Origin of the sequence: Nostoc sp., from assembly GCF_036917275.1 — a bacterium.
Taxonomy (GTDB): Bacteria; Cyanobacteriota; Cyanobacteriia; order Cyanobacteriales; family Nostocaceae; genus Nostoc.
Genome location: NZ_JBALDF010000044.1, coordinates 1 through 57,671, shown reverse-complemented (window position 1 = coordinate 57,671; position 57,671 = coordinate 1). Strand labels below are relative to the sequence as shown.

Here is a 57,671-nt window from a genome sequence, read left to right as displayed (position 1 = left end):
TGCTATGCAAATTACAGGGCCTTGGACTTATATAACTAAATCGAAAGTTGATTACGACGCATTTCCCATACCTGCAAATGTTGGTCAAGCTACGGTGACAGGTGGCGGAAATCTCTATGTGATGAAGACAACGCCAGCTAGACAAGAAGCTGCACTCAAGTTTTTAGAATATGTTTTGAGTGAAGAATTCCAAAAAGAATGGAGTATTGGAACCGGTTTTTTACCAATTAATTTTAAAGCTGCTCAAAGTGAAGCTTATCAGCAATTTATCAACCAAAAACCTTGGTTAAAAGTGTTTATGAAACAAATTCCCTTGGCTGGCGCTCGACCGATTATTGCTGGATATAGTCGTCTTTCTGATAGTCTTGGTCGAGCTATAGAAGCTACATTGCTGGGTGAGTCTCCCGAAAAAGCTCTCAAAATAGCACAAGAGCGTTTAGACCTTATTTGGGATGGTAAATAAATGGGACTGGGTACTAGAAATTGGGGAACTCGTGGTACCCTCTAAAGTGCAGTGGCTTGAGTACATAATTAACTATTAGCATTGGTAAGAATCCCTACAAGCACTCGCACTAATTCTTCCAAACCTTCTGGAACGCGATAAAGTTTGATATCTTGCCGTAAGGTAATTCAAAATACTTGCTAAATGTATAAACTTTGACCGGGTTGGAGAATGCGCGGGCGAGTCATAAACATTAAGGTTATGGAATATATCGATAAAAGTCAGGGAGAAACTCCAGTTTTGCGATGTAAATTTCTTTTCAATGTACACAAGCCAATTGCTGGTATGGCTCCTAGAATCACTGCTGTAAATCCTTGTCCACTCCAATATAATATGGGAGTACGGTAGGTTTCTGGAATCAAATTTTGCACAATAAAAAGCAACCAAACCAAAATAGTGATTAATAAAAAAGAGATTGAGGGTAAAAAATTCCACCACCAAATGCTAGCTGTATATCGCCTCAGTACTAGCCATTGGCAAAGTCCCAGCCAAATACCAGAAATTATATATGCGATCGCAGACAGAAATCCAAAAATAAAAGTTTGTTCAGGAGATAAAGTTTCATTTAACGATGAGGCTATGGATGAAATGTAGTTAATCCAGGCTGTAGAAACGCCGTTGGCAATTAGCCAACCGACACTAGTAGTAAATATCCACTGCAAACCCGGCAAATATCGATAGATGACAAGGGCTTGGTCAGCGGCGAAAATCACGGCAAATACAACGTTGCTGAGACTTCTGACCAAAATACTCCATGTTTGTGGTTGGAGAGCAACACTAGGTGAAAAGCTTTCCAGAATAATTTTTTCTAAGGCGATACTGGCAACGCCACCCACAACCCATCCGATCAGGGTCATTAAGGTAAACTGAATAAAGAACCTTTGTCGCTGCGATCGCGGAATCAAAAACTTTCCTGGCTTAGGCTCGCTATTAGCAGATGCAACACGATCGGGACTGTTAGAGTCAGTTTGCATAGGAGGTTAGGGGAGTGAGGGAATAGGGAGATCAGGGAGATACAGGGGGAGAATAACCAATACAACTCTTGGAGAGGCTGGCGCTTAGGGCGTAGCTATGCCGCAGGCTTTACGGCAACTCTTAGAGACGCTACGCGTAGCTTGCTTCCCCGTAGGGGTACGCTCAGTACAAGTGCCCAATGCCCAATCCTTAATTAAATATTGATTCTTGTTTTACCCTATTTCTCACTCGCCAGTCCCTATTTTCCATTCGCCACTCGCCACTGACCACTCCTCTAAGGCGGGCATCTTATGTCAATAATTGCAGTTTGTTCTCAATAAATTTAAAAACAATCTCATTAACCTATGCTTATTGCTAAAGGTTTGGGGGTAGGCCGCAACACTTCTCGGATAAGAATGGTAGGTTGGGTTGATCTGTGGCGAAACCCAATGAACGGTTGATAATGTTGGGTTTCGCTCCTCAACCCAACCTACCCTAAACTTTATTGCCGTTTAACCCAGAAGTATAGCAACAGTCAAGGTGGTTAAGACATTAACAGATGATAAAACTTAGACACAAAAAGGCTTTTCACCCAGTCCCCAGTCCCTTGCTATATTGGGGTAGCTCCTCGTAGACATCGCTTTGAGTTTCGGAAACTAAACCAAACGAGAAATGGTGATTCTTTTGTTCGTTCTTAACCTTGGTTGTGATCAAGAGTAATTTAGATGCGTTTGTCCTGCCCACTAGAATTGCACAAAAAGCTTCACTTAATCTTTAAAGATATTTTAGTATATATACCGTATCTTTTGCGAGTTAAAAAAATCAAAATAGGATTACAAAGCATCAAGATAAACTTACATCTTTGAGCTTGTTGTACCCAACAACAGTCATCTAGAAGGACATAATAATTTTTGTGATTTTATTCTATGTTGTTGGAGTAATAAAATCAGTTTTTCATAGCTAGGTTTCAAGAAAAGTTCAGTCTTAATTATCTTTGTGTTTCTCAAGGTTTATTACTAGAATGCTGCAAAAATTATCTTTGGCTTTAGTAGCAACATCTGTTGTGGTCATCAGTGCAAATCCAGCTAGTGCCGTAACTCTGCAAGTCAACACTGGCCCGTTTTCTAGCTACTCTAATACCAAAACTATCACCTTTGACGATGGCACAGCAAATGATCCCAATGGATTTGTTACCTACTCTAATATTACTACTAATATTGTTCAAGGTAGTGTATCTGGTCAATACGCCTCACCTTATGGGGATAATACCAAATTTCTAACAATTGCTCCAGTAGGTAGTAATGTTGCAGGCGACAGTGGTTTTGTCAATATTAAATTCAAAGAAGCTGTTAATTACTTCGGTTTTTATGCAGGCTCATTGGATAGTTACAACTATATTGACATTTACAAAGGTAATCAGTTGTTAAAGACCTTTAGTGGTGCAGATGTGCCAACTGCGATAGCTGATGGTAGTTGGACTAGCACTCAAGCTAATATGTTTATCAATCTTGTAGCTGGAACAGGAGAAACATTTGACCGAGTTGTGATGCGCTCAGATGGTATTGCCTTTGAAACAGATAACCACGCCTATAGACTAGCCAGCCAGAGCGTTCCCGAACCTAATGCGATGTTAGGTGTGTTAGCAATAGGTGCTTGTGGTATGACTTCACTCTTCAAACGCTCACAACAGAAAGTGACAGTGAAAGCATAAATTTATCAGGATACTCGTTGAAAATCCTTAAGAATATGTCTTTACGCCAGGTGTAGAGACACATCTGTTACTTGTCATGCACTTTTCCTCATGCGTTCCCTTCATGCATAAGTGAGAGGTGCATTTCTACGTGGTACTTAAAACGATGATTTCATGGGATAAGTCAAAAAAACAATAACTTGTAGCGCTTGCTAGCATTAATGTTGTAGTTAAGCCAACTGAGCGCTGATATCCAAAATATTTAAAATACTACTAATACGTTATGGCAGAAATTAACCTCCCATCTAGAATGGGTAAAAAGCTTAGGGTATAAGTATTTTTTATTTTGAATTTTGCCTTATTATACTAGTTATCTAATGTTTATTACCAAAAAATTTGGTTGGGCACAGCTTTTTTGCGAACTTTTTAATATTTCCGCTTCAATTCTGGCGGTAATTAGTGTTTATGGGTATCTGTTGAGATACCTGCAATTTGGGACACGTTGTAAAGAAAGATTGCAAATAATGCTTTATTAATTTACTAACTTACTCAAAATTGATATAGAGCGAATCAAAATTTTGTCTAGTAAAATCAAGCTTTTATCTCAATAGCCCCTTAGATTTGCTCATAAATGGCCTTTTTAAGCTAGGCGTAACTCGTCGTGGACATCGCTTTGAGTCTTGGAAACTAAACCAAAGGAAAAATGCTAATTTTTTCGTTGGTTCTTAACCTTGATTGCGATCAAGAGTAATTTTAGATGCGTTTGCCCTGCTACTCACCTTTTCCTGACAAGTTGTTAATAAGCTAATAAAGTGTAATTCATAATGATAAGCTAAACAGTGGCAGAAAAAAGTGACTCTTTAGGATGAAGTAATAAATGGGTGTTTCTTCAACGACTCCTCATCTCTTACGGGCTGCTCGTGGTGAAGTAGTAGATCGTCCCCCTGTATGGATGATGCGACAAGCAGGACGATATATGAAAGCATATCGAGACTTAAGAGAAAAGTATCCTTCGTTTCGCGATCGCTCGGAAATTCCAGATGTAGCAATTGAGGTTTCCTTGCAACCGTGGAGAGCCTTCCAACCAGATGGAGTAATTTTATTTTCTGATATTGTCACCCCATTACCTGGTTTGGGTATTGACATGGACATTGCTGAAGGTAAAGGGCCAATTATTCACTCGCCCCTGCGGACTCAAGAACAAATTGATCGTCTGCGTCCCTTAGAACCAGAAGCAGCTCTACCATTTATCAAAACAATTTTGCAGACGCTGCGATCTGAAGTCGGCTCTAAATCAACGGTGTTGGGCTTTGTGGGTGCGCCGTGGACATTAGCAGCTTATGCAGTAGAAGGAAAAGGTTCTAAAACCTACTCCATCATCAAAAACATGGCATTTTCCGAGCCGATGATACTGCATCAATTGTTAGCTAAATTAGCAGATGCGATCGCCATCTATGCCCGCTACCAAATTGACTCTGGTGCTCAAGTTGTGCAAATGTTCGATTCTTGGGCGGGTCAATTGAGTCCTCAAGATTATGACACCTTTGCTCTCCCCTATCAACAGAGAGTTTTCCAGCAAGTCAAGCAAACCCACCCCGATACACCTTTGATTCTGCTAGTTAGCGGTAGTGCAGGTGTGTTGGAAAGAATGGGACAATCTGGCGCTGATATTGTCAGTGTAGACTGGGCAGTGGATATGGCAGATGCACGGGCAAGATTGGGCAAACAAGTGAAAGTTCAAGGAAATCTTGACCCAGGCGTATTATTCGGCTCTAAACAGTTTATCCGCGATCGCATCCTCGATACCGTTCGCAAAGCTGGCAATTGGGGTCACATTCTCAATCTCGGTCATGGTGTATTACCAGAAACTCCAGAAGAAAATGTCGCTTTCTTCTTTGAAACCGCAAAGGAACTGAATCTTGCAGGAGTTAAGAGTTAGGAGTTATGAGTTACGAGTTAAGAGTTAAGAGTTATGAGTTATAAGCTATTAAGTTATCAGTTGTGAGGTGCAGAGTTATTTTAACTCCTCACTTCCAACTCCTAACTTTATTTTTAACTTTTGATTCGGAACTTTTAACTCCATTTTTAACTCTTCACTTTTAACTCCTTACTTTTGATAAATTCTCTATGAGCCAGAAACGGATTTTAGTGACTGGTGCAAGTGGTTGTATAGGTCATTATTTAACAGAAGCCTTAATTAAGGAAACAGATCACGAACTATATCTGTTAGTTAGGAACCCAAGTAAACTGCAAGTTGATACCAACGCACGTTCAGGCATCAACGTTTTGCAAGGTGATATGCAAAACATTCGCCAGTTTGCTGATTTACTATCAACAATTGATACGGCGGTACTCACAGCCACAGCTTGGGGTGGTGATCAGACATTTGAGATTAATGTCGTCAAGACTATAGAGTTGTTTGAACTGCTAGATCCAGAACGTTGCCAGCAGGTGATTTATTTTTCGACAGCTAGCGTTTTGGATCGCTACAATCAACCATTAAAAGAAGCCGGGGAAATTGGGACAGATTACATTCGTTCCAAATATGACTGCTTACATAAGATATCGAAATTAGCGATCGCACCCAAAATTACCACAGTATTTCCCACTTTAGTGTTGGGCGGTGATGCCAAGAAACCCTATTCTCACCTCACATCTGGCATTCCAGAAGTTACGAAATATATTAATTTGATTCGCTTTTTGGAAGCAGATGGCAGTTTTCACTTTATCCACGGACGAGACATTGCCACTGTCGTGCAATATTTAATTGATCATCCTCCCGAAAATGATCAACCACGTCGGCTTGTTTTAGGTCAAGCATCATTAACTGCTAATCAAGCAGTGAAACAAGTTTGTGCTTATTTGGGCAAAAAGATTTACTTTCGCATCCCCATATCTATAGCATTGGCTAATTTGATTATTGTTCTGTTCCACATTCGGATGGCCGCTTGGGATCGATTTTGCATGAACTATCGGCATTTTACATACGAAAAATTCATCAATCCTGATAGTTTCGGCTTGTCAAATTATTGTGCAAGCATGAGTGATGTTTTGAAAATTAGCGGTGTTGATGCTGCTAAGTAGTTTGTGCAATAAATTACACTAATTATGAAGATAAGCCTTGTGATTACTAAGTGTAGTTATTATAGCAAAACACTTACTTTTGACGGGTGTATTCTCTTAATTTGTTCCAATTTTAGATAAAAATATTAGTGATAAACTAGAACAACTTTAATAAAAAGTCAATAACTCTTAATTTTCGTTAAAGTGGGATAACAATCAAAGTGTGAGGATTGATACTAAATGCGAATCTTGTTAGTGTATCCAATATTTCCCAAAACCTTTTGGTCTTATGAAAAAATCTTGGAGTTAGTCGATCGCAAAGTTTTATTACCACCTCTGGGTTTAGTAACAGTAGCCGCGATTCTACCCCAAGAATGGGAATTCAAGCTGGTTGATCGCAATATTCGCCCAGCAACAGAAGCAGAATGGGCATGGGCAGATGTAGTAATCCTCTCGGCGATGATTGTCCAGAAACAAGATTTACTTGAGCAAATCCAGGAAGCAAAAAAACGTGGCAAGTTAGTCGCAGTTGGCGGCCCCTACCCCACCTCTGTACCTCATGAAGTTGAAAATGTTGGCGCAGATTTTCTGATTCTGGATGAAGGGGAAATCACTTTGCCCATGTTTATTGAGGCAATAAAAAGGGGAGACACATCTGGCACTTTCCGCGCCACAGAAAAACCTGATGTGACAAGCACACCAATACCCCGCTTTGATTTATTAGAATTTGATGCCTATGACATGATGTCGGTGCAGTTTTCGCGCGGGTGTCCCTTCCAGTGCGAATTTTGCGACATTATTGTTCTCTACGGGCGCAAACCGCGCACCAAAAACCCAGCACAACTGTTAGCAGAGTTAGATTACCTCTATGAATTGGGTTGGCGGCGGGGTGTGTTTATGGTGGATGATAACTTTATTGGCAACAAACGAAATGTGAAATTGTTGCTCAAAGAGTTAAAAATCTGGATGGCAGAACACAAGTATCCCTTCCGATTTGACACTGAAGCTTCAATTGACTTAGCCCAAGACGCAGAAATGTTGGAGTTGATGGTTGAGTGTGGTTTCTCGGCGGTGTTTTTAGGAATCGAAACGCCGGATGAGGATAGTTTGCAAATGACTAAGAAGTTTCAAAATACTCGCAGTTCCCTAACCGAGGCTGTGGAAACTATCACTAAAGCGGGATTGCGCCCAATGGCTGGGTTTATTATCGGCTTTGATGGCGAAAAAGCAGGTGCAGGCGATCGCATTGTCCGCTTTGCTGAACAAGCAGCTATTCCCTCTACAACCTTTGCCATGTTACAAGCGTTACCTAACACCGCGCTTTGGCATCGCCTGAAAAAAGAAGGACGACTACGGGAAAATCAAGATGGGAACATCAACCAGACTACATTGATGAACTTCCTCCCTACCCGTCCCCTGGAAGAACTTGCCAGAGAATACATTGAAGCATTTTGTACTTTATACGACCCAGTGCAATACTTGGATCGTACCTATCGCTGTTTCTTAATGATGGGTTTGCCGAGTTGGAAAGCGCCAGCCAAAATGCCAGAGTGGGTGGTTGTAAAAGCCCTGCTGATTGTGATTTGGCGACAAGGCATTAAACGAGAAACCCGTTGGAAGTTCTGGCACCATTTGTTTAGCATTCTCAAGCGTAACCCTGGAGTTATTGAGCATTACATCTCTGCTTGCGCCCACAACGAGCATTTTCTAGAATATCGCCAAATTGTGCGCGATCAAATTGAAAGTCAGCTAGCTGAATATTTGGCACAAGGCGCAGAAAAGCCATATGTGCTAGTCAAGGAAAAAGTAGAGAAAAAAGCTGAAGCAGTAGTCAGTTAAGAGTGGTAATGGGTAATAGGTAATAGGAAATAAATTACTTATTACCTATTATTAATTAAAAGTATATGAATGCAATATGTGAATTTAAATTACTTTACAACCATGCGCTTAAAATAGTACTCTCCTAACTTGAGTAGTAGGGGGAGAAGTGGTGTAACTACAGAAAGCAAGTATTGACGGAAGAAGGTGTATCTAGTTTCATTAGAAAGTAACAAGTGATTAATCGCATTTTCACCCGGATAAGTGTACGGGTGAATTTACGTGTGTAGTGGCATTTATATTCTATCTATTGCGATCGCGTTCTAAATCATCAATCACTTTTTGCAAATACCACTCGTCTAACATCCCAGGATTATTATCCTGCTTCTGCTGAATTAATCGTTCGGCAATTTCCCAATATCCCCCAACCATTCGCAAAAGTCGCTGACGTAGCAAGTTATATTTTTGCTTTTTTGGCTCTGGACTAAATTTCTGGATTTTTTCTAGGCTACTTAAGACTTGTTGGTAATTAACCCAGTCTTCTTGTTCACAAAAGATACTCGCCGCCCGTTGATAATCTTGCAGAGCATTTTGCATTTCTTCTAAACAAGTATAGGCAATGCCGCGATTGTAGTAAGCTTGAGCATCATCGGGATTAATTTGCAGCGCTTGGGTGTAATCTTGAATTGCACCGAGATAATTGCCCGTTGTCCGATAGGCATTACCTCTGGCAATATAGACTAAGGGATCTTCGGGTTGCATCTGGAGTGCTTGGTTAAGATCCGCGATCGCACCTTGATGATCTCCCAACACAGAACGGGCTTTGCCTCGGTTGCGATAGACAATCGCATCTTGAAAATTTAGTCGCAATGCTTGATTAAAATCTGCGATCGCTTCTCGATAATTTCCCATTTTACAACGCACAACCCCACGACAGCAGTAAGCTTGGGCATCTTGCGGATCGGCTTTTAATATCCAATTTAAATCGGCGAGTGCCTCTTGTGTATCTCCCTTTTCAGCCTTTTCTAATAATTGCCTAAAATAATCATTGGTGGATAAAATTGGCGCATTGGTAGAACGCGATTGCTCAAGGGCAGGTTTTTCTTGGGGTTGTAGCTGTTTAATTTGTTCTAGACATAGACGACAATTCTCTTTATCCTGTTGTTCTAAATATAATTGTGCAGCTTTTTTAAAGTTAGCGATCACATCTTGAATATAACCCTGTTTCCGCCGCACTATTGCCCGCAGATTATAAGCAGCAGCATAATTGAGATTCAGACGAATAGCGCGTTCAACATCCTCCAGCGCCCCTGGCAGATTTTTCAGCGCCACCCTTGCTAATCCACGACAATAATATGCCTCAACACTCTCAGGATTAAGCTTCAGGACTTCGGTATAATCTGAAACAGCATTATGGATTGCTCCTAAGTCATAATGTGCCAAACCTCGTTGCAAGTATGCTTCGGGAAAGTAAGCTGTTAGTTCCAAAGCATGGTTAAATTCTTCAATTGCTCCAGCGTAGTCTTTTCGCCTAGCCTTTTCCAATCCTCTATTGTAGAATTCGTCATTCATGGCATTTGTTTGGTTTATTGAGTTAGTTGAATTCCAGCAGGCTTGCTTCGTAGCCTAACCTATCCACTCACCCTTAATATTCTAAGTATTCAGCGTGGCTTTGCTTCATTAACTCTCGTAATTTATGGGATGTTGACTCGTGTATATCAGTCCTAAATCATTTGTGAAAATCACTATTTATTATCTTTCTGTGTTCTCTGCGTCTCTGTGGTTCGATTAAAAAACTATTTTTAACAACTCATTTAAGATTGCTATATTGAAAAGTGTGTTAGTAAAAATCTATGGTTACTCTAGACTGATGCTTCGGGTTTGTGAAGATATTGGATTAGCTACCAGAGCTAACTAGCAAACCGATGATATTACAAATTTATTACAGCAGATTGCAAGTTAATGAAGTACAAAAATACCCCTCCCTAACCCTCCCCTTAGAAAGGGGAGGGAACTAGATTGGGAATTTCCCCCCAATACATTGGGGGGATTAAGGGGGGTAAGGATGTACTTCATTTAGATGCAAAATGCTGTATATTCAGCAGTTTGTGGCTATGAACTGGATACACTTGCGATTCCAGATGATATCACAATTGAAGCAATTGCAGCTTTATTAATTGATATGGCAACTTTAGCCATCAAGTTAGATAAACTACTATCAACCCGATTATTTCCAATTTTAAATAAAAAAGTTGGGAAAATGACTACATTCAATTCCCCATATCTTGTAGATTGTAAAATATTTACAGTTAACTAAAATTATTCTGAAAGCAAGCTAGGAGAAGTTAGTACAAAAATATCCCAACTTCCTTGAGCGTCAGTTTGTGGTTTTATGGGATTGGCGAAGTGGAAAAAATCATGGTCATTAACTAATAATAGTTCCCCCGGATTTAGAACTTTGCTAAATACAGGCTTTTCTTTTTTGGTAGTATACAAATGTGTTTCTCCACCTTCAATATTATCTCTATCTACTGAGAAGATGCCAATAAAATCAGTACCATCTTGATGGATACCTTCAGGCGCTGGATTAGCTGAATTATCTGGTGAACAAATAATTCTAATTTGATGAACACCGATTTCAGCTTCTGGATGAAGTTTACAAGAATCACTAAATGCTAAGACAAGATTTCTAAAAATATCAAGTTCTATGAGTGCATCATCTAATTCTGCAAACTCTCTTTTTACATCACCCACTAATCGATTATACTCTTTACTTTGAAAAAAGTAGCCATGAGGTAATTTGATTAACTCATTTCCAGAGACTGTGAACCGAGATAATCTTCTCGAACGATAATTGCCTTTGATATAAGGGTCAATAGGCATATTACTAAAAAATGGCTTGAAGCCTTCTGGATTGATCGAATTTACCTTTCTGAGAGTAAACAGAAAAGCATATTCTAATTCCGTTGCTATCCCGACTTTTTGCATAGGATTTACCTCCTTGCACGTTGAAATTCTCCCGGATTTTTTTATGGGAGACTTATAACACTTAGTATATGCTACTTTTTATTAATTTATTGTTAAAATAACTACAAAACTTGACTTTTTATGGTATTTACAGTGTCAAATTCTGTCACAGGGTGGAGTAGTACTCATAGGTGTATAAGTAGCTGCTGAAAAGATTTGCTGATGGGCGTTCGGTGGGGAAGAAATCGACGTATATTTACTAGCAGCAACAAGGTTCCATAATGATTGATTGGCTTTACCGTTACCCACCTTTGTATCCGGGTATTCTGCTAAAACGCTACAAGCGGTTTTTTGCTGACGTTCAACTTACTTCTGGCGAAATAGTCACAGCACACTGTCCAAATACAGGGCCAATGACTGGAGTCTCGACTCCCCAAAGTGCGGTACAGCTTTCCAAAAGCGATAATCTTAACCGCAAATTGGCTTACACTTTAGAACTAATTCAGGTAAATGATAACGAGCCAACTTGGGTAGGTATAAATACTTTTTTACCCAATCGGGTGGTAAAGCTAGCTTTGGGGAAACACCTTTTCCCAGAATTGGGCGACTATAGTCAAATTAAGGGCGAGGTGGTTTATGGACTAGATAAAAAAAGTCGAGTGGATTTTTTCTTGATGGGGAGTGATGAGGAACGCCCGATTTATTTAGAAGTGAAAAATACAACTTTTTCTGATGGGAGATTAGCCCTATTTCCTGATACGGAGACTACAAGAGGACAAAAGCACTTGCGAGAACTAATGGCGCTACTACCTCTAACTCGTGCGGTAATGCTTTACTTTATCAATCGCAGTGATTGTACTGAGTTCTCCCCTGGCGATCGCACAGATCCTGTATATGGTAAATTATTACGGGATGCGATCGCTCTTGGTTTAGAAGTCTTACCTTGCCGTTTTGACATTTCCCCCGAAGGTATCCGTTATTTGGGTTTGGCAAAACTAAAAATTTGATTACAGCTAATCAAACACTAGAGACGTTGCAATGCAACGTCTCTAAACGCATGAAACAATAAATCCATCTAGACAATATCTAAATGGATTTATTGGTAGTTGGTGTTTACTAAAAGACATCCAACCAGACTGTTATCAACAAACGACTATAGGTAGCCGTTCCACAAATAGCATTCGCTATTGTGAGGTTTACTTATGCAGGAATCAAAACTGTATCAATGACGTGGATGACACCATTATCAGCAGCAACATCTGGTGTTGCAACTGTTGCATCATTGATCTTAACGCCATTAGAAGCGTCAATTTTTACATCTGAACCTTCAACTGTTGTAGCTGTCTTCAGTTTAACTACATCAGCAGCTAGTACCTTGCCTGAGACAACATGATAGGTCAAGATTTTCTTGAGCTTTGGAATGTCTTGAAGTAATGCGTCTACTGTACCTGCTGGAAGCTTGTTAAACGCTTCATCAGTGGGTGCGAAGACAGTGAAGGGACCAGGACCTTTCAGTGTATCTACCAAACCAGCAGCTTGGATTGCTGCAACTAGTGTCGTGAAAGAACCATTATTACTGGCAGTGTCAACTATGTTGGCCATGTGTTTACCTAGTTCTGTGTAATCTGTTACAAATCTAGACTATTTATTTCATAAAATCTATCTATCGTTAGATCCATGTTAAACAAAATATTTTATTGATATGCTTAAAGATTGTAAATATTTTTATCTAAACAGAGAATTATATGTGATTGATCCAGGCGGATGAGTTACAAGCACTTTTGGATGCGAACGCTCCTTTTTCTACACAGATGTAGGGGCAATGCCTGTGGAGTAGTGTCAACGCAGCAATTTAATTACCAAATAAATCAGTATACAGATTGCTAAACGCACCTTATTTTTAAAATATTGGTATTGTAAAAATTTTAATTATTTAAGATTTAGCCGACAAATTTATGACAAAACCCTTGCTATACAAGTAAATTAGCTTTTTTTAGAATATTTAGCATAGATGCGTTTGCCCTGTTGTCAGGGTTTGTTAACCAAAAATATTGGTAATGAGCGTATTTAACTGATAATATTTCATCACTAAATACATTTCACTCGCCGTTTCTGTAATCCTACCTGGAAACAATAAATTTCCATCACACTAATGCTTTTAGCAATTGTGATTGGTCGTTTATTTCCAGAATTGATTATGCGTAGGACTTACGCAAAACCCTCTCAAACCTCGTTTATCCGTATCCTCTGCCTTCCTTCTATATGATCGGTTTTTTCGTTGCCTGTACGTAAATTATGTATGTGAGCAATAAGATCCTTAGGTAATATTTTCCCCAAACTATGACTTTCATGAACAGAAGAAGACTTATTACTTGGATTGCTACGGCAATTACCAGCATGATGCTGGTAATTGGCTTACAGTTTGTCAATTTTTCACCAGCAAGCTCCGCAACCACACTTAACGTGTATGCGGCTGTCAGCTTAACAAACGCGCTGAATGCCATAAAGACTCAGTACCAAAATGCTAACCCAGGTGTCAACATTGTTTATACATTTGGTGCTTCTGGTACCTTGCTCAAGCAAATACAAGCAGGATCTCCAGCAGATATTTTCATTTCTGCTGCCAACGACCAAATAAATGTCTTGCAAAATTCAAGCCCAAGTAAATTGGTAGCAGGTAGCCGTAAAAACATTGTCAGAAACCGTCTAGTTTTGATTACTCCGACGACGCCCCCTGTTAGTGCTGGTAGTGCGGCTCTCACTAGCTTCAATGATTTAACCAATGCCAATATTAGTGGTGTTGCTATAGGTGATTACACAGGCACTCCTCCAGTTGTACCAGCAGGAAATTATGCCAAACAAGTTCTGACTAAGCGAGGTATTTTCACTACTCTAAGTCCTAAATTATACCTTGCTAGCAATGTGCGTAACGTTTTAACTGCTGTTGAAAATAAAGCTTCTGTAACTGTTAAAGGTGTAAATAAAACTATCAACGCAGGTATCGTTTACAAAACTGATGCTGCCATTTCTAAAAAGGTAAAAGTCGTACAAACTGCCTTAACAACAGAGAGTGATCTGATTGTCTATCCACTAGGTATACTCACCAAAACTAAAGTTTTAACGACAGCACAGAGTTTTTCTACTTACTTAAGTGGTACTACTGCCCAGAATATCTTCAAAAATAATTATGGGTTTCTTGCGCCTTAATCACCACAAAGTAAATCAATTAAGTAGTCGTTGTCCTTAATTTTGAACTATTTGGAGTAATGTCTTGTGAAGTTCACTAAAAAACTCTCAATTATTGTTTGTAGTTTGACCACTGTCTTCTTTCATACTGCTGTGATTACCAATACTTATAAGTCAGCAGCACAAGCGGAAGGACAAGAGCTAATTTATAATGGGGGATTTGAAACCGACCCTCTGGCAGATCCTAATAATCCTAACGGTGTAAATCCTAATGTTACTGGATGGCTTCAATCTGGCGCTCCAGGTACTACAATTAGCAACTTTCCTCACACTGGTAACCAAGGTTTATCACTTGGTGCATTTTCAGGCATTAACTACATATCACAGACTATCCCTACAGTTGTTGGTCGACGCTACCAACTTACTTACTATTTAGCATCCATAGAGGAGGAGCCTGACATTAACAATAAATTTCAGGTCTTTATAAATGGAAAGAAGGTTTCTGTTAAAAATGATACTCCTTTCCAACCTTATAAGCAATACACCTTAGATTTTAGAGCAAAAGGAAGAAACACAGAGATAAAGTTTGGTTCTTTCGCAAGGTCTGCGTTTTTATATTTGGATGATGTGAGTGTCAAAGCTATTGGGAAGAATTGGTGATAGATGATGGGGATGAATAAACCACAGGTAAAAGCCTAAGCAATGTCTGGCTCCATAGTGTCAAGAATGCCACTAAAATTCATCTGATTTAAAAACTCCATCATGGGTTTATTGAGAAAAATCGCTTTGGGTGGATGAATCATTATCCATATCTATAGCTAACTCTTATAAACCAGAAGAAAGTGTTCATTTTTATTGACACTACTGAAAGCCAGCATGGATGTAACTATCAACTTGTTTTAGTTGTCGAAATTTACAATTATTTGGAGTCAATTTTCATGAATTTAACTAAAAAACTCTCAATTATTGTTTTTAGTTTTATTACTACCTTAATTAGCACTGCTGTGATTACTAATATTTATAATGCAGGAGCACAAGCGGCAGAACTTGTTAAAAACGGAAGCTTTGAACTCGACCAACTCGTAGATCCTAATGATCCTAACGTTACAAATCCTAATATTACAGGATGGGCTAAGTCTGGTGATCCGATGGATATATCAGGGATAAGAATAAGCAATTTTCCTCAGCATGATAGTGGTAATCAGGGCTTATCACTTAGTGGATTTATAGACCTCAGCTACATATCACAGACGCTTTCTACACAACCTGGTCAGAAATATGAACTTAGTTACTATTTAGCATCTATAGATGAGGCCCCTGACCTTGATAATCAATTTCAGACATTTATAGGTGGAAATAAGATTTTTGATCAAAAAGACATTTCTTTTCAACCATACACACCATACAAGTTTAATTTCACGGCAGACGCATCATCCACAGAGTTAAAGTTTGGCAATTGGGATAAATATGGATTTTTATACTTGGATAATGTGAGTGTAAAACCTTTGCCTGTGCCTGAGCCATCAACAATTGGAGGAGTAGCAGTTGCTGGTTTATTGGGAATATGGCTGAAGAAAAAGAAGGCGATTAGCTAGAAAGAATAGCCCTTTTTTGTTACTCTCGGAAAATAACAGAGCAAACTCTACACAACTTAACTAAAAAGGTGAATCACCTAATAGCCTGTCGTAGAGTTCGCCTTACTTTTTTGATAGCTGAATCAAGTTAAAATTTGATAATCTAACGCTAATATCGTCCTCCCACAGTTCGCCCATCTCCACCTGAGTTTTTTTGTCCCTGTAGGTTTCTACAAATGCTCGAAACTTATCCCAGCCGGTGGTTTTGTGCCATTGCCCCGATGCGCTCTGACTTTGGCATTAAAGTCACCCGTTTCCCTCCGACGCTGAAACTATATATTGATAGTATTACGACTGATGTTGAAGAATTCACTGGCTTCGCAACGCTTCATTCCATTTAGTTTAATCGCCTCTCTCACTTTTCCTCGCAGATCATAGCTGTAAGGGTTTGCCATCGAAATACGAAAATCAATTACTTCTTTATATATCCTACATCTTAAGTTACGTAGCAACTGATATAACTATAGAAATCCTATATTATTTATGAACAAAATTCCAAATTAACCCGTGATAATACGGGTTTTTCAGTCTTATATTTTTGAAAAAATCAAATCGTAGTCCTATATAGCGGTTATCGATTGGATGAGAACACCAAAATCCCTGCTGTCAAATCATTTCAGCAAAGTTTTTGGATCTCACTCAACTGCACACCGCTATATCAACTTGTTTTAATTGTCGGAATTGGAAATTATTTGGAGTCAAGTTTTATGAAGTTAACTAAAAAACTCTCAATTATTGTTTTGAGTTTTACCACTACCTTAGCTAGCACTGCTGTGATTACTGGTACTTATATTCCAGTAGCGCAAGCACAATATGATCCCAACTATGTTCCAGATCCTAGAAACCTTGTTTTTAACGGAGGATTTGAACTCGACCCTCTCGTAGATCCTAATAATCCTAAGACTACAAATCCTAATATTACAGGATGGACTAAGTTTGGCGATCCGATCAATACATCAGGAACTAGAATTAGCAATTTTCCTCAAAGTGGTAATCAGGGTTTATCACTTGGTGGATTTGTAGACCTCAGCTATATATCGCAGACACTTTCTACACAACCTGGTCAGGAATACGAACTTAGTTACTATTTAGCATCTATAGACGAGGCCCCTGACCTTGATAATGAATTTCAGACATTTGTAGGTGGAAATAAGATTTTTGATCAAAAAAACATTTCTTTTCAACCATACACGTTATATAAGTTCAATTTCACGGCAGACACATCATCTACAGAGTTAAAGTTTGGGAATGTGGATAGATACGCATTTTTATACTTAGATAATGTGAGTGTAATACCTGTTCCTGAGCCATCAACTATTGGAGGAATAGCAATTGCTGGGTTGTTGGGAACATGGCTGAAGAAAAAGAAGGCAATTAGTTAGAAAGAATAACTCTCTCGGAAAATAACAGAGCGTAGACGTGCAGCGGCTTGTCGTTAGAGATCACCAGACCTCTTGCATAAGTCGAATAGACCCCCCTTAATCCCCCCTTATAAAGGGGGGAAACTTGAATCTTGCGCCCTCCCCTTGTAAAGGGGAGGGTTGGGGAGGGGTGATTCAAGGATTTTTGCAAGAGGTCTACCATATAATCTCAATAGAAAAAGTGCGTCACTGAACAGCCTGTCGTAGACATCGGCTTACCCTTTCCATAGCTAAATTTTCAAATTTGATAGTCCAATGCAACTAGGACTTTGCCACAATGCTGATTTGCAGGTACAGCTTCCAGCATCTTTTTAGGTTTGGGTAAGTTGAGGTTTTTCATTAATTCAATAAACTGGTTGCGGCTGCGTCCTGCAAACCGAGGATTCCAGCACTTTTCCTCGCCAATGGTGGATACTGTCTGTCCCTGGTAGTCGTGACCAGGATATACCAAGGTGTCATCCGGTAATGTGAATAGCTTCTGAGTAACGGCATCATACAGTGATCCAGCGTCGCCGCTTTGGAAGTCGGTACGACCACAACCCCGGATGAACAGGGCATCTCCAGTTAATAGATGAGTGCCGTTGACTAAGTATGTCATGTGGCTGTCAGTGTGACCAGAGGTAGCGATCGCCCGAATCTGCACATTCCCCAATTCCAACATATTTCCATCGGCAATGTACTGGTCTGCACAAGTAGCTGCGGCATTCTCAGGCACAATCCCTAAACAACCCGTTAGTGATCTTAATCTGTCTGTCCCAGTGATGTGGTCAGCATGGATGTGGGTTTCCAGACAATAGCGCAGAGTCAGCCCCAATTGTCGCAATATCTGAAGATCACGCTCGACCTGCTCTAATACAGGATCAATTAGGATAGCTGTTTTAGTTTCTGGGTCGGCTATTAGGTAAGTATAAGTACAAGATTCTTTATCGAATAGTTGACGAAATAGCATAGCAGGTTTCTTCAACACGAAAGTAGGAGCATCGGGTTTTGGATTGAGAGATTTCAGTAACTCCTGTGCCAAACTTGCTGCTTGAACCCGAATTTCAGGAACAGCAGTGGTTTCCCAAAGATTGCCCTTGCGCGGTGTCCCCAAGGTGTACAGCATTTGAGATGTATTTCCATCTGCATCGATCAGCGCACCATTTGGGGCAGTGTCGATTCCCATTGACAATGTGTTAGGACGGATCAGCCTTTGTTCTTGGAGGCTAGCGACCAATGGGTGCTGCAATTTGAGGTAATCACAATTTGCGCCGGTGCAGTTGACAATTCGCTTAACTTGCAAAACGATATCTTTGTGCGTTCCCCGTTCACAGATTTTCACATTTACTCCATTCTCAAACTCCTGACAACTTTGAATCCGACCTGCGTAATGGATCAGTTGACCTGACTCCATTGCAGCATCCAGTACTTCGGCAATTTCTTCAGCAATCCGATGACGGTGAACTTCCCAGTAAGCTTTGACATGGCGCAGAAATCGCTTTTGTTCCGGCAATGGCATTGCTTGCCAAAGTTCTGAAATAATTGGGCGGATGGCATCAATTACTGCCCGCCAATCTTGAGCCAGTCCGTTGCCGGGGTTCCCCCGGTTGTAGGAACTGGCATGTCCTTGGGTAAGAGCCTCGCGCAGTTCTTGACGTACCAGATGCAGCAGTCCTCGCGCCGTTTTGGGTGCAGTTTGTACATCAAGAAATGCCGGATAAGGAGTTGTTGATTTGTGGCTATAAGGCATCAATCCGTGCCGCGAGACGGTATGAATTTGTCCCTGGAACCCTTGATGATGCAAGGCAACAACCGCATCTACCATTGTTAACCCAGTGCCCACCAGCAGAATAGCATCCTCTGGATTTAGGTCAGCGATCGCATCAGCAGACCAAGCATCTTTAACATGATCCTTCTTGAGAGTGGCAATTGGTCTAGGCAGAATTGCCGGGAAATTACCCAACGCTAACACCGCCTTTTGCACATGCAAACATTGACCACTGCTCAGGTACACTATTGTGTTGTTAGGTTTAGTTTCGATGGCGATCGCTTCATCCACAATTTTCTCTAGCTGCACATTAGCTGCTGCATTTACCTGTGCTGCTTTTAAAGTCGCCTGCACATAGTCCCCATAAACCCGACGCCCAACGAAGGTAGATGAAGTTACCTGTTCATGACCATTTTTGTGCAGCCAATTCAGGAAGTGATTTGGTTCATCGTCATAAGCACTCATCTTACCTGCTGGCACATTCAGCAAGTGACAGTCCACTGGTGTCCCGTAAGCAACTCCTCTACCTATTTCAGAATTACGTTCAATCAACTTGATGGACAGTGGCATGGTTGCATTGCGTAAAAGATTGGCTGCAACCAGAGAACCGCTAAAGCCACCACCAATAATGGCGATCGCAACTGGAGAGACGGTTAGGTTAAAAATACTGTTGTTCATAGGACGTGTGAGTTGCACTTGCTGCTTTCTACTGATTAATTTACGGCCGATAAACTGAAATTTCCGCTTGTCGCAAGCTGTTAGGCGGATGAATTAGCTCAAAAAAGCACATACACACATGAATAAGTGGGAATTGCACTTGAGTATCCAATTCTGTAAATCGAGAGAGTGGCGATCGTCAGATTACACAAACTAAAATCTAGACGAGACAAGGTTTTGAAACTATTTATCTAACATTGGTGTGCCTATTGCATCCAAATCCGATGTAAATACGGAAGTTTTTAGTTAACATTAAAAAACCCCTTCAAAAGCGAGAATTTTACCTCTATAATTGTCAATATTTTCTGACACTACTAGCATTAAAATTTCAGATAATGTTTGGCTTAATGTCATAAAAGCAATACAGAGGTATTGAAAAATACAGTAGTTATAAATCGGTTATGAGAAAATAATAAGGTTGTTAATTTAACTAAATATTGGGTGCAAAATGTGGAGGTATTCGCTAACTCAATTGAACGAAGCATATCAAAAACTTCGTGAAATCAAAAGCGCATTTACACACAAACTTATAAGGTAATTAAAATGACTTACAATTCCGAAGATGTGCAACAAATTCTTCAAAAAGCACTCACTCGTAAACAAGAAGATGAATTTTCACGAGAACAACTTGTAGAAATGGCATCTGAGTTAGGTATTTCTTCTAATATTTTGGAAACAACAGAACAAAAGTGGTTAGCTCAACAAGAAGAGGAACGGTCACAACGCACATTTAATACTTTCCGACGGAGAGACTTTTGGACACATTTTGTTTCCTTTATAGCGGTGAATTTATTCCTCATTCTCTTGAATTTAATAACTAGTCCTAGTTATTTTTGGTCTATCTTCCCAGTTATTGGATGGGGGTTAGGACTATTTTTTCATTGGTGGAGTGTTTATCAAATTAAAACAGAGGATTACGAGATAGCTTTTCAGAAATGGCGTGCACAAATTTAACTTTTCCCTACTTTGAAAAATGGAGACACCAACGCACAGCTATCCAGCCCTACGAGTTGGGAGTAATCTTTCACCTACAAATGGGGAATTTCCGTACTTGATACTCTGCTGACTTCACTATTGGATAGGATTCTCCCAGTACTTGGATGAATTTGTCTTCAATAGTCTGCAAATCAGCTTGGGGTAAGCCTTTCCACTGTTACCGCATTGCCCAACGAATGATCACGATAACTTCTGTGTGGTGATTGGGGCTGATCCAAACCTGTTTACCGAGAAATCTAGCATATTCAGCCAGCCCTGTTGTCCAAATTTGTGCGTCCTTGTGGATAAAATCTTCCCGTAAATCCGGCACAACCTTAAACTTGAGGAGTTCTATAACCACGCCCTTTGAACCCTGTGTTTCTTAATTTGCCAAAATAGAGCTGTAGGCTAGAATAACTACGCTTTTAGCATAGCTTGATTGCCTACACTCAGGAGCAAGGGTCGGCTGGTTTGAAATAAGTAAGAGGAAGGGGAGTATGGACAGCAACAACTGGTTGCAACAGCTAATGATGGTGGGTCTTGGCACAACGTCTTTAGTAGCAGAAAAACTGCGGCAAGTCAGCGATGATTTAGTTAAAGACGGTAAGCTCAATCCTGAGCAAGCCAAGGCGGTAATAGATGATATTGCCCAGCAGTTAAAGTCAGAACAGGGAAACTTAGATGTCCAAATGCAACGGCAAATGCGAAATATGATGCAGGATTTGGGGGTAGCTCGTCAGTCGGAAGTGGATGAACTACGCGGTAGAATTGACCGTTTAGAGCGGCAATTGCGCGATTTGGAAAATAAGCTTTGGCGTTAGGATGTCCTTTCTGATTTAAACTAAATGTGTCCTGTTGGTAATGTTTTTGCCAGGATACCTAAGTAAGGAGAACTGATTTTGAAACCAATTTTCCTCAGCGTGGCGTTCATGCTGGTGTGTGTTGTGCTGTTGATTGTGGGACAAGTAGGCAGTAAACAGAATACTGCCATTGCTGCCCAGTTAACCCAAACGTCGCCAGCGCCCACAACTGTAACTGAAAACAATATCTTAATTGCGAGTAATACTATGTCTGATGCCAATGCTGTAACTACCCCCTCTGGATTAAAGTATGTCGAGTTAAAAGAGGGGACTGGGGCGACTCCTCAACCTGGACAAACGGTTGAAGTTCACTATGTCGGCACTCTAGAAGATGGTACTAAGTTTGATAGTTCACGCGATCGCGGTCAACCCTTCAGCTTTAAAATTGGCGTCGGACAAGTAATCAAAGGTTGGGATGAAGGACTTAGCACTATGAAAGTAGGCGGTCGTCGTCAGTTAATTATTCCTCCAGAGTTAGGCTATGGCTCTCGTGGTGCTGGTGGTGTGATTCCGCCCAATGCAACTCTGCTGTTTGATGTGGAATTACTGGGAGTTAAGTAAGAACTAGGGCATGGGGAATGGGGACGATAGGGAATTATTAAAAGAAGTTTCTATTTTCTCTGTTCTCAATGCCCTATTAAATAAATTAGATATTTCCGAGTACAAATGGGGCAGAAGTACAGCTAGAAAACGTGAGATAAAGTATCTGTAACTTTGATCAAACTGCCGCGACTATACCAACAACCTAAACGTCAGACTGATACGCCCGAATGTTTCTGGTTGCTTGAGAATTCCATGCTTCCAATCTTGCTGCGTCTTTTGAGGCATAAAAAGTAGAGAACCACTTTTGAGTAAGTAACTATATTCTATGCTTTTGTCTTGTTTATTCTGAAATGTAATTATTCTTTCAGCCCCTAACGAAATAATAGAGATACCAGTATTCTCCATGAGTTCATCAATTGAGTCGGAGTGAAATCCCATTGTTGAGTTACCATTTGTGTAATAATTGACTAAACAGTTGTTCGGTCGAAACCCAAAGTTTTTTTCAAGCCTATCAATAATAGGAAGTAACTTATCCAGCATCGGGCATGATTCGTAAGAAATGTTTGAGTAGTTATATGGGGAACCAAAGCTGGCTGTTTTTCGCGCCCGTATACGCTCATCCCAGTTAGTTATGGATATAAGACTATCAAATAGAGAATGACTATTCGGCAAAAATTCATCATTAATGAGTAAATCAGGCTCGTTCATTGCTCAAATAAAAATCTTGTTACGGTTTAATCTTTTAAATCATAAATGTAAAATTCTGTCGCAGTTATCTCCCATTGTATCCAGCCTGATGGTTTCATCAACAAGCCCTCGATTAAATATTTTGAATAATCTACACTAGGATATTTGCCTAAGAGGATTGCACGCTCTTTTTTTGGGCTATTTCGGCCAAAGATAGAGGTAGTCTATCTTTGGCGAAGGTATTGATTTAAATAATTATTTAGTCTGGCTAAATTTTTAAATTTTGAAACTTTGTAAACTGTGGATTAAACAAAAGTTTTGCAGTCCCTGTAGGTCCATTACGATGTTTAGCTATAATTACTTCTGCAATGCCGCGATCGGGAGTATCTGGAGAGTAATATTCATCGCGATACAACATTATTACCAAATCTGCATCTTGTTCAATTGAGCCACTTTCACGCAAATCTGACAACATCGGACGTTTATTAGTGCGTGCTTCCACCCCTCGACTCAACTGAGATAAAGCAATAACTGGTACAGATAATTCGCGTGCTAAACCTTTAAGTTGACGCGTAATTTTTGATAATTCTTGAACTCGATTATCGCCTGCTCCTTCCATCAATTGTAAGTAATCTATTACAATTAATCCTAATTCAGTACCAAGTTCAGCTTGCAGTCTCCTTGCCTGACTACGCATTTGTGTGACTGTAATATTTGGCGTGTCGTCAATATAAATTGGCATCTCTGAGAGGATACCAATAGCACGGCTTAAAGGTTCCCACTGTGTTTGGCTCAGGCGTCCAGTCCGCAGATAAGTACTTTCAATTTGCGCTTCGCTAGCTAATAGCCGTTGTGTCAGTTGCTCTTTTGACATTTCCAAGCTGAAAACAGCAACTGGTAATTTATAAGAAGCGGCGATGTTATGAGCTAGGTTCAAGCAGAAGGCCGTTTTTCCCATTGATGGGCGGCCCGCGACAATAATCAAATCAGATCGTTGAAAGCCGCTGGTCATGGCATCTAAATCGTAAAATCCGCAGGGAATTCCAGGTAAGGCGATGCCTTGATTTCGATCCTCAATATCCTGGAAATTATTAATTAGAGTATCAGAAATATGAACTAAACCCGATTGAGGACGTTCTTGAGTAACACCGAAGACCTTCTGTTCTGCCTGATCTAAAACAGTTGGTAACTCGGTTTCTGTCTCATAACCAAGATGTACAATTTCATTGCCAGCTTTAATTAACTGTCGCCGCAGGTATTTTTCCATCACTAACCCTGCTAAGGCGTCGATGTTCACAGCTGACACTGTGCGGTCTACCAGAGTTGCTAACTTATTTCTGCCACCAATGCGGGCAAGGATCTCATGGTCAGTCAGCCAACTGGTGACAGAGAGCAAGTCTGTGGGCTTCCCTTGGGCGTGGAGCCTCACAGCTGCTTGATAAATATCTTTGTGAGCGCTAATGTAAAAAGCTTCTGGAAGGAGGCGATCGCTAACTCGACTAATCGCTTCTGGATCTAGTAAAATACCCCCCAAAATCGCTTCTTCCGCCTCAATATTTTGGGGTGGTAGGCGAGCGCTACCATCACCTTGAAAACTCAGTTCTTCAGCCATAAACGATTTTAGTTTTGAGATGAAAGCTAGTTAGGAGTAGAGAGACGCGATTAATCGCGTCTGTATAAGAGTTAGGAGTTATTATTTACCCCTGCTACCCCTGCTTGCTCTGCTCCTTTTGCTGTCTTTTAGCTAGCGACGACTTGAATATCGAGTTGTGCTGCTACTTCCGAATACAGCTTGATTTCGGCTTGATAAGTACCAAGGTGGTTAATATCAGGGATGGTAATTCCACGCCGATCAACTTCTTGACCAGTGGCTGCCTTAATGGCATCTGCAACATCTTGGGTGGTGATAGTACCGAAAATTGCTTCGTTTTCCCCAACTTGCTTGGCAATTGTCAAGCTGCCAACTTTTTCTAAAGATTCTTTTTGCTCAAGGGCTTGTTGTCTGAGTTCTAATTGCCGTTGACGCTCTTGCTCACGACGGCGTTCTACTTGCTTGAGAATACCAGGAGTGGCATTGGTTGCCAATTTCTGGGGAATCAGATAATTACGAGCGTAGCCAGGAGCTACTTCCACTAAGTCACCAGATTTTCCTAGCTTGCTGATATCTTGATTTAAAACTAACTGCACACGTTTCGCCATCGTTTTTCGGTTTTCCTGTAAAATCTGATTAATTTGGGTTTGGGTAGGATAGCTCACAATGTCAATGCTGTATTCCAAGCTTCTTTGCCTTTACCCTAAAGCTTACAGATCGTAGCGAAAGGAAGGGTGCGATCGCAACTATTAACGCTAAAAAATTGAAGGAGTGGGGAATGGGCAGTGGGGGATGAGGGAGCAGGGGAATCAGGGGAGGTAGGGGAGGCACGAGAGCTATAGGTGTCAACTTAAGCAAAAACTCCTTTAAAATCTCGTTTCCAGCATCTGGCTGGAAATGCTCTTTCATTGCGGCTCTGCCGCTAGTCTTGAGGCGGAGCCTTTCATTAGGTATTCCCAGTCAAAAATTCTTGACGAGACAATCTCTAAAAGCTAGTTGTAGACTGATTTTAACGTTAAGTTGACATCAATGCAGCAGAGCAGGAGAAGAATAAACAATGCTCCATGCCCAATGCCCAATGACGCCACTTGCTTCTCAAGACAGGAGACGCTCTTGCTAGCAAGATCCCCGTAATAGTACAAGTCGGGGAACCGGGACAACGCAGTGGCTCCTCAATCCCCCATGCCGAATGCCTAAAAGTTATTCCTCATTTCGCGTATACGCGCAAAGGTTTGGACTGCATCACTACTTTTAACAGTTAATTGTAATGATGGCTGATCCCAACGTAAAAAGGGATTGGTTCGCTTCTCTACTGCCAGTAGAGAGGGTATGGTAGCTTCTCCTCGACTACGGTAAGCTTTTACTTCATTGAAGCGTCTTTGTAAGTCGGCATTGTCGCCATCCACAGTTAGGGCAAATTGCAGATTTTTTAAGGTGTATTCGTGGGCACACCAGACACGTGTATCATCGGGTAGGGAGCGCAGTTTGCTTAAAGAGTCCACCATTTGGGTTGCTGTTCCTTCAAACAAGCGACCGCAACCGCCAGAAAATAAGGTATCGCCGCAAAATAAATCGCCTGTCTCACCAGCTTTTTCAGGAGGAAAGTAGTAAACGATGTGAGCGCGGGTATGTCCGGGAACGAAGACAACTTCAGCTATACGGTCTGCAAACTGGACGCGATCGCCTTGTTGCAAAAACACCTGCTGTCCCGGAATTCTACCACGATCCTCAGCTCCTCCATAAACTATCAGTTGGGGGAATTGTTCCATTAATTGCTTATTACCACCCACATGATCGTTATGGTGGTGTGTGTTGAAAATTGCTATCAGCTCAGCTTTTAATTCTGCCAGTTTCTTTAATACTGTTTGAGACTCTGCTGGATCGACAACAGCAGCGATATTTTGTTTGCGATCATGTAACAAAAATATGTAGTTGTCTGAGAGTGCTTCCAGACGGATTACCTGCATTACTTCTGCCTCCCTTACAACATAAATCTTTTGTATTGTGTAGCAATCTTGAGTCTCAGCAAGTAACCAGGCTACCTGCATAACTTATATTAAGTATTTATACTTGGTTTAGTATAAATGTAGAGCCTGATTAATATATGATAATATACAACCGTAGCTATACGGTAACTTTACCAGAAAAAAACAAAATTTCTCTGGATTTATCAGTGAATTTTCTCTGGAAATAACCGCAAATACAAAGTTAGATTTACTTTGTTATTTACTGTTCTAAGGATACCAAAAAATTTATTCAATCATCAGGGATATCTCCTTTAATCTCATCTGCTAGGTTTAATAGAATTCAAATTCTATGTATATCCCATTGGATATTAAAGGTTGAGTAAATATTATCACTGTTCATTTTTAGAGGTTTTATACGTGTTAGTAATCTCTGCAAAATCTGGACAACTAGGTAACAGGTTATTGTTATCTGCTCATTTTATTGCATTTGCCAGTGAAAATAATTTCACAGTTATAAACCCAGCATTTGAAGAGTATGCTGATTTTTTTACATCAACAGATAAAGACTTTTTATGTTGCTACCCTTCTCCACAATTTTCAATTACAGGAAACCGATTGCTACGTAAATACTACTATAATATCAATCGTTCTTTAGCTGAAAGCGGACGCTTTAACACAATTAATATTAAGCGTAATCAGCCCTTTAGCTGGACTAATTCAAGCATCACAAAAGAATTAAAATCACGGTCTATCAACTTTTTTCAAGGATGGGTATTTCGCGATGGATGGTTTGTAGATGATATATCAAATCTACAAAAACATGGGGGAAAAGTTCGTGCTTATTTTCAACCTTTAAAGAAGTATCAGTTAAATGTAGCAAAACTCATATCCAATATTCGTAGCCAGACTGATGTAATCATTGGAGTCCATGTCCGTCATGGAGATTATCAGCAACATCAAAATGGCAGATATTTTTATTTAGTTGAAGATTATTTAAAGGTTATGGAATCAGCACAAACACTATTTCCTAACAAAAAAGTGACATTTTTGATTTGCTCAAATCAGGAGCAAAAAAAGGATTATTTCCAACATCTATCTTATGTTTATGGCAATAATCATATAATTGAAGATATGTATTCTTTAGCTGAATGTGATTATATTATTGGTCCTCCTAGTAGTTATACTATGTGGGCATCATTTTACGGTGAGCGACCTCTCTATATGATTAGGGATGTGAATAAAACGTTAAAAGTCGAAGATTTTGTTCACTTTTCCCAATGGAAAGGAGTTTTTTACTATAACGAAGACTGGAGTAAAGGTGTCTGGGAATGGACACATTAAATTAGAGTGACAGACGAGGATTAAAAGTAATAATTATTTAACTTATTTATGAAAACAGAAAGTAGAGGATTTATTACAATTTTAACTGGACTTTATCCTTTTCAAGATTGTATTCATTTTTTGGCGGCAATTAGAAAGTTTCATCAAGAGCCAATTATTATTTTAATTGACCAAGTTCCGATAGTACTCTACCCTTTTCTGAAGGCTTTTAAAAATGTAATTTTAAAGCCAGCACCTGCAAATGAAAATACTGTTTTAGCATCACGTCAAGCAAAACTGGCTCTCTATGAAGCCTCTGAATTTGATAAAACGATTTACTTAGATTCAGATATTTGCTTACTTTCCGATATCAACGACGTATTTGAATATTTAGATGAATATGATTTGCTATTAACTGAAGATGTGCAACCTTCTATTGTTAAAGCCACAAATTTATTGCGTGGAAAGCAAGAAGACCTTTTACCGAATGTTTTGCCAATTCTGCAATCTATCGGGTTACCTTTGCAGGCAGATAGTGTGCAATATAATAGCGGTTTGATAGCTTTTTGTAAAACAGAAGTAACTAAGGTGTTTTTTCAGGAATTTCAACGTTATTTTGAGATTGTCAAAAACAACCAAGATAAATTACTTTTAAAAGACCAAGGGGCTTTTGCTTCTGCGATCGCATCTGTACGCCCTCACATGAAAATCCTACCACCCACTTATAATTATCTCAGTAAATGGGAGGATGCTTATAATATTCAGGAACAAATTAAAGTTCTTCACTGTACCTATCCTTATCGACCTCAATATGCGAAAAATATTAGTCGTTCATTATATACAAGGATTTTTGACAGATTCGCTAAAGTATTTTTACCGAACCAAGTTACAAATCCCTGGCGCAAGAAATGACATATTCATTATAAAGATATGCACTGGCCTTTTTCCTGTATGACACTCTGGCAAAATTTAAATATTTATTAATATTGAAATTGCAAATTGACAGGAGAAAATTTCACAATTGAAAGTTTCATTAGTTGTAGGTGATCTATCTGGAGGCGGTAGTATTCGAGCATTTTTACTAGCTCAAGTACTGCAAAGCCTTAATTATCAAGTAGAGATTGTTGGTTTTATTTATGGGAAAGAACTGTATGCGATTCCTCCGGCTTGTATTTCAGTTGTTTCTCTTGCAGGTACAAATTATCCTGAATTTCTGATATCTTCTCGTCAACTCCTGCAAAAAATAGATGGAGATATTATTTATGCAGTAAAACCAAAGTTTACAAGTTTTGGTCTATCGCTACTAAAAAAATTTAGTGGTGGTCGTCCTTTAATTTTAGATATGGATGACTGGGAACTCAGTTGGCACGGAGGTGATGAGTGGAAATATCGTCCTAGTCTTAAGCAATTTTATCGCGACATTTTCAAGAAAAATGGGGCATTGAAATTTCCAGATCATCCACTGTATCTCAAATGGATGGAAAACTTAGTGTCAAAAGCAGATGCAGTAACGATAGATACTCACTTTCTCCAAAAACGCTTCGGTGGTGTTTACGTACCTAATGGTAAAGATACCGCAATGTTTGACCCCCAGAAGTATAATTCTGAGTCTAGCAGAACGGATTATGGTCTTTCTCAGTATCGAATTCTCATGTTTCCTGGGGCACCACGACCTCACAAGGGGGTTGAAGACATCCTAATGGCGCTCAATTTGTTGGGTGAGCCAGATTTAAGATTAGTGATTGTGGGTGGTAGTCCTTACGATGATTATGACGAGAAATTGATTCAAAAGTGGGGGCGTTGGATTATTAAGTTACCAAAGTGCCCTGTAGAACTAATGCCTAAAATTGTAGCAGCTGCTCACATTGTAGTTGTTCCCCAGCGAGATACTTTGACTGCTCGCGCTCAGTTTCCCTTGAAGTTGACAGATGGCATGGCAATGGCTAAACCTGTATTATCAACGCGCGTTGGAGATATTCCCCAAATTTTAGGTAATACTGGTTATTTGGTTGACCCTGCTTGTCCTGAACAACTTGCTGAACAAATTCAATTGATATTTAAAAATTTAGAGTCAGCAAACCAGCAAGGTATTAAGGCAAGAGAAAGATGTGTGGAACACTATAGCATAGAGGCTATGGCTTCTGTGCTCAAGTCAGTAATTGCTCGGTTGTGAATCTTGATTGGGCGTGGGGCATTGAAAAAGACATTTTCATTCTTTCATTGTGCCAGAGCAGTTCTGGTATTCTATCTGGCAAAATCTCTAGAAGCTGGTGTTTTAGATGGAACTGTGTTTTAACGGAGTTGAGACATGAATATTATTTAGTTTGATTTATTTGAACTTTAGCAAATTTTGCAAGTAATTTGTGAATAATATTAATAAGTGAAAGTTGCATAAAAATACCCAATGTCTACCAGAAAACTACTACTAAGATTCGCTAAACCCTATCCAGGTTTGATTCTGCTGACAATATTGTTAGGATTTTCTGGAGCTTTATTTAATGGAATAAGCACAGCTTTAATTGTGCCAGTGGTTTTAAAAATTGTGGGGCAAGGAGTAGATTTAAGTAGCGCCCCTCCCATCTTAAAAAGGTTGATATCTCCCTTTGATAATACTCCAGAACCTTACCGGATAGGAGTAATGGCTGGAGCGATTATATTCACAATTCTTTTAAAGAACTTAGCTACTTATACCAGCGCCTTAGCATCAAGTTCTTTAACCCGAAAACTTACATCAGATATGCGCGAAACCGGGTTAAGGCTATTACTAGAAATTGATATAGATTATTATGCCAAGACCAAGACTGGTGATTTAATCAACTGTCTTGGAGGAGAAATTAGCCGGGCTGCAAGTGCTATAGGTGGTACAGTCAAGATAGTTATTCTGGGAATCACAATTTTAGTTTTTGTGAGTTTATTGCTGTCAATTTCTTGGCAGTTGACAATTGCTGCTACGTTTTTGCTGTCGTTGGTGACGTTAATAAATCAGTATGCCATTTCCCGGTCTAAAAATTTTGGTAAGCAACTCAGTCAAATGTCTAGAGCATATTCAATTGCTGTGCTGGAGACTTTGAACGGAATTCGATTGGTAAAGGCAACGGGAAATGAAGAAAAAGAATATCAACGGATTAAAAAATTAATTCGCGATCGCGAAACAGCAGATTTTGAATCTCAGGTTAATTCGGAAGCGATTACACCTGTGGGTGAGGTGATGGGTATTACAGCTTTACTGCTGATTGTACTTTTGAGTAAAACCTTCTTTGCTAACCAAGTTTCTTCCCTTTCTACCGTACTTCTGACATATTTATTAGTATTACTGCGAGTGCTGCCATTGATTTCTCAGTTAAATACTATTCGCAGCAACTTTGCCAGTACCGCCACCAGTGTGGATGTTACCAGTGAGTTTTTAAGCGTGCACGATAAGCCGTTCATGAGCAAAGGCAAGCTTCCCTATACAAAATTAAAAGAGGGCGTGTCTTTTAATTCTCTTTGCTTTGCCTACCCTGGTCATGAAAAGTTGGTACTTAAAGATGTGAATTTATATTTACCGCGTGGCACAACCTTAGCATTAGTAGGTAGTTCTGGTGCTGGGAAATCCACTATGGCAGACCTTTTACCCAGATTCTATGACCCGATCGCTGGCAATATTACCATTGACGACATCGATTTGCGGGAGTTCGATGTGATATCCCTGCGAAAGCGAATGGGAATTGTCAGTCAAGATACCTTTCTTTTTAATGACTCGGTGCGAAATAACATCGCCTATGGGCGACCAGAAGCTACTGAGGATGAAATTATTATAGCGGCCAAGCAAGCAAATGCCTATGAGTTTATTAGCAAATTGCCTCAGGAATTTGACAGCTTGATTGGCGATCGCGGCGTGATGTTATCTGGTGGACAAAGGCAAAGATTGGCGATCGCCCGCGCCCTACTTCAAAACCCCGAAATTCTGATTTTAGATGAAGCCACCAGCGCTTTAGATACCGTTTCCGAACGCTTAGTACAAGCTGCACTCGATGATCTTAGTCGCGATCGCACCACCCTAGTAATTGCTCACCGTCTTTCCACAGTCCAAAAAGCCGATCAAATAGCCGTATTAGATCAAGGACAAGTAGTAGAGGTAGGAACCCATGAAAAACTTTTACAAAAGGGTGGTTACTACTCACGTTTGTACTCAATGCAATTTAGCGATCGCCCTAATAAAAACTTGATTCAGACAAAAATTCTTAAGGCAATGCGCCTAAACTCCAAAAAATTTGCTGAATATCCTGAAGCTGCTAAACACAATCAAAGCTGGCTCCGCATCTCTCACGAAATTCGCACGCAGCTGAACTCGATGATTGGGTTCCTGCGCTTATTACTTGATGATCTGGTAGACAATTCCCAAGAACGGCAGGAATTAATTGAAGACTCTTACAAATCAGCTTGGAGAATTCTCAACATCATAGATGTTTTTGAGGATGTTATTAACTTACAAATAAAAGGGCAATTCATCTCAATTTCTGAGCAAAATCAAGATATTATAAGTACTTATTCTCAAAGCTTTAATCATATCTCCGTTGAGTTTCGGACTTCTCTTAATCTCATCCTTAGCTCTCTCCGCTCTCTAAGTGATAATTTGATATCCACTACAGAAGAACAAAATGGCTTAATTACTGAAACTTATGAATCTGCTATATATCTGCTCGATAAGTTAGAAAGTTTTGAGAATAGTATTAATCTCTAAAATTATGAAAAATCCGGCTTTCAAAAAACACTATATTTTTTTCATTGGTGAAGAGTTGCCGCAGCCAGAGGCTCATCTAGTCCAGTCTACAAACGCAGCTAACGCCGCCGCCAACTTGGGATACTCAACAGTTTTGGTATACCCTGACAAAGGAGCAAAAGCCATTAACCCAGTTAATCTAGCTCGTCCTTTTAATCCGAGAAAAACACCAACGGAACTTGTGAAATATTACAACCTCCATGACAAATTAAAAGTTGCTCCCTTACCAATGCCTTGGCCAATTGACCATTTTCGGAGCAAATTTACTGACTCTAACACCATTGCCAGCAAATATTATTTACCATTTCACATACTTCCAACTACTAAACTTGTCCACAGTCGCAACTGGAATTTTGTAAAAGCTGCCATCAAAAATGGTGTTCCTGCAATTTATGAACACCACCACCACGAAGACAAGCCATTTGATCCAGAAATTGTCAAAAATCCGCTATTGCAAATTGCTGTTACAGTTGTAGACACCATCCGCGAAAGCATGATTAAAAATGGCATGCCGCCAGAAAAAGTAATTAAGCTGCACAATGGTTTCAATCAATTGTTTATGCAGAGACAACCAGAAAAAGCGGCAGAATGGCGTCAAAAAATATTGCAAGACGAAAACCAAAAATTGGTAGTTTATGCGGGAGGACTACAGCAATTTAAAGGTATTTATGTACTAATTGATGTGGCTAAAGAAATGCCGAATGTGCAATTTGCCTGTGCAGGTGGTAAGCCCACAGAAGTCGAAAATTATCAGCAATTTGTAACAGAAAAACAGATTCATAATATTAAATTTTTGGGATATGTTTTGCATAATGAGTTAGCATCTCTGCTACAAGCAGCCGATGTTTTAGCTCACCCTCATTGTTCGGGAAAAGCGGCAACTTTCACATCTCCCTTAAAGCTATTTGATTACTTCGCCTCTGGAACTCCCATTGTAGCGACAGAAATTCCTTCATTAGTTGAGTTTCAAGATACTTATTCCATTGCTGCTTGGTGTGAACCAGATAACCCCAGTAAATTTGCCGAATGTCTGAAACAGGTTTTAGAAACTCATCCTAGAAAAGTAGAAGGTTATCCAGATAGTATCGAGTTTGTCAAGCAGTTTTCTTGGGAAAATCGAGCGGCAAAAATCCTTAGTTATGTTGATGAATCTCTGCTTCCCTCACTTATTGTGTAAGGGAAAATTAGTGAAATTAGGGGAAATAACTGATGACAAGTAATAACTAAAATGACTATTAAAACTGTAGGTATGATTAGCAGTTATCGAGGTTTAGAAACCAGAGCCGATTGGCTGTGGCAACAAACCCCGAATCAATTTGGAGTTTGGGGCAATATGCAAATGCAGGCACTGGCAGCAAAACCAGATTTTCTGCTGATGTATCAATTTGATTTTCTCCAAGCATCGCCACAAAAATCTTGGTTAGATAATTTTCGTAAACAGCAGCAAAAACTAGTAGTAAATGTTGATTCTGTACTGCGTGGTGTCAACAAAGAGCGGATTATTTATTTACTAAGAGAACCGCCTTTAGATGAAATTGTAGAAATAAATAATCATAATTATCAACAAGCCCAGAAGTATTGTAGCTACGTTTCTGGTCCTGATGATTTTGCTCCTACTCCCGACTATATGCCTGCTATTTGGTATCACTCAAATTCATTTCAAGATTTAAATGAAATGCCACCTCCCCAAAAAGTTTCATCATGTAGTTGGGTTACTTCAGGAATTAACCGGACAGTTAATCATCGCCAGCGTTTAGACTTTTTGCAGTCCCTACAATCTAGTAGCATTAAGTTTGATTTATATGGGCGTAACTTACCAGAATCGGCTAAAAAATCGGGAGAATTGGGTAATAAATGGTATGGCATGGCACCATACTATTACAATCTGGCAATTGAAAATTATGCTGATAATAATTGGTATGTGAGTGAAAAACTTTGGGATAGTTTGCTTGCTTGGTGTCTACCAATCTACTATGGTGGCCCGGCTGCTGATAAATTATTGCCACCAGGTAGTTTTTTAAGATTGCCCAGTTTAGATGAAAAAGGCATTGCCTACATCCAAGAAGTGACAGCTACACCTGATGCTTGGTATGCTGCCAAAGATGTGATCGCAGAAGCACGTCAAATCATCTTACACAAATTAAACCTGCTTAACTGGTTGTCAAACTTTGTTGATCAACACTCATAAATTATGAATGGTATTTGTACCCTTGGCAATGATTATGTTTTCGATCAACTGGTGGCTTTGCTCAACAGTATCGATGTTATCTTGGGGCCAGAAACTCCTGTTTGTATCTATCCTTTCGATGATCAGACACAGCGAATTGCTGACGAAATAGCTAAACGTCCTAATGTATTTCTTTACGATAATCAAGAATCAATCAACCGCTGGGATCAATTTATGCTAGAGGCCAGTCCTGCTAGTATGAACAAAAATAAATACAGAATTTATGGTGGTCATCGACGATTTTGTGCATTTGATGGACCTTTTGAGCGATTTGTTTATTTGGATGCTGATACTCTAGTGATGAATTCACTAGATTTGATTTTTCAAAAATTAGATGAATACAACTGTGTAGTATACGATTTTCAGTTTAAATATCCAGATAAAGTTTATAGAATTGATTCAGTTAAACTACTACAAGTTTTTGATGAAAATCGCATCAGAACAGAAATATTTTGTTCTGGATTTTACGCTTCTAAAAAAGCTCTGTTTGAACCAGATAAATTAGAGAAACTATTATCTTATTTGAGAGCAGGTGAGAGAGAAATACTTTATCAAACAGGAGACCAACCAGTTCTTAACTATATGTTTATGAGGTCTGATATTCCAGTTTATAACTTTGCCCATCATTTACCAGATCATCAAATTACAGGCAACTCTGTTACTTCTGAACATTTTAAAGAAAAAGATAAAATTCTTTATGACAAAAGTAATCGACTAACTTACCTGCATTACATTGGTATTCCTCCTAATATCAATCAAGCAGTCTGTGCTGGAGAAAATATTGAGTTTCCCTATCGAGATTTATTTCTCTACTATCGTTACCTACACGAACCAGAAAAGCGTCCAGTCTTTCAAAAACCTCCTAAAAGTTATAATGACGCTCCAATACCAAATTTGCTTACAAGAGCTTTGCGAAAATTTAAGTTAATTAACCAAGGATAATTTATGAGTAGGGGAATTTATATTGTTGCCAATGATCGTGTTATCGATAATGCTATTGCCTTACTCAATAGCATTCGTTACTATGACCCAGAAGTAACCATTTATCTCATACCTTTTAATGAAAATTATCACAAGGTAGCAGAACAGCTTGCTACCTTACACAACGTCCAAACTTTCCCAGATTTAGAACTTATTGACAAATTTACCAAACGCATTGGAGAAATTTTTGATCGAGATTTTCTTGCCTTACCCAACAAAATGCGTAAACTGGTGGTATGGTTTGGTCCTTTAGATGAATTTATTTATATAGATACGGATATTGTCGTTTTTGAAAAAATCGCCGACAATTTAGACAAACTTTCAGAAGTCGATTTCTTCTGTTGTGATTACCATCATGCCAATGACAAGCTGCGAAATATCTTTGACCCATTTGTGAAAGAACAGCAAATTTTTTCCGATGCCCAACTTGAAGATGTTTTTAACAGTGGCTTTTGGGCTTCAAGAAAAGGAATTATTAGCGAACAACAGATGGATGAAGCTTTGCGCGAGTGTGCAGTGCATCGCGAATATTTTGATTTTTCTGAAGGAGTTACAGACCAACCTATTCTGAATTATCTTGTGCTCAAGCTGATTGCCAAGCGTGGTAATCTCGTTAAAATTCCTGGGGGAGGGCCTGGTAGTTGGGCAGGTTCGCAAAATTTCCAGCAGCAAGAATACGCCCTCTATGACCGAGGACAACGACTAAAATATCTTCATTGGGCTGGTACGCAAATTAAAACTGGTAGTCCCTATTGGCAATTGTGGGAACACTATCGCTATCTCCATGAGGGCAAATTCGCCTTCATCCCCAAACTGACTCGCCGTTTATTTCCCTTTGTTGCTGCCCGCACTTAATATTAGGAGTATCCAATGATTGATGGCATTTATATCCTCGCAAATGATGTTGTCTATGACCAATTAGTTGCGTTGCTCAACAGTATAGAAGTTAATGCTGGCAGGAAAATTCCTATTTGTATACTTCCATATAATCAGCGATTAGACAAAGTTAAGGTAGAGATTGCATCTAGAGATAATATTACCTTATTTGAAAATTATGATTCCATAGCTTATTGGGATAACTTTGCTATCCAGATATGGAAAAATTATCCTAGAGCACAAAAAACTTGGCGAGAATGGGGCTTCCCGGAACTCTATGAGTTACCAATGCACCGCAAATTTTGTGCTGTGGATGGCCCCTTTGATAAATTTATTTATTTTGATGCAGATACTTTATTAATGGGACCCGTAGATGATGTTTATGAAAAATTAGATATCTATGATTGGGTAGTTAATGATTTTCAGTATAAGTCTGATTTAAAATTTATTTTTGATGGTTCGCCAGAGCAGATGCAGGAAGTTTTCAACTCAGAGAACTTGCAATCTAAAGTGTTTTGCGCTGGTTGGTTTGCCAGTAAAAAAAATATTTTTTCTACAGCTATAAGAGCCGACTTACTCAACAAATTAACATCAGGTGAGGCAGATGTTATGGCTTTTTTAGCGCCTGATCAATCTTTATTTAACTACATGGTGTTGAGAAGCGGAATTTCGTATTATAACTTTGCTTTTCATGATTGCGAACAGGCAACGGGTAACCACTGGAGTTCTCAATTTGATGTGGTAAATAACGTCCTTTACGATCAAGGGCGGAAGTTGACATACTTACACTATATGAGTATATCTTCTTCAGCTTTTGTGCGGCTTTGTGGGGGTGAAGATGTTGATATTCCTTACCGCGATGTTTTCTTATATTATCGGTATTTAAAATCGCCTGAACAACGTCCTCAAACCTTTACGCGTCCAAGCCAGCTACTGCTTCTACAAAAGTCTACTAGTAGTTTCATTCAGCAAAGAGTCAATAACATTAAGTTAAAGTATCGTAACCTCAAAGATAGAATTAATGGCTACTAATAATATAGCAAAGCTGTCCCAGTGAAATATTAAAAACTTCAGGTTTCAAAATGGATGAGGTTTAAATCTATGACATAGAATCTAAATCTAGAGATCGCATACCTTCGCGTTCTATAAAGGTCATCATACTTCCCAACTGCAACCAAATTAATAAACAAGTAAACAGACTAATTGGTAGACCAACTCCTAAAGCCAAGGAGGAGGGAAAGCCAAATATTTCTAAGCCTGAAGACAGAAATAGACAAGTACCGGCAGTTATGCCGATAAATGGCACAAATAATTGTTTCAGTGAAGAACGAGGTTTAGTATTTTCTGTACGTTCGCTTGGCCATTTCTGCACAATTACTTTCAAAGTGCCAGATAATGCCAAACCAGATGTTAATGCTGTTAGAAAACCAACAAGTAACAGAAAATAAGGCGGTTGCACAGGAAAATAGTACATGAAAACTCCTAATTTATATTAAAAAATTTTTATTTTTTGTTTGTTGACTGGTTTCCAGCAAAAGACCCAAGGAATGTAGCTTTTGGGAGGATTGCAGCTGCACCTTCTCTGGATAAGTCTGTTAAAATACTGATCGCTATATTTAGTAAACGATCCGGTTTTAAGTCATCTTTAACCAGGTTCCACAGGCGTTGGACATCTTCGGTGTGGAGGCGGTCATCTTCGGTAAGAGCAAGTACTAGTTGTCGCCGCAGAAACTTGCCTTCTTGGGACATTAAATATTGGAACCCCATCTGGGCTGTGGGCAATACATCAAAGTTGTTATCACTACGAGCGATCGCAATTAAATTTTCTAACCGCTGCCACTGGAATTTACCATCTTTGAATAACACATTCAATAATCGTCGCCGTAATTCCGGCGATTCCCCCGTCAGCAACCGCCGTGCTATATAGGGATAACCTACTTCAACAATTTTAAAATTCGGGTTAAGGCTAAGGGCAATACCTTCTTGAGTCACTAGGGAACGAATAATCAAAGCAAACTTCGCCGGGACTCGGAAAGGATATTCGTACATCAGTTCCGAGAATTCATCGGTAATAGTTTTGAAGTTAAAATCCTTGACATTTTTGCCAATAGCGTTTCCCAGCACCGCTTCTAATGCTGGCACAATCGGGCAAATATTCGTGTCTGGAGTCAGAAATCCTAATTTTACAAAATCTTCCGCTAAGTCGGTATAGTCTTTATTTACCAAATGCACTAGCGCATCTACCAGTGCTTCTTTGGTGGTTTCCTCCAACTGATCCATCATCCCGAAGTCAATATAAGCCATACGACCATCAGACACAGCAAATAAATTGCCGGGATGGGGGTCAGCATGGAAGAAACCATGTTCTAAAAGCTGTTGCAATCCTGAGGTAACGCCAATTTGGATGATCGCCTCTGGGTCTAAACCTGCTTCCCGGATGCGTTTAGTGTCCGTCAGCTTGAAGCCATCAATCCATTCCAGCGTTAAAACGTGGGTACTGGTATAACGCCAGTAAATGCCTGGGACTTTAACCTCCGGGTCGTTGCGGAAGTTACTAGCAAAGTGTTCGGCATTGCGGCCTTCATTTATATAGTCGATTTCTTCAAATAACTTTATGCCAAACTCGTCCACAATTAAACTTAGGTCGTGACCGAGATTGAGAGGCAACCAAGGAGCTATCCAACTCGCCGCCCACCGCAATAGATAGAGGTCGCGGGTGAGAATCGGGCGTAAGTTGGGGCGTTGCACCTTAACTGCGACTTCTTCGCCGCTGATCAGACGACCACGGTATACTTGACCCAAGCTAGCAGCAGCTACCGGGTTAGGTGACAGTTCACTAAAGCTTTCATGGATTGGACGGTCTAGCTCAGTTTCGATAATCTGGTAAGCGATCGCATTATCGAAAGGTGGTAACTGGTCTTGTAACTTGATCAGTTCTTCTAAGAAATCTTTGCGTATTAGGTCAGGCCTGGTAGAGAGGGCTTGACCAACTTTAATAAAAGTCGGACCGAGCCTGGTCAGCAGTTCTCGCAACTGGATAGCTCGTTTACCTTTATTCTGCTCAACTTTATCTTGCCATTCGTCCCACTTGAGATTGAGTAGAAATCCTGCAAAAGAGGAGATAATTCTCAGCAGTCGCCCCCAGGCAAGCCAGGGACGGTAACTATAGTAGCGAGCGATCGCATCTGGATTATAGAGTTTTAGCTGAGTAGGTTGATACTGACCCACGCCTTTTTTTGCCTCTTCCACTGAAAAATTTACAATGATGGTTTTTCTGCTGACCCACAAGTTAGTTGCAAGTTCAGGATTGCAGTAGTCTTTTATCTAAAACAACTAAAACTTTATCCTTTGGGGATATTGTTCGAGGCGATTTTAGCCTATATTACTGCCTAGATTTCTTTATCTTTTTCTTAATTATACTTTATAAAACTACAACTACTTATCTAAGTTTCAGATGATTTTATCTTTTTTTAACCATTGTTTATAAAAATATAAATATTTACCTATGTTTGATGTATAAAAATTTAAATAAACTGCGATAGTTAAGTAACTTTATTTACTAATAATAATATTGAGCAGTAGTACTATTACTGTCTTGGATTTAATCATTTTAAAATTCAGATTGTCTTAGCGACCCATTTAGCTTTGCCTGAATACTCCTGCGATCATGGTCTTCTAAGACACTCGTCCATAATGAAGTTGATAAAATAGCACCACAAGTGACTGCTGTAACTATAATTACAGCCCATTCAGAAGTTATTCCTAACAGAAACAGACTTTTATTGACTAACCAGGACAAGCCCAAGCAGTATATTACTGCAATTTAGACATGTTATATCCTCACCGTATATTAGTTTCAACGAAGCCAAAACGCGCATAGAACGAGTGTAAGTCAGGTGATTTATTTCATACCAATTCTGTATGAATATGCGCCAAACTATATGACGAACCGCATTCGCGCAGCGTCTCGTAGAGAAGAACGCAAACAAATAAGAAGCCAAGTTTTCTTGGCGTAGCCTCACAAAGAAATAGTATCAGGACTTACGCACAGGTAACGGAAAATCGAACCACAGAGGACACGAAGGAATAAGAGTTTAAGAAGTTTTTTGCGTAAGTCCTGTATCTGTTCCGTTTCTTGCAGGACAAAATGTATAGTTAGGTGGATGAATCAACCCGCGACTCATAACATAATTATCATTTAGGACTGCTATAAATTTGATAATTAATAGTGGTTTTGCCACAATTAACAATTATCAATAAGCTCCTTTTAATTATCATGTAGTACTATTTAGATTTAGATTTAGCCTCCAAGTTTTCTAAACGGCTTCTTAATTCCTGGTTTTGTTGTTTGAGTTGGTCGAAATCTTCACGCAATTGACGCAGGGTTTTTTCTGAACCAATATTATTTTGCACCTTAGAAATTTCTTCTTCAGCATAACGAAGTACACGCCCATCGACTGCTTGTTCAGCTAGCGATCGCAAAATCTTGACTGCTTTGGGTGTTTCCATTTGTCCTAATGCTGCTGCTACCGCCACTTGCGTTAAAAAGAAGGTTTCTTTGGCTAGTTCTGTTAATTTTTCTAAAATTCGTTCCAAATTAACCGGATTCTGACCTCCAGAAATCTTTCCTAAAGCGCGAATTGTGGCTAAACGTAGAGGTTGTGGTACACCAAGCTTGGTGTATTCGATTAGTAGATTTAAGGCTGTTTCCGAAGTTTTGAATTCAGCTAAACCAGCAACTGCACCACTCCGCACGACTTCATTCCAACCTGCTTTCTCTTCTAAAACGCCTTTCAGCAGCTTTAATACCTTGTCTTCCTTGGGTTTCTCTTCCAAATTTGCAGATGCGATCGCCCCGATCACACGAGAGGCTGTTGCTTCCACGTAGTAGCTGGGATCGCCCTTTTGCAAAAAGCTTCTCACAACTTTATAGCTTTCAGCAGTTTTGATTTGAGCAAGTGCTTCCACTACAGATCGTCGCACGAAAGCATTTTTATCTTTTAATCCAAGAACTAAGCCATCAAAGGCTTGGTCTAAATTAATTTGGGCTAGTTGTTTAGCCACTTCCACACGCACACCCCACAAGGGGTCATTTTTTAGCGCCGCAGATAGTGCAATGGTAGCTTCTAATCCCCCTTTTTTCGCCAAAGCTTCTGCTGCATAGATGCGCGAAATCGGGTTGGGGTCAGATTCTAACTGGGCTTTTAACTCTGGTATTGGATACTCCAAAGCTACTGTTTTCAGGTAATTATTCCCAACATCAAAGCTGATAAATTGGGGCTTATTTTCTAGGGGGAAGTAGAAGCTTTGTTCACGTTCATTTACTCGTACTACAAAAGTTTTGAGTTGTGAGTTATGAGTTTGGAGTTGGAAATTATTTTTAACTTTTAACTCCCCACTTCTCACTTCTTCTTGTAGCGGATAGCCAAAACCAATAGGGATTTTTAAATCAAACAAATCCTTACTGCCATTTTTACCTTCAGCAGCTTGGGTTTGAGTTACCGTAATTTTTGCTAAACTAGCATCTCCATCCCAAGAGTAAACTACTTTAAAATCAGGATGACCACCACGATAAACGTATTGGTCAAAGAGGAACAAAAGATTACGTCCGGTTGCCTTTTCAATCGCCCTGAGTAAGTCTACTGTTTCTACGGTTTTATGAGCATTATCTTGGACAAATGTTTGAATTGCCTGCCAAAACAACTCATCACCCAATTGGGCCCGAATCATGTGATAAACACAAGAGCCTTTTTCGTAGATGTGGCGATCGTAAAGTTCAATAGCTTCTCGGTAAACGTGCGTTACCATTGGACGGCGATAACGGCTGCTATCTTCACTTAAGTAACGACGAGCTTCCAATAAACGATAGTAAGCTGCTTCTTCTAGACTATATTCCTGTTCTGTCCACATCACCTCAGAGTAAGAAGCCATCCCTTCTTTAATCCAAGCATGAGACCAATGCTTAATCACCACCAAATCGCCAAACCACTGGTGTGCGAGTTCGTGAACGACTAAAGCTTCAGTGTTGCGGTTATCTAAGGCAGCGCGTTCATCCAGTAAACATCTGTCTGTTAACAGTGTTGTGGAGGTATTTTCCATACCGCCAAAGATGAAGTCATCAACGCAAACTTGGGCGTATTTTGGAAAAGGATATGGATAACCATACTTTTGGCTCAAGAATTCGATCATCCGGGGAGTTTTGCCCATGCTGCGTTTAGCATCTTCCTCCCGTCCCTTTTCTACGTAGTAGGTAACTGGTTTACCATTCCACTCATCCTGAATTTCGGCAAAGTCACCTATTGCCAAAGTCATCAAGTAGGTAGGATGAACTTGTTGCTGTGACCAATGATAGATTTTGTAATCACCATCTTCTGTGGTGTTAATTAATTCGCCGTTGGAAATCGCCACGAGAGGATTGGGAACACGGACACGAATTTCCGAAGTAGACAGTTGTCCTGGATAGTCAAAGCAGGGGAACCAAAAGCGAGAGTCTTCGTCTTCTCCCTGAGTCCAAACTTGGGTGGGCTTGTTTGGGTAGTGTTTGTCTGGTTGAATAAAGTAAATACCGCGTTGCGGTTTTGCCACCGAGTAGGCGATCGCAATCAGTAAGCGTTTAGCAATCTGGGTCGCCTCAGAAAGTTGGATGGAAAGTTGTTCCCCATCGTAGTCAAAATTTTGTGGCACCTTGTCCACCTGCACAGACTCGATATTCAGGTTGACAGCATCCAAAGTCAAACGGTCAATACCATTACGGATTGGCAAAAGGCGAATGCTACAACTGCCCTGATAGCTTTGCTTGGGGATATTCAAGCTGAGATCGAGAAAAATATGCTCTACCTGTCCGGGGCGATCGGGGTTGTAGTGTGGTCTTGCTCCCGGTAACTCAAAAGGTTTGTGTGCGTTATTATCTGTATCAAAATAAGACTTCGACATTGATCCTTACTGACCTTGTAATCCTGAAAAGTCTGCCTTGGCTGGATGTAATTAAGCAAAAAGCGGTGTCTGTATTTCCTAAATCAATTGAGGACTCCCCTTTGCGATTGGGGAATTGAAATTAATCTCACCCGAATTTCCGAACGTCGGCTGCCGATCCTTGAACTTTTTTCCATATCCCTCCCGCATCTACTTTTCCTGATGTTTTGCACTTTTTTGTCATCAAGTTAAGAGTCTCTGACACCTTGATAGATTCTCATTAAGTACAAATACTCCTAATTATTCTTATAACTTAGGATAGCTTGCCTCTGTTGAACAGGCTATTTTGTTTGAAATGAACAGCATATCATTTGCGGATTCGCTCTTCATCCCATTGAAGTATTTCTGAGAGTAATTTTAGACCGCTAACTTCTAGAAGTACTAATTTTATCAGTAAATACCGATCAATGAGCGGAAATTATTAATAAATCCGAAAACTCTACAATGACACTTGTATAAATCTCGGTGACAATCTGAGCAAAAGAGGATAACAAAATGCCCGAAAGTAAATCAAAGCTTTTCATTCCTGCTATAGGCGCTGCTGTAGTTGTAGCAGGAAGTATAGCGGCTTATACGTATTTTAAAAGTCCATCAGGAGGTAGCTCAGACGCTCTAGGCAGTGCTAAAGTAGTACCTTCAACAGCATTGATGGCAACTTATATTACTACTGACTCTCAAGGTTGGGCAAAGTTACAGCAGTTTGGCACTCCAGAAGCACAAAAGTTAGTGGCAAAAAGTCTGGAAGATTTCAATAAGCAAATATTCAGTGGCAGTAACGTTTCTTATGAAAAAGACATAAAGCCTTGGGCTGGTAGTGTAATGATTGCTGTACTGCCACCAAATCCTGTGAAATCGGCACAGCTAAACGTGCCCTCTGGGGCACCTAATGTACCAACAAATTTACAGCAGGAACCAAATATACTGATGGTGGTGGGAATCAAGGATAAACTCAGTGCCTTGAATTTTGCTAATAAATTGAAGTCAGAAAAAGGGGTAAAATTCCAGGAATCTGACTACCAAGGTCAAAAAATTATCGAAACTAGAGAAAATGGCAAGCCGATATATAGCGTAGTTTTAAATAATAGTCACTTGGTATTAGCCCCCCAAAAGCAAGCTGTAGAAAAAGCAATTGACACCTCTAAGGGACAGTCTTCTTTTGCCAGTAAAGAAGGTGCCAGCACCATTCTCAACAAAGGAGTGGATGTAAAAAATAGCCTCGCCCAAATTTATGTACCAGACTATGCAGGGATGGTACAGCAATTAGCAGCCGCAAGTCCCCAGGCAAAGCAGTTACCTCCACAAGCCTTGGCGCAACTGAAGCAGATAAAATCTGTGGTGGCGGGTGTTGGTGTTGATGATGCGGGAGTGCGGGTAAAAGCGATCGCTAATTTAGATCCACAATTAAATAAATTTCAGTATCAATCAAGTCCGGGAAATATAGTGGGGCAATTTCCTGCTGATACCTTTGCTCTGGTTAGCGGAAACGGCATCAGCCGTAGCTGGGAAACGCTAGTAGAACAGTCAAAAGATTATCCAGAAATGAAGCAAGCTTTGGAACAAGTGCGAGGACAACTTAAGTTTGTCAATATAGATTTGGATAAGGATATTTTTGGTTGGATGAATGGAGAATTCGCCTTTGGTGCGATTCCATCTAATCAAGGGGTGTTAGCAACTGTTGGTTTTGGAGGTGCTTTAGTATTTGACACTAGCGATCGCAAAACTGCTGAAGCCACCTTGACGAAGTTGGATACCCTTGCCAAAACCCAACAAATCAACGTCGCCAACAGAAATATCGGTGGTAAAGACGTAACTGAATGGCAAATTCCCCGACAGGGAGCTTTATTGGCACATGGTTGGCTGGATCAAGATACTGTATTTGTAGCTCTTGGTGGCCCAATTGCTGACGCAGTTGCCGATCGCAAGAATCCATCTCTCGACAATGGCGATGTCTTCAAAGCCGTTACTGGTTCTTTGCAAAGACCCAACGGTGGCTATTTATACTTAGATATGGATAAAACTAAAACTGTGCCCCTAATCAATAGTTTTGTATCGTCTAATGCCGATACCATCACCATGCTGAATTCGATTCGTGGTATTGGTTTTACCGCTATTAGTCCTGATAAATCTACTAGTGAATTAGAAATGTTGTTAGCTCTCAAGCCTACTGCAAAGTAGGGCTTTGGGCATGGGGCATTGGGTATTGATTATTCTCCTCTGCTCCCTCCAATCCCCACTTACAAAAGATTATTCCGAGTTTCCAAGGTTTGGTTGAGTCTATCCAACGCGCCAGTCAATCTTTCTTGGGCTACAAGGTTAGGATCTGGCAAGGGTTCATCGGCGACTTCTTCTTTTCTCTTGAATTTTCGTAAGGCTCGAATTGCTACAAATAAAACTAAGGCAATGATTACAAAGTCAACTATTGCGCCAATAAAGTGACCAATCTTGATTCCCGGGCCAATGGCGATTGTTCTCCAGTCTTTGCCACCAAAACTAACCAAGGGATTAATCAATGGCATGATTACATCTTCAACAAAGGAAGTGACAATCTTACCAAAAGCACCACCAATGATGACGGCGATCGCCAAGTCAACTACATTGCCTTTAAGAGCAAAATCTTGAAAATCTTTTAAAAAGCCACTTGCTCTTCTTGCTCTGGCCATATTTGACTCCAATAAGCTTAACTTACTGTTATAAATAGCACTCAGCTTTTTGCTATCCCTGTTGAGACAAATGTTGCTAAGTATCAAAATTTTACCAGTCTTGAATAAAATTCCAAAATGTAAACCAGCATAATTCTCATTTTCTCAGAACTTTACTGCTCTCCAAATGTCAACCTTCTATAATATTTGTTGCTTGGGCAAGCCAAAGGAGGCAGACTGCCGTTATACAATTCAATTCATTTCTAGACTGCCGTCCAGTAAGTATGTCATAAGTAAAAAGCTGTTGAATGCGAATTAATTTATGACCGCTGCTGTAAATACTACTCCTGGCTTCGCTTCCCGCTTGGTAAATGGGGTACTGGCAATCAAGCCTTTAGCTAACCTAGCCAAGCATCAAGCTAGACAAATGATGATTAAACGTGCCGAAAGAATTGGCGTGCCTTGGACGCAAGAAGTTGAGACACTACAGGCGCGTGATTGGAAGGCTGATCTAGCTCAAGTAGAAAATCCTCAGCTTTCCTACCCAGAATACTACTTGCGACCATTCCATGCCTACGAAGGTGGAGACCTCAGTTGGAAAGCCGCTTGGGAGCTAGAAGTTGCTGCTCGTACTGTCCATGCCGGAATTTGGCAAGATGCTGGAGCCGAAGGAGATGCTAAACTGCGTCAAAGTTACCACGATATCCTCAAAGCCCAAATCCCCAATCAACCCCAAGACATCCTAGACTTGGCGTGTGCTGTAGGTTTGAGTACCTTTGCCATGCAAGAAATTTATCCCCATGCCAAAATCACAGGCTTGGACTTATCTCCCTACTTCTTAGCCGTTGCCAATTACCGCGCTGGGCAACGTCAAGCTAAAATTAATTGGCTTCATGCCCAAGCTGAATCTACTGGGCTACCAGATGCCTCATTTGATTTAGTCTCAATTTTCCTGATGTGCCACGAATTACCCCAGTCAGCAACCCGACAAATTTTTGCTGAAATGCGGCGCGTGTTGCGTCCAGGTGGCTACTTAGCAATCATGGACATGAATCCCAAATCTGAAGTTTACCAGAAAATGCCAGCCTACATTTTGACGTTGCTCAAAAGTACTGAACCGTATTTAGATGAATATTTTGCTTTGGATATTGAGCAAGCTATTGTTGAGGCGGGTTTCCAAACTCCCACTATCACCAACAATACCCACCGTCACCGTACAGCGATCGCTCAGGTGAGTGGTTGATTTTTCTCTACTGGTGTGGGCAGCAATACCACCCTTGCTGCTGCTAGGCTACTACTATTGTCGGGTGCCATTTGCCCCACCTCTATCATGGTTGCTGATATTCTTTATGATTGGGGCAATATCTGGTATCTTAGCCCTTAGCCTCGAATGGATTTTTGAAACTGTAGTCAACTCTTTTGTAAACTGGCAGCAGATCAAGGGATGTCTGCCGACAAGCCGCTGTGCGTCTACGCTTTTTGGTGTAGCTTTGCGGCAGCTTGTGGAAGTAGGCCCAATTGAAGAAGGCTGTAAGTTGGTGGCGGTTGTTGTTCCAACCGGCTATCTGCAACGCAGGTATCGATTACTTCACTCTACCGTTTTCCTCTTCACTGTAGCCGTTGCCCTTGGATTCACTGCCGAAGAGAACTGGATTTACCTTTTTCACGGTACCGGATCAATTCTTGACCGGATTATCGGCACGCCAGTCCACGCCATGTTCTCTGCACCTTGGGGATATGCCTTAGGAATTTATATTTCCTCCAACACTCGGTTAAATCGAGACAAGAAGTTCATTTTTCGGGCTTGGCTAAATTCTGTAATCTGTCATGCCCTAGTTAATGTCCTATCTAGTGCTTGGCGTTACTCACTACCCCTGCGTTTCCTTAGCTACGGTTTATTTCCGTTTTTGTTATGGATGTTTTGGCGACTGGAACAATTACTGCGAAAAGTGCAAGGCAAACCCGCCATTACCCTGATCTCAGACCGTACACCCCAGCGCCGTTACTGGCAGAGGAGTTTAGTGCTGTTTGCCCTCGTGCTGGGTGGAAATGCTATTTTTGGGCTGTTTCTCTTAGCCAGGACTCTTAGTCCGTTGAGTCCGTCGAAGCTTTTTGATACTGATATTTTGTGGTTTATATTTACTCGCTTTTTACTAAATCTCTTTTTCGGAGTTTTAGCCTGGGGCATTTATCGCTATTTGCGACATTCCGCCCGTCGTCGGTATTTTTAAAATATGATTTAGGAAAATGCTAGGGGGTTTGTATGCAAACAACTCCAGTGCATTGGACAACTGCTGATTTAGAGCTATTTGCTAGCGATTCTCGTTCCGAGACACTTCGTGAACGCAGAAATGTTTAGTAAGTAAACTGTTCTAATTTTAGATTCTTTTCGTTTATAGGGCATTAGGCATGAAGATGATATAAACTCCCTATGTCCTATGCCTGGATTTTCAATTAGCTAAACTTGTGCTAATACTGGCTGATTCACGGCTGCGCTAACTGAATCTAATTCTGACTCTGTACAGTAGATTTCGCAGGAGTTATTGGGACTTTCAATCAGTTTAAGTTTGTAAAGTTTAGCTCCCAATTCCTGAATAGGCGATCGCAATAAATTACTAATGTAAAGTGCGATATTCTCAGCAGTGGGCACAACTTCAGCAAAATAAGGAATGTCTTTATTTAAAAATGTGTGATCGAATGGCTCGACCACATAATCTTTTATTACTTGGTTCAATGCCCCTAAATCGACAATCATGCCGGTGCGTGGGTCAATTTCCCCTTTGACAGTAACTTCTAAATGATAGTTGTGTCCGTGACCGTGGGGACGGGCGCACTTACCATAAACAAGCGTGTTTTCTTCGTTACTGAGGTTAGGGTGAGCTAGCCGATGGGCGGCGCTAAAGTGAGTACTGATGGTGAGGTAGGCTTCCATTACGTTTCCCATATAATCTGCCCAAAGTTCAGGATGTTCAAACAACTGCACACGAACTAAAGGTAAGTGGGGTGCTAGTCGCTGCCAAATAATCCGTGCAATATTCTCAGTGGTGGGCAGAGTTTGTTGAAATTCTACCCACACATCGTTGAGATAAGAGAAGTCCAATTGGCTAGTAACTTCCTGTTTGATTACGTGTTTGACATTAGACAAGTTTAGTACCATGCCATATTCATTTAATTCCCCGCCAAGGGAGATAAATAAGACATAGTTATGTCCGTGTCCAGGAAATCTAGAACAAGCACCAAATTTCTTAATATTTTCGGCTTCACTCAGTTCTGGCAACCAATAACGATGACTTGCCGAAAACTGGGCGCGGCGATTAACAATACATTGCATGAGTATATTTGGAAATAAAACTTCAAAATTCTTAATTTTTTACCACTTCCAGCATAAACTAATTTCTTTGTCATTTACCATTTCTAAATAACTATACTTTTGCAGTTTTTCCACTTCTGCGACAAGTAATAATACTTATGATCTGATCTGACTTTTCACGGGATGTGGAAAAGGTCATTTTGAGTGTTTCACAAGCCTTGATTTTTGCGTTAGCTATTTTCATTAACTCAGAGCTATTGAGAATTAGACTGTGGAAAAAGCCACGCTTTTTCAGAGCTTGAGGACTTACCGTGAAAAGTCAGTTTGATTTATGAGTTGTAAAGTCAATTTGGATAGGGAATTTTCGAGATGTGTCTACACCGTAGCCTTCTAGGAGAGAGAAATAGAAGTGAGGTTTTTCAGATCCCGTGAAAAGTCAGATGATCTGAGTTGCAGAACCAACAGGACTTCAAGAAAATAAAACATAGAGTAAACTCCCTCTAATAATGATTATTTTCTCATACGGATGGCGTGAGGAATAGGCAGCTGACGGCTGCCTATTCCTCACGCCATTTTTGATAATGATTATCATGAAAGAAAACTATTTCACCGCAAGTTCATAATTTCAGTTGCACTCAAAGCACGATTATAGATGCGGACTTCATCAACTAGTCCATCGAAACGGTCACCCAATGGTGTCCCTTCAGCATAGTTTTCCGCTGCACCAATAGTTACTGGATTGTTATCTACTAATAGATTGCCAGTAACTGGGTTGGCACCAATTTGAACACCATCAACATAAAGACGGAGCATACTTCCATCGTATGTCCCCACCAGATGTACCCAACGATCAGCAGTTGGTAAACCTTTGTAAACATCACCTTCACCATTAGTGGTGCCTAATTCCCATTTATAGGTAGTTACTCGATTTCGCGTACCAAACCCCAAAAAGAATTGATCGGGATGGACAAGGGTGCGAATCTGTCTATTTACAACAGCCTCAAAACCCACTGGTTTACCATTTGGACGTGCCCAGGCTGAGACAGTGATTTGATTACTCATAGAGTTAAGACTAGCTGAAGCAGGTATACTGGCATAGGAGCTATTCTTTCTACTCACTTGAAGAGCTTGGCCATATAGCCCAACCGTTCTGCTAGAATTAATCAACGATCCCTTATTATTATTGCCAGAGCTGTCTAAAACAGTTTTACCTGTTGCTTCATCAAATTTCCAATAGCCTAGTAATCCAATTGAGCTACCATCTTGCAGCACAGCAATGTTATTTTTGTTAGGATCTATTGCATTCTTAGAAGTATTAAACTTGATTGCCAGACTCTTAGTAATAGGGGTGACAGTCCCGCCATAGCCTAAATTGCCACCACTACTACCCTTAGCACTGACCTTTGCCGGACTATTTTGCAGCACAAAGGTAAATCCATCTCCTCCAAGAGTTCCACCTGTCAATTGAGATTGGAACTGGGTTTGAAAGGAGGTGTTAGTATTGAATGCAATCGGAGTGGTGTAGAAAACAAACATTTACTTTGACGACTCTCGAATAGACTTGTACGAAAATTATCATGACACAAAAGAGGAAGAAATCCCTTGAAACCATCTAAATTCCGCAGGTAGGGGATTAGGGGTATGATTTTTTTAAAGTATCACATCAAAAGCACATTCAATTAGAGTAAGTAGGTCGGTCTAAATAATTATCATTGGGATACTGAATTTTGGGTAAGGCTGGGATTTCTGCAAGGAGCGAGCGCAAAAATCAAAATAACTAATACTCCATGCCCAATGCCGAATGCCCCATATCCATTAACTTACAGACGCTTGCGCTTCACAGTGTAATCCCGTAGCTATGCGAAATAGTTCTTGACCTGTGTGTAAATAACGCTCATCGTAGTTCAAAGGAAAGTAACCTAATTCTTCGAGTCCATCTGCTACTTGATCGAGGCTGTAGTAAAGGTGAGCCGCTGTTCTTGCTAGACTAGGCGGATTCGGCAGGGAACGAAAAGTAATTTGTGCCTGCTTCAAGTCATCTCGACAGGTTTTTAAATATTCCTGAAATTCATCTAACAACTCATCATCAAAAGGATCAGCGGCTAATTGATCCATTTGTTCTTCTAACGAATAGAGAATGTTACAAAGCAAGCGATTGACTGGTTGATAAACTTGGCGCAGCCATTCCTCAACTTGCTCGTCAACATCTCGTCCAGTTTTTCGTCTTGTCTGGTAATGCTGTTGGGCTGATGCTGTCCGCTGTAAGCGATCGCTATTTAATTTTTGAGAGTCATCTTGCAGTTGTTGGTCATAATTGCGGCGATTTTGGTTATCGCCTAAGACCTCATAGGCTGCATTGATGCGGATAATCTGCTCGTTATCGGCTGTTTCCTGATTACTGTCAGGATGAAACAACTTAACCAAGCGACGATAAGCTTGCTTAATCTCCGCAAGGCTTGCACTTGGACTAACTTTGAGAGTTTCGTAATGGTTCGAAACGTGCTTAGAATTGACCATTAATTCAATTTATCGTTAACTGACGCTAGCGGCTAATCTTGCCTCCAGGTCTTGGAACAACGGTGTACTCAAATACCTCTCACCAAAACTGGGCTGAATCATCACAATTAAACGTCCCTTATTTTCTTGACGTTGGGCAACGCGAATTGCTGCACATAAAGCGGCTCCACTGGAAATACTAGATAGTAGCCCTTCTTCTTTTGCCAAACGCCGACTATAAGCGATCGCTTCTTCATCGGTGACGGTAATCACTTCATCAATCAATTTTATCTTTAGCACTTGGGGAATAAACCCAGCGCCAATTCCTTGGATTTTGTGTGGCCCTGGCCGTCCCCCAGATAAAACTGGGCTATTAGCTGGTTCAACTGCGATCGCCTTAGAACTCGGTTTGCGTGCTTTAATCACTTCTGCTACACCACTGATCGTACCACCTGTGCCGACCCCTGCCACGATCATATCTACTTGTCCATCGGTATCTTCCCAGATTTCCTCTGCTGTGGTTTCCCGATGCACTTTTGTATTGGCTGGATTGCGGAACTGCTGCAACATATAGGTATTTGGTGTAGTATTAACCATTTGCTGCGCTCGCCCAATTGCCCCACTCATGCCTTCGGTTCCTGGCGTTAGTTCCAGTTCTGCTCCATAAGCCCGCAACATTGCCCGACGCTCCCCACTCATCGTCTCTGGCATTGTCAAAATTAATCGATAACCCTTGGCTGCTGCTGCCATTGCTAGGGCAATTCCTGTGTTTCCAGAGGTGGGTTCTACCAATACTGTTTTCCCAGGAGTAATCAGCCCCTCTTCCTCGGCGGCGTTAATCATACTCACCCCAATCCGGTCTTTGACTGATGCCGATGGGTTCATACTTTCCAGTTTCACTACAATTTCAGCAACACATCCTTCTGTTTGGGGAATGCGGTTCAACTTCACTAGGGGTGTACGACCAACCAGTTCTGTAATGTTACGAGCTATTCGCATAATTTAGTCCTTAGTTATTAGTTATTACTTATTAAGTTAAGTGGGTATGAATAATTAAAGGTTTGTAGTGAGTTAGCGCCGTCTTCTCCCACAGAGGCTAGCGGCTGCCATAGGATGCCCGAACGCAAGAGCGTCTCCTGTCTTAAGAAGGGCTGTAGGGAGTTTCCCTCATGAACAACTTAGCGCAGCGTAAAGCTTGCGGCATGGCAACTCTTAGAGACGCTTTTGCGTTCGCTTAGAGCGAGTCTTCTCGCAAAGGGAGACGATGCCGCGCAACGAGCGTCACCCGTACCCCTATGGGGATCTTGCTAGTAAGAGCGTCTCTCAAAGGGAGAAGGGGAAGCGGCTCCAGCCCTATTTTCTAGGGAGAGAGCCGCTTACTGCGAGCTAAATTTAATTATATTTACATTGCGTAACATAGTTTTATTTATTCTTGCCTACTTACTTAGTTATTAGTCAAGAGTCAAAAGTCATTTGTTGATGACTAATGACTCTTGACTAAATGTAGTACATGATATCCAACTGCCGCCGGGAATCTCGTTTTTCACAAAGATCCTGGAGCGTATATTTTTGCAACACTGAATTTGCCGCGCGACTCGCTTCTTGCCAAATTTCTTCTATAACCGAACTGTCTAGCGTTTTGAGATTAACGTTTTCTTCACAAGTCCGCACCTCTAGCCCTTCTAAACATTCCAAAATCTCAAAAAGGATGATTTTTCGGGGTTCTCGCGTTAACAGATAGCCACCTTTTGCTCCGCGCTGACTCTTGACTATACCCCCACGCCTCAAGGTTGCTAGTAGCTGTTCCAGATAGCGATCGGGTATATTTTGTTGTGCTGCAATGTGTCGAATTTGCAGCGGTTCGCCGCTTTCATAATGAGCGGCCATCTCTAATAAGGCTAGAATTGCGTATTCCGATTTACATGATAGTTCCACAAGCAGCAATAAGTTAGGGTTAGAAGTTAGGAGTCATTCAATTTGGATTTTAGATTGAAGGAAAAATCCAAAATCCAAAATTCAAAATCTAAAATTGGCAGAGTTAGGATATTAGGCAACATGTAAATGCCAACCTCTATTAGAAAAGTTCGCTCAAAAAAAGTTACTCACACCGTAAGTTAGAACTATTCAATTCTTAACTCACAGCTCTTAACCTTTTTAGTATACTCCGGTTCCCTACAGGGGTTTATTGCTGCTACCGACAACAAAAAGCCCCGCCTGATGGCGGGGATCAATAGAGTTCAAAATTATCAGTGGATAGTCAGCACTCTAGAAGCTGAAAGTTGTTCTGAGTGTACCGATAAACGCATCATCGTTATCGCTGTTTTGACCAGGAGAGGTCAACCAGATTACACCAGGGGTAACTGAGACATTATCCGATACGCGATACTTGTAGAAGCCTTCAAAGTGATAGGGTTTATCATTACCAACAAAACCTGGTCGGTTAAAAGAATAAGGTTCGACACCAGCAAAAAGACCTAAAACGTTACCTTTTTTACCGAAATCAGGCAAGGCTAACCCAACACCATAGCTCCAAGCGTCAAAATCATCATTTGCACCAAAGCCGGTGATATTATGGTAAGAGACGAAGCCACTAATTGACAGTTTGTCGCTGGGCCTAAAGGCAGCCTCCACACCATAAGAATTACTTGAAGATCCATTTGTGGTACTTAGAATGTTAGCTTGTCCAGTACCTACTTGAATGTCTCCAAAAGTTCCATCTGATGTGGAACCTGAGTTGAACAAGAAACCACCTGCGGCATTATATCCGTGAACATAGGTAGCAGCTAAAGCCAAGCGATCGCCAACACTAAAGTTCAACTGTCCTAAAGCAGCATAGTCACCGTTGGCCAGACCTGAACCAAGAACAGGAGTATTAGCTTCTGATGCCAAGTAACCCGCAGTGATTGAGCTATTTCCCAGGATGCCACCACCTTTACCAAGGGGTAGATTGAGCGCTATACCTGCACCGCCACCAATCCGATAGATAGGACTTTCAGAAGCAAAGGTAGACAAAGCACCATTACCGCCGTCAGTAGTATCAAAAAAGTAAGGGTTGTTGACAGCGGCATAATGGCTATGCCGTCCGCCACTAGCTGCAATGTAAACTTGGGCTGGGCCTATGGGAGCTTCATAGGTTAAGCGGTCTATCTTGACACTATTGTTACCAGTGCTACTGACCTCAAACGTTTGTGTGCCTTCAGCAGTGCCGATCGCATTACCAGCGTTATCCCTTAGTGAAAAAGCTTGTGCATTACCAGCAGCGAGACGAGTATGTAAAACGTCTCTACCTGTGAAGCTGGTTTGCAAGTCTAAACGTACCCGATCTTGGAAGACAGTATTGTTGTTGTCACCAGTGTTACCTCCAAAGGCATCACTGACGGCAAAAACGGCTTCACCGACTAATTTTGTGGTAGTGGAGAACTGATTAGCTTCTAATTCAGCAGTTCGCGCTTCTAGAGAATCGACACGACCGCGTAGGGTTGCCAATTCGGCAGAAAATTCTTCTTGCAACCGTTGCAAAGTCGCTAAATCTTGTTTGGTCACCAAGTCAGCTGTTGCTGTGGCAATCAATTCGTTAACCCGATCCAAACAGGCATTCAAACCAGCGGCAAATTCATAACGGGTCAAAGCACGGTTACCGCGATAAGTAGAATTTGGGTAACCTGCAATACAACCATAGCGCTCAACCAAGGACTGCAATGCTTGGAATGCCCAGTCAGTAGGTTGTACGTCGGAAAATTGAGAAACCGACGTTACTTGAGACTGAGCGTTATTTTGGTTGCCTTCATTGCTGTAGCGATTAACTTGATCTATGGTTGTTTGAGCCAATATTTCTGGCTGTTGGGCAACCTCAGTTACACCCAGTTGTTTGGCTGGTGATACTTTAGTGGTTATGGTTGGAGCCGCAATTGCTGTTGTCGAAACTAACAATGTTGCTCCCAAAACTGCTGGGCTAACCACTAAAAATTTCCACAAGAGATTAGACATCTTTTCTTTACTCCTCACACCTTGTTTAGATAATTGTATTCGTTGCACTTAAAATCTCAAAAATGTGACATATCATTGAAACCTGTGCATGAGGCATAGTTGCCACTACTACAATTTTAGTTTTTGCAAAGCTAATAAACGATTAACTTAGGGTTAAAAACTTATGTGATTAACTTATGCAAAAACATATCTTTATATCATAACATTATAAAACATCTGATCTAGATGGCAAGATTGGAGTGATCGGCTTAATAACTGTCACACATACTTATCTAAATATCTAGGCAGGGAGTAGGGTTTAGGGCATTTGCTCCCTAGTTGGCTAAATTGCTCAAAGCTTCAGACACTTAGCAGCTTGTCAGCAAAAAGAACTTCTTGTACTTAGCACTAGTAAAAATAGAACACCAGTTAAAACACATTGGCCTGGCTATACAAACGAAGTTTGCTTGTCTGGTATTATGATCACAAACACTAGCTTAGGAATCAAGGGTTTTGAAACCCGCGCCCTAAGCAAAACCCGTAGTTATACTTTTAAAGCTTGCTAAACGCTGAGTCTCGCGTTGCTGTGACTTCCAGTTTCCTAGTGCAAGATATCAGAAAAATCACTTAGTTGATTTGGGAAATCACCCGCGCTACATCAAAGTCTGTCTGCGTCAGCCCGCCTGCATCATGTGTTGTCAGGGTAATCTTCACTTTGTTGTAGGAAATTTCTATATCTGGATGATGTCCTGCTGACTCAGCCGGTTCCACTAGCTTATTGACAAACTCAATTGCTTGGATAAAATCCTTGAATCTGCGAGTAGTCTGCAATTTGGAGTCTTCAACAGTCCAACCTGACAAAACCTTTGCATTTTCTTGAATTTCCGCCTCAGTGAGTAGTTGTGCCATATCAAAAAATTCCTATACATATTTATTACATCTTGCATCTTATGAAGGCAAACCCCTTTTATTCTCCACACAGAAAGTATGGGAGGATAAACTAGGGCATAATGCGTGCATGTATATTTCAAATCAAACTTAGTAGATAGACACTATTACTCACATCTGGTTCGTTGCCAAGGTTTGAGCCAAAATATTTTTCTTTTTAAGAAAACTTAAACGCCTTGGCTTTGCCCGCCGTAGGTATCGCCATCTAAGTTTTCCAAAGCAACCTTTAATAAAACAAAAATCACCCATAAAAAACTATCCGCTCTGATTCAGATCAGATGATCTAAGTCAGAGCGGTCTAGCGGGTCTTCAGGTTGCAACCAGACTGCCGGAAGGAACTCCGAGCTTGCCTAGCTACTTGAGCTAACTTAGTATCTCAGGATGACTAAGGCTAACTTTTAGAGAACAGCCCCGGCACACAGCCGGCTAACTGCAACCTGATGACCCATGCATTTACTACTTTCTATCATGGGCATCACCTCCTTGTTGCCTAAACGGTCTTAGTCTCAAAAGGGCAGAGCATTTGCTCCGGGTTTATAACCTTCATCTAATATAACACATAAATTTAGAAATATTAACCATATAAAAAAATCCCCCACCAATAAGCGGGAGATGACTGGAGAATGGGGAATATTGACACATTCTTAGGTTATGCCAAGGAGATTATTTAATCTGGGTGGTGTCAATTCTTAGCAACTACAATTTCAGATCATGATCGGCTTTTAATACTTAGAGAGCATTACCGCGAGGTAGAACTTCCTCAGGGAATACAAATTGTTCGTGGGGTTGATCTTGAGGAGCCATCCAAGCGCGGATACCCTCATTCAGCAAAATGTTTTTGGTATAGAAGGT

46 protein-coding genes and 2 pseudogenes (1 of these 48 running past the window's edge) are annotated in these 57,671 nt (G+C 40.5%); 26 read left to right on the top strand and 22 right to left on the bottom strand.

What is annotated here, in order from left to right:
• Nucleotides 1-463: the end of an ABC transporter substrate-binding protein gene (locus tag V7K35_RS16975; protein WP_335080394.1), read on the top strand. It extends 857 nt beyond the left edge of the window; 463 of the gene's 1,320 nt are visible here — the last part of the coding sequence; its start codon lies beyond the left edge, outside the window; the stop codon is at nucleotides 461-463.
• Between the two features lie 260 nt (nucleotides 464-723).
• On the opposite strand, the gene V7K35_RS16970 is transcribed toward V7K35_RS16975, so the two are convergent.
• Nucleotides 724-1,476, bottom strand: a complete 753-nt coding sequence (locus V7K35_RS16970) for a hypothetical protein (protein WP_335080393.1) — start codon at nucleotides 1,474-1,476, stop codon at nucleotides 724-726.
• Between the two features lie 1,001 nt (nucleotides 1,477-2,477).
• Between V7K35_RS16970 and V7K35_RS16965 the strand changes: the two genes are divergently transcribed.
• From V7K35_RS16965 to V7K35_RS16950, 4 genes are all read left to right on the top strand, one after another.
• Nucleotides 2,478-3,167, top strand: a complete 690-nt coding sequence (locus V7K35_RS16965; RefSeq protein ID WP_334796456.1) for an Npun_F0296 family exosortase-dependent surface protein — start codon at nucleotides 2,478-2,480, stop codon at nucleotides 3,165-3,167.
• 856 nt (nucleotides 3,168-4,023) lie between these two features.
• A complete protein-coding gene (hemE, locus tag V7K35_RS16960) occupies nucleotides 4,024-5,085 on the top strand; it encodes a uroporphyrinogen decarboxylase (RefSeq protein ID WP_335080392.1) in 1,062 nt (353 codons plus the stop codon).
• A 188-nt stretch (nucleotides 5,086-5,273) separates the two neighbouring features.
• Nucleotides 5,274-6,230, top strand: a complete 957-nt coding sequence (locus V7K35_RS16955; protein ID WP_335080391.1) for an NAD-dependent epimerase/dehydratase family protein — start codon at nucleotides 5,274-5,276, stop codon at nucleotides 6,228-6,230.
• Between the two features lie 219 nt (nucleotides 6,231-6,449).
• Nucleotides 6,450-8,048, top strand: a complete 1,599-nt coding sequence (locus V7K35_RS16950) for a B12-binding domain-containing radical SAM protein (protein ID WP_335080390.1) — start codon at nucleotides 6,450-6,452, stop codon at nucleotides 8,046-8,048.
• A gap of 282 nt (nucleotides 8,049-8,330) precedes the next feature.
• Here V7K35_RS16950 and V7K35_RS16945 read toward each other — a convergent pair whose 3' ends face one another.
• Complete coding sequence (locus tag V7K35_RS16945; RefSeq protein ID WP_335080389.1) at nucleotides 8,331-9,599, bottom strand: tetratricopeptide repeat protein; 1,269 nt, start codon at nucleotides 9,597-9,599, stop codon at nucleotides 8,331-8,333.
• Nucleotides 9,600-10,119: 520 nt separating this feature from the next.
• Between V7K35_RS16945 and V7K35_RS16940 the strand changes: the two are divergent.
• Nucleotides 10,120-10,344, top strand: a pseudogene (locus tag V7K35_RS16940) (DUF711 family protein); the annotation flags it as partial.
• A 2-nt stretch (nucleotides 10,345-10,346) separates the two neighbouring features.
• On the opposite strand, the gene V7K35_RS16935 reads toward V7K35_RS16940, so the two are convergent.
• On the bottom strand, nucleotides 10,347-11,015 hold the full coding sequence (locus V7K35_RS16935) for a 2OG-Fe dioxygenase family protein (protein ID WP_335080388.1): 669 nt from the start codon (nucleotides 11,013-11,015) through the stop codon (nucleotides 10,347-10,349).
• 260 nt (nucleotides 11,016-11,275) lie between these two features.
• Between V7K35_RS16935 and sfsA the strand changes: the two genes are divergently transcribed.
• Nucleotides 11,276-12,001 (top strand): DNA/RNA nuclease SfsA, encoded by a 726-nt coding sequence (gene sfsA / locus V7K35_RS16930; protein ID WP_335080387.1) that lies wholly within the window; start codon nucleotides 11,276-11,278, stop codon nucleotides 11,999-12,001.
• Nucleotides 12,002-12,194: 193 nt separating this feature from the next.
• Here sfsA and V7K35_RS16925 read toward each other — a convergent pair whose 3' ends face one another.
• The gene (locus V7K35_RS16925; RefSeq protein ID WP_334796446.1) at nucleotides 12,195-12,596 is read right to left on the bottom strand and encodes a fasciclin domain-containing protein; all 402 of its coding nucleotides are present in this window, start codon (nucleotides 12,594-12,596) and stop codon (nucleotides 12,195-12,197) included.
• Nucleotides 12,597-13,343: 747 nt separating this feature from the next.
• Between V7K35_RS16925 and modA the strand changes: the two genes are divergently transcribed.
• The 4 genes from modA (at nucleotide 13,344) to V7K35_RS16905 (ending at nucleotide 17,196) form a co-directional block, all read left to right on the top strand.
• The gene (gene modA, locus V7K35_RS16920) at nucleotides 13,344-14,201 is read left to right on the top strand and encodes a molybdate ABC transporter substrate-binding protein (RefSeq protein ID WP_335080386.1); all 858 of its coding nucleotides are present in this window, start codon (nucleotides 13,344-13,346) and stop codon (nucleotides 14,199-14,201) included.
• 66 nt (nucleotides 14,202-14,267) lie between these two features.
• The gene (locus tag V7K35_RS16915; protein ID WP_335080385.1) at nucleotides 14,268-14,840 is read left to right on the top strand and encodes a DUF642 domain-containing protein; all 573 of its coding nucleotides are present in this window, start codon (nucleotides 14,268-14,270) and stop codon (nucleotides 14,838-14,840) included.
• A gap of 278 nt (nucleotides 14,841-15,118) precedes the next feature.
• The gene (locus V7K35_RS16910) at nucleotides 15,119-15,775 is read left to right on the top strand and encodes a PEP-CTERM sorting domain-containing protein (protein WP_335080384.1); all 657 of its coding nucleotides are present in this window, start codon (nucleotides 15,119-15,121) and stop codon (nucleotides 15,773-15,775) included.
• Nucleotides 15,776-16,521: 746 nt separating this feature from the next.
• Entirely contained in the window at nucleotides 16,522-17,196 is a 675-nt protein-coding gene (locus tag V7K35_RS16905; protein ID WP_335080383.1) for a PEP-CTERM sorting domain-containing protein, read from the top strand.
• 277 nt (nucleotides 17,197-17,473) lie between these two features.
• Here V7K35_RS16905 and V7K35_RS16900 read toward each other — a convergent pair whose 3' ends face one another.
• Nucleotides 17,474-19,660: an FAD/NAD(P)-binding protein gene (locus V7K35_RS16900; RefSeq protein ID WP_335080382.1), complete on the bottom strand. Its 2,187-nt coding sequence runs from the start codon at nucleotides 19,658-19,660 to the stop codon at nucleotides 17,474-17,476.
• A gap of 582 nt (nucleotides 19,661-20,242) precedes the next feature.
• Here V7K35_RS16900 and V7K35_RS16895 point away from each other — a divergent pair.
• Nucleotides 20,243-20,653 (top strand): 2TM domain-containing protein, encoded by a 411-nt coding sequence (locus V7K35_RS16895; protein WP_335080381.1) that lies wholly within the window; start codon nucleotides 20,243-20,245, stop codon nucleotides 20,651-20,653.
• A 199-nt stretch (nucleotides 20,654-20,852) separates the two neighbouring features.
• Here V7K35_RS16895 and V7K35_RS29755 read toward each other — a convergent pair whose 3' ends face one another.
• On the bottom strand, nucleotides 20,853-21,035 hold the full coding sequence (locus V7K35_RS29755) for a TIGR03792 family protein (RefSeq protein WP_442939737.1): 183 nt from the start codon (nucleotides 21,033-21,035) through the stop codon (nucleotides 20,853-20,855).
• A 136-nt stretch (nucleotides 21,036-21,171) separates the two neighbouring features.
• On the opposite strand from V7K35_RS29755, the gene V7K35_RS16885 reads away from it, so the two are divergent.
• Together V7K35_RS16885 and V7K35_RS16880 are read left to right on the top strand one after the other, a co-directional pair.
• Nucleotides 21,172-21,495: a phasin family protein gene (locus V7K35_RS16885; RefSeq protein WP_322649270.1), complete on the top strand. Its 324-nt coding sequence runs from the start codon at nucleotides 21,172-21,174 to the stop codon at nucleotides 21,493-21,495.
• A 78-nt stretch (nucleotides 21,496-21,573) separates the two neighbouring features.
• Nucleotides 21,574-22,095 carry an FKBP-type peptidyl-prolyl cis-trans isomerase gene (locus V7K35_RS16880; protein WP_334797651.1) on the top strand — a complete coding sequence of 174 codons (522 nt, stop codon included), beginning with the start codon at nucleotides 21,574-21,576 and terminating at the stop codon, nucleotides 22,093-22,095.
• Between the two features lie 171 nt (nucleotides 22,096-22,266).
• Here the strand turns inward: V7K35_RS16880 and V7K35_RS16875 are convergent, their stop codons facing one another.
• The 4 genes from V7K35_RS16875 to gloB form a co-directional block, all read right to left on the bottom strand.
• Nucleotides 22,267-22,785, bottom strand: a complete 519-nt coding sequence (locus V7K35_RS16875) for an alpha-ketoglutarate-dependent dioxygenase AlkB (RefSeq protein ID WP_335080380.1) — start codon at nucleotides 22,783-22,785, stop codon at nucleotides 22,267-22,269.
• A 247-nt stretch (nucleotides 22,786-23,032) separates the two neighbouring features.
• Nucleotides 23,033-24,376 carry a replicative DNA helicase gene (gene dnaB / locus V7K35_RS16870; protein ID WP_334797652.1) on the bottom strand — a complete coding sequence of 448 codons (1,344 nt, stop codon included), beginning with the start codon at nucleotides 24,374-24,376 and terminating at the stop codon, nucleotides 23,033-23,035.
• Nucleotides 24,377-24,504: 128 nt separating this feature from the next.
• On the bottom strand, nucleotides 24,505-24,963 hold the full coding sequence (gene rplI / locus V7K35_RS16865; RefSeq protein WP_334797741.1) for a 50S ribosomal protein L9: 459 nt from the start codon (nucleotides 24,961-24,963) through the stop codon (nucleotides 24,505-24,507).
• 585 nt (nucleotides 24,964-25,548) lie between these two features.
• The gene (gloB, locus tag V7K35_RS16860) at nucleotides 25,549-26,322 is read right to left on the bottom strand and encodes a hydroxyacylglutathione hydrolase (protein WP_335080430.1); all 774 of its coding nucleotides are present in this window, start codon (nucleotides 26,320-26,322) and stop codon (nucleotides 25,549-25,551) included.
• A gap of 417 nt (nucleotides 26,323-26,739) precedes the next feature.
• On the opposite strand from gloB, the gene V7K35_RS16855 reads away from it, so the two are divergent.
• From V7K35_RS16855 to V7K35_RS16815, 9 genes are all read left to right on the top strand, one after another.
• The gene (locus tag V7K35_RS16855; RefSeq protein ID WP_335080379.1) at nucleotides 26,740-27,663 is read left to right on the top strand and encodes an alpha-1,2-fucosyltransferase; all 924 of its coding nucleotides are present in this window, start codon (nucleotides 26,740-26,742) and stop codon (nucleotides 27,661-27,663) included.
• Between the two features lie 48 nt (nucleotides 27,664-27,711).
• A complete protein-coding gene (locus V7K35_RS16850) occupies nucleotides 27,712-28,554 on the top strand; it encodes a hypothetical protein (protein ID WP_334797655.1) in 843 nt (280 codons plus the stop codon).
• Between the two features lie 109 nt (nucleotides 28,555-28,663).
• The gene (locus tag V7K35_RS16845; RefSeq protein ID WP_335080378.1) at nucleotides 28,664-29,815 is read left to right on the top strand and encodes a glycosyltransferase family 4 protein; all 1,152 of its coding nucleotides are present in this window, start codon (nucleotides 28,664-28,666) and stop codon (nucleotides 29,813-29,815) included.
• A 231-nt stretch (nucleotides 29,816-30,046) separates the two neighbouring features.
• A complete protein-coding gene (locus V7K35_RS16840; RefSeq protein WP_335080377.1) occupies nucleotides 30,047-32,365 on the top strand; it encodes an ABC transporter ATP-binding protein in 2,319 nt (772 codons plus the stop codon).
• Between the two features lie 4 nt (nucleotides 32,366-32,369).
• Nucleotides 32,370-33,581 carry a glycosyltransferase family 4 protein gene (locus V7K35_RS16835; RefSeq protein WP_335080376.1) on the top strand — a complete coding sequence of 404 codons (1,212 nt, stop codon included), beginning with the start codon at nucleotides 32,370-32,372 and terminating at the stop codon, nucleotides 33,579-33,581.
• A gap of 51 nt (nucleotides 33,582-33,632) precedes the next feature.
• The gene (locus V7K35_RS16830; protein WP_335080375.1) at nucleotides 33,633-34,592 is read left to right on the top strand and encodes a glycosyltransferase family 10 domain-containing protein; all 960 of its coding nucleotides are present in this window, start codon (nucleotides 33,633-33,635) and stop codon (nucleotides 34,590-34,592) included.
• Between the two features lie 3 nt (nucleotides 34,593-34,595).
• Nucleotides 34,596-35,573 carry an Npun_R2821/Npun_R2822 family protein gene (locus tag V7K35_RS16825; RefSeq protein ID WP_335080374.1) on the top strand — a complete coding sequence of 326 codons (978 nt, stop codon included), beginning with the start codon at nucleotides 34,596-34,598 and terminating at the stop codon, nucleotides 35,571-35,573.
• Nucleotides 35,574-35,576: 3 nt separating this feature from the next.
• On the top strand, nucleotides 35,577-36,467 hold the full coding sequence (locus V7K35_RS16820) for an Npun_R2821/Npun_R2822 family protein (RefSeq protein ID WP_335080373.1): 891 nt from the start codon (nucleotides 35,577-35,579) through the stop codon (nucleotides 36,465-36,467).
• Nucleotides 36,468-36,482: 15 nt separating this feature from the next.
• Nucleotides 36,483-37,520: an Npun_R2821/Npun_R2822 family protein gene (locus V7K35_RS16815; RefSeq protein ID WP_335080372.1), complete on the top strand. Its 1,038-nt coding sequence runs from the start codon at nucleotides 36,483-36,485 to the stop codon at nucleotides 37,518-37,520.
• Nucleotides 37,521-37,587: 67 nt separating this feature from the next.
• On the opposite strand, the gene V7K35_RS16810 is transcribed toward V7K35_RS16815, so the two are convergent.
• From V7K35_RS16810 to V7K35_RS16800, 3 genes are all read right to left on the bottom strand, one after another.
• Nucleotides 37,588-37,962, bottom strand: coding sequence for a hypothetical protein (locus tag V7K35_RS16810; RefSeq protein ID WP_334721986.1), 375 nt, complete (start codon nucleotides 37,960-37,962; stop codon nucleotides 37,588-37,590).
• Nucleotides 37,963-37,991: 29 nt separating this feature from the next.
• Entirely contained in the window at nucleotides 37,992-39,716 is a 1,725-nt protein-coding gene (locus tag V7K35_RS16805; protein WP_335080429.1) for an ABC1 kinase family protein, read from the bottom strand.
• A 1,056-nt stretch (nucleotides 39,717-40,772) separates the two neighbouring features.
• Entirely contained in the window at nucleotides 40,773-43,421 is a 2,649-nt protein-coding gene (locus tag V7K35_RS16800) for a M1 family metallopeptidase (RefSeq protein ID WP_335080371.1), read from the bottom strand.
• Nucleotides 43,422-43,955: 534 nt separating this feature from the next.
• Between V7K35_RS16800 and V7K35_RS16795 the strand changes: the two genes are divergently transcribed.
• Nucleotides 43,956-45,635 (top strand): DUF3352 domain-containing protein, encoded by a 1,680-nt coding sequence (locus tag V7K35_RS16795; protein ID WP_335080370.1) that lies wholly within the window; start codon nucleotides 43,956-43,958, stop codon nucleotides 45,633-45,635.
• A gap of 59 nt (nucleotides 45,636-45,694) precedes the next feature.
• On the opposite strand, the gene mscL is transcribed toward V7K35_RS16795, so the two are convergent.
• Complete coding sequence (gene mscL / locus V7K35_RS16790) at nucleotides 45,695-46,120, bottom strand: large conductance mechanosensitive channel protein MscL (RefSeq protein ID WP_335080369.1); 426 nt, start codon at nucleotides 46,118-46,120, stop codon at nucleotides 45,695-45,697.
• A gap of 301 nt (nucleotides 46,121-46,421) precedes the next feature.
• Here mscL and V7K35_RS16785 point away from each other — a divergent pair, with 301 nt between their 5' ends.
• Together V7K35_RS16785 and V7K35_RS16780 are read left to right on the top strand one after the other, a co-directional pair.
• The gene (locus tag V7K35_RS16785; protein WP_335080368.1) at nucleotides 46,422-47,342 is read left to right on the top strand and encodes a class I SAM-dependent methyltransferase; all 921 of its coding nucleotides are present in this window, start codon (nucleotides 46,422-46,424) and stop codon (nucleotides 47,340-47,342) included.
• On the top strand, nucleotides 47,335-48,330 hold the full coding sequence (locus V7K35_RS16780; RefSeq protein WP_335080367.1) for a PrsW family intramembrane metalloprotease: 996 nt from the start codon (nucleotides 47,335-47,337) through the stop codon (nucleotides 48,328-48,330). Before V7K35_RS16785 ends, V7K35_RS16780 begins: the two co-directional genes overlap by 8 nt.
• 227 nt (nucleotides 48,331-48,557) lie before the next feature.
• Here V7K35_RS16780 and V7K35_RS16775 read toward each other — a convergent pair whose 3' ends face one another.
• From V7K35_RS16775 to V7K35_RS16740, 8 genes and pseudogenes are all read right to left on the bottom strand, one after another.
• A complete protein-coding gene (locus V7K35_RS16775) occupies nucleotides 48,558-49,430 on the bottom strand; it encodes a 6-carboxytetrahydropterin synthase (protein WP_335080366.1) in 873 nt (290 codons plus the stop codon).
• Nucleotides 49,431-50,015: 585 nt separating this feature from the next.
• Nucleotides 50,016-50,945, bottom strand: coding sequence for a LamG-like jellyroll fold domain-containing protein (locus V7K35_RS16770; protein WP_335080365.1), 930 nt, complete (start codon nucleotides 50,943-50,945; stop codon nucleotides 50,016-50,018).
• A 279-nt stretch (nucleotides 50,946-51,224) separates the two neighbouring features.
• Nucleotides 51,225-51,926 (bottom strand): J domain-containing protein, encoded by a 702-nt coding sequence (locus V7K35_RS16765; protein WP_335080364.1) that lies wholly within the window; start codon nucleotides 51,924-51,926, stop codon nucleotides 51,225-51,227.
• Between the two features lie 15 nt (nucleotides 51,927-51,941).
• Nucleotides 51,942-52,904 (bottom strand): cysteine synthase A, encoded by a 963-nt coding sequence (gene cysK / locus V7K35_RS16760; RefSeq protein ID WP_335080363.1) that lies wholly within the window; start codon nucleotides 52,902-52,904, stop codon nucleotides 51,942-51,944.
• Between the two features lie 498 nt (nucleotides 52,905-53,402).
• Nucleotides 53,403-53,840 carry an RrF2 family transcriptional regulator gene (locus tag V7K35_RS16755; protein WP_334797678.1) on the bottom strand — a complete coding sequence of 146 codons (438 nt, stop codon included), beginning with the start codon at nucleotides 53,838-53,840 and terminating at the stop codon, nucleotides 53,403-53,405.
• Between the two features lie 330 nt (nucleotides 53,841-54,170).
• Nucleotides 54,171-55,892 carry an iron uptake porin gene (locus tag V7K35_RS16750; protein ID WP_335080362.1) on the bottom strand — a complete coding sequence of 574 codons (1,722 nt, stop codon included), beginning with the start codon at nucleotides 55,890-55,892 and terminating at the stop codon, nucleotides 54,171-54,173.
• A gap of 606 nt (nucleotides 55,893-56,498) precedes the next feature.
• Nucleotides 56,499-56,780 (bottom strand): 4a-hydroxytetrahydrobiopterin dehydratase, encoded by a 282-nt coding sequence (locus V7K35_RS16745; RefSeq protein ID WP_335080361.1) that lies wholly within the window; start codon nucleotides 56,778-56,780, stop codon nucleotides 56,499-56,501.
• A gap of 768 nt (nucleotides 56,781-57,548) precedes the next feature.
• A pseudogene (locus V7K35_RS16740) lies at nucleotides 57,549-57,671 on the bottom strand (photosystem II D2 protein (photosystem q(a) protein)); the annotation flags it as partial.

Excerpts from the sequence above, each read along its gene's own strand:
- cysK (WP_335080363.1), bottom strand. The coding sequence starts at position 52,904 with ATGCGAATAGCTCGTAACATTACAGAACTGGTTGGTCGTACACCCCTA.
- V7K35_RS16945 (WP_335080389.1), bottom strand. The coding sequence starts at position 9,599 with ATGAATGACGAATTCTACAATAGAGGATTGGAAAAGGCTAGGCGAAAA.
- V7K35_RS16770 (WP_335080365.1), bottom strand. The coding sequence starts at position 50,945 with ATGTTTGTTTTCTACACCACTCCGATTGCATTCAATACTAACACCTCC.
- V7K35_RS16775 (WP_335080366.1), bottom strand. The coding sequence starts at position 49,430 with ATGCAATGTATTGTTAATCGCCGCGCCCAGTTTTCGGCAAGTCATCGT.
- V7K35_RS16850 (WP_334797655.1), top strand. The coding sequence starts at position 27,712 with ATGAAAACAGAAAGTAGAGGATTTATTACAATTTTAACTGGACTTTAT.
- V7K35_RS16800 (WP_335080371.1), bottom strand. The coding sequence starts at position 43,421 with ATGTCGAAGTCTTATTTTGATACAGATAATAACGCACACAAACCTTTT.
- modA (WP_335080386.1), top strand. The coding sequence starts at position 13,344 with ATGAACAGAAGAAGACTTATTACTTGGATTGCTACGGCAATTACCAGC.
- dnaB (WP_334797652.1), bottom strand. The coding sequence starts at position 24,376 with ATGGCTGAAGAACTGAGTTTTCAAGGTGATGGTAGCGCTCGCCTACCA.
- V7K35_RS16785 (WP_335080368.1), top strand. The coding sequence starts at position 46,422 with ATGACCGCTGCTGTAAATACTACTCCTGGCTTCGCTTCCCGCTTGGTA.
- V7K35_RS16765 (WP_335080364.1), bottom strand. The coding sequence starts at position 51,926 with ATGGTCAATTCTAAGCACGTTTCGAACCATTACGAAACTCTCAAAGTT.
- V7K35_RS16910 (WP_335080384.1), top strand. The coding sequence starts at position 15,119 with ATGAATTTAACTAAAAAACTCTCAATTATTGTTTTTAGTTTTATTACT.
- mscL (WP_335080369.1), bottom strand. The coding sequence starts at position 46,120 with ATGGCCAGAGCAAGAAGAGCAAGTGGCTTTTTAAAAGATTTTCAAGAT.
- V7K35_RS16820 (WP_335080373.1), top strand. The coding sequence starts at position 35,577 with ATGAGTAGGGGAATTTATATTGTTGCCAATGATCGTGTTATCGATAAT.
- V7K35_RS16745 (WP_335080361.1), bottom strand. The coding sequence starts at position 56,780 with ATGGCACAACTACTCACTGAGGCGGAAATTCAAGAAAATGCAAAGGTT.
- V7K35_RS16815 (WP_335080372.1), top strand. The coding sequence starts at position 36,483 with ATGATTGATGGCATTTATATCCTCGCAAATGATGTTGTCTATGACCAA.
- V7K35_RS16810 (WP_334721986.1), bottom strand. The coding sequence starts at position 37,962 with ATGTACTATTTTCCTGTGCAACCGCCTTATTTTCTGTTACTTGTTGGT.
- V7K35_RS16970 (WP_335080393.1), bottom strand. The coding sequence starts at position 1,476 with ATGCAAACTGACTCTAACAGTCCCGATCGTGTTGCATCTGCTAATAGC.
- V7K35_RS16935 (WP_335080388.1), bottom strand. The coding sequence starts at position 11,015 with ATGCAAAAAGTCGGGATAGCAACGGAATTAGAATATGCTTTTCTGTTT.
- V7K35_RS16840 (WP_335080377.1), top strand. The coding sequence starts at position 30,047 with ATGTCTACCAGAAAACTACTACTAAGATTCGCTAAACCCTATCCAGGT.
- V7K35_RS16875 (WP_335080380.1), bottom strand. The coding sequence starts at position 22,785 with ATGAACGAGCCTGATTTACTCATTAATGATGAATTTTTGCCGAATAGT.
- V7K35_RS16795 (WP_335080370.1), top strand. The coding sequence starts at position 43,956 with ATGCCCGAAAGTAAATCAAAGCTTTTCATTCCTGCTATAGGCGCTGCT.
- gloB (WP_335080430.1), bottom strand. The coding sequence starts at position 26,322 with ATGCAGGTAATCCGTCTGGAAGCACTCTCAGACAACTACATATTTTTG.
- V7K35_RS16950 (WP_335080390.1), top strand. The coding sequence starts at position 6,450 with ATGCGAATCTTGTTAGTGTATCCAATATTTCCCAAAACCTTTTGGTCT.
- V7K35_RS16825 (WP_335080374.1), top strand. The coding sequence starts at position 34,596 with ATGAATGGTATTTGTACCCTTGGCAATGATTATGTTTTCGATCAACTG.
- V7K35_RS16965 (WP_334796456.1), top strand. The coding sequence starts at position 2,478 with ATGCTGCAAAAATTATCTTTGGCTTTAGTAGCAACATCTGTTGTGGTC.
- V7K35_RS16955 (WP_335080391.1), top strand. The coding sequence starts at position 5,274 with ATGAGCCAGAAACGGATTTTAGTGACTGGTGCAAGTGGTTGTATAGGT.
- V7K35_RS16835 (WP_335080376.1), top strand. The coding sequence starts at position 32,370 with ATGAAAAATCCGGCTTTCAAAAAACACTATATTTTTTTCATTGGTGAA.
- sfsA (WP_335080387.1), top strand. The coding sequence starts at position 11,276 with ATGATTGATTGGCTTTACCGTTACCCACCTTTGTATCCGGGTATTCTG.
- rplI (WP_334797741.1), bottom strand. The coding sequence starts at position 24,963 with ATGGCGAAACGTGTGCAGTTAGTTTTAAATCAAGATATCAGCAAGCTA.
- V7K35_RS16900 (WP_335080382.1), bottom strand. The coding sequence starts at position 19,660 with ATGAACAACAGTATTTTTAACCTAACCGTCTCTCCAGTTGCGATCGCC.
- V7K35_RS16905 (WP_335080383.1), top strand. The coding sequence starts at position 16,522 with ATGAAGTTAACTAAAAAACTCTCAATTATTGTTTTGAGTTTTACCACT.
- V7K35_RS16925 (WP_334796446.1), bottom strand. The coding sequence starts at position 12,596 with ATGGCCAACATAGTTGACACTGCCAGTAATAATGGTTCTTTCACGACA.
- V7K35_RS16750 (WP_335080362.1), bottom strand. The coding sequence starts at position 55,892 with ATGTCTAATCTCTTGTGGAAATTTTTAGTGGTTAGCCCAGCAGTTTTG.
- V7K35_RS16895 (WP_335080381.1), top strand. The coding sequence starts at position 20,243 with ATGACTTACAATTCCGAAGATGTGCAACAAATTCTTCAAAAAGCACTC.
- V7K35_RS16885 (WP_322649270.1), top strand. The coding sequence starts at position 21,172 with ATGGACAGCAACAACTGGTTGCAACAGCTAATGATGGTGGGTCTTGGC.
- V7K35_RS16830 (WP_335080375.1), top strand. The coding sequence starts at position 33,633 with ATGACTATTAAAACTGTAGGTATGATTAGCAGTTATCGAGGTTTAGAA.
- hemE (WP_335080392.1), top strand. The coding sequence starts at position 4,024 with ATGGGTGTTTCTTCAACGACTCCTCATCTCTTACGGGCTGCTCGTGGT.